A 43742-nucleotide genomic window follows, 5' to 3' on the forward strand; every position below is an offset into this window, starting at 1 on the left:
CCCGACGGTCCGTTCGCTGCACGAGCGGATCTTGCGGCAGGAACCGCTCAACGTCCGGCAGGCGGCACGGACCACGGCCGTGCACAAGATCAACAACCTCGACCTGCGCACCGCGGTCGGGGTGCAGACGGTTGCGGCACAGATCCGCTCGCTGTCCGGGCGGGTCCACCCGCTGGTGGCGGCCGCTACCCGCATCGGCCGGCTGCCGGACAACGACATCGTGCTCGACCAGCCGAATGTGAGTCGCCACCACGCGGTCATCATCGACACCGGGACCAGTTTCGTCATCACCGACCTGCGCTCGGCCAACGGTGTGGAGGTGGGCGGGCAGCGCATCCGCGGCACCGCCACGCTCGACGACGGCGACCGGTTCCGCATCTGCGAGCACGAGTTCGTGTTCGAGATCGTCCGCCCCGGCTGAGCTTCCGCTGTGCGCGTTGCGGCCACCCATTAGGGTGTTGGGCCTGCGAACGTAGAGGAGCGAGGCAGACATGACCGGGCCGACTTCGCGCGAGGGCACCCAGTTCGGCCCCTACCGGTTGCGGCGGCTCATCGGGCGCGGTGGCATGGGTGAGGTCTACGAGGCCGAGGACACCGTCAAGGACCGCATCGTCGCGCTGAAACTGTTGCCCGAAGGCGTCTCTCACGACCCGGTGTTCCGCAAACGGCTGCAGCGCGAAGCGCATTCGGCCGGGCGTCTGCAGGAGCCGCACGTGGTGCCGATCCACGACTACGGCGAGATCGACGGCGTGCTGTACGTCGACATGCGCATGATCAACGGTCACGACCTGCGCAAGCTGCTCAAGGCGTCGGGCCCGATGCCGCCGGCGCGCGCCGTCGCCATCATCGGCCAGGTGGCCTCCGCGCTGGATGCCGCCCACGAGAGCGGCATCATGCACCGCGACGTCAAGCCGGAGAACATCCTGATCACCCGGGACGACTTCGCCTACCTGGTGGACTTCGGGATCGCCAATGCGGCCAGCGACGAGAAGCTGACCGAACTGGGCACCGCGGTGGGCACCTACGCCTACATGGCCCCGGAACGGTTCACCAGCGGTGCGGTGACCCATCGCGCCGACGTGTACGCCTTGACCTGCGTGCTGCACGAATGCCTCACCGGTGGGCAGCCGTTCCCGGGCGACAGCGTCAGCATGGTGATCACCGCCCACCTGATGAACCCGGTCCCGGCGCCCAGCACCATCCGGCCCGGGATTCCCACCGCATTCGACGCCGTGATCGCCCGCGGGATGGCCAAGAAACCCGAGGACCGGTTCGCCACCGCCGGTGAGCTGGCCGCCGCTGCGACCGAGGCGCTGAGCACGCGGGACCAGACACAGGCGGCCGACATCGTGGCGCGCGGTGAGGCCGCCACCCGGCCCGCGCCGCGGTTCGGCGCCCCTCCCGGTGCGACGCCGGCGCCCTACCCCAGCAGCCCACCGCCCGGCCGCTTCTACACACCGCCGCCGAGTGGTCCGACCTGGAACCAGCCCCCGCCCAGCGCGCCCGGCCCCCGCAAGAAGACCACCTGGGTACCCATCGCGGCCGCCGCCGGTGTGTTCGTCCTGGTGATCGCCGCGCTCGGGGTGTTCTGGCTGGTCAAACCCGACGACACCACGGCGGCACCGGCGACGAAGGCACCCACGTCGACCACGGAACGGGCCGAACCGACCGAGACCACCGAACCCGCCGGGAGCACCGAGCCCGAGAGCCCGGGCACGCTGGAGAACCGGCTGCTGGGGATGCTGCCCCGCGATTACGCGCCCGGCACCTGCCAGGTGGTGCACCCGCCGGTCACCGGAGCCCTGGCCACCGTGGACTGCGGGCCGGCCACCTCACCGGGCGGACCGGCCGCGTCGCGGTATTCGTTGTTCGCCGACCAGGGCTCGCTGTCGGGGCACTTCGACGACGCCATCAAGGGCGACTCGGAGCTGCTGCAATGCCCGGGCAGCGGTATCGACTCGCCGACGACGTGGCATTACACCGACTCCGCGCAGCGGGCCGAGGGCTCCATCGCCTGCGGCACCTACGCCGACGGACCCGACATCACCTGGACCAAGAACTCCGACCTGATGATCGGCAACATCCAGGCACCCGACCTGGAACAGCTGCACCAGTGGTGGCTGGCGTACGGCTGAGCGCTGCCAAGGCTCCACCAAGAATCCTTCAAGACCGCCGTTGGACCCTGAGGTCATCCGGAACGACCGGACCCGACCGCACCAGGAGTTCACCCCATGATCAGCACCGTCGCCCGCCCCACTTTCGTCGCCACGATGTCCGGGCTGGTGCTGGGCCTGGCCGCACTGGCCTCGGCCGGTACGGCCAACGCGATCACCTCGCAGACCGACAGCGCGTTCCTCGACGAGATCGCCAAGGAGGGCATCGCCTACGACTCGGCCACCGACGTCATCGGCAACGCGCGCCAGGTGTGTTCGGAGCTGAAAGCGGGCGCGACCGGCACCGAGATCGGCATGGACATCCTCGCCCACACCGACCTGACCACCCGGCAGGCCGCCGCCTTCGTCGTCATGTCGATCGACTACTACTGCCCGCAGTACACCGACGCGTTCGCCTGAGAAACCCGCGAAGTATGTTCGATCCCGACCGCAATGAAGCGAAAGGGATCACCATGCCGAATCGTGTTTTCGTCGTCGGTGTCGGGATGACGAAGTTCGAGAAGCCGGGCGCACGGGAGGGCTGGGACTACCCCGACATGGCCCGCGAGTCCGGCACCAAGGCGCTGGCCGACGCCGGCATCGACTACACCGAGGTGCAGCAGGGGTACGTCGGGTACTGCTCGGGTGACTCCACCTCGGGCCAGCGGGCCCTCTACGAGCTGGGCATGACGGGCATCCCGATCGTCAACGTCAACAACAACTGTTCCACCGGTTCGACCGCGCTCTACCTTGCCGCACAGTCGATTCGGGGCGGTCTGGCCGAATGCGTCATCGCACTGGGCTTCGAGAAGATGCAGCCCGGCTCCCTGGGTGGCGGGGCGCAGGATCGCGAATCCCCGCTGGGCCGACACGTCAAGGCGCTGGCCGAGATCGACGAGTTCGGTTTTCCGGTGGCGCCGTGGATGTTCGGCGCGGCCGGGCGCGAGCACATGCGCAAATACGGCAGCACCGCAGAGCATTTCGCGAAGATCGGCTACAAGAACCACAAGCATTCGGTGAACAACCCGTACGCGCAGTTCCAGGACGAGTACACCCTGGACGACATCCTGGCCGCGAAGATGATCTCCGACCCGTTGACCAAGCTGCAGTGCTCCCCCACCTCCGACGGGTCGGGTGCGGCCATCGTGGCCGGCGAGGCCTTCGTCGACGCGCACGGGTTGGCCGGTCAGGCCGTGGAGATCGTCGGGCAGGCGATGACCACCGATTTCGCCTCCACGTTCGACGGCAGCGCGGCGAACGTCATCGGCTACGACATGAATGTGCAGGCAGCCCAACAGGTTTACGATCAGGCTGGCCTCGGCCCGGCGGACTTCCAGGTGATCGAGCTGCACGACTGCTTCTCGGCCAACGAGCTGCTGCTGTACGAGGCGCTGGGCCTGTGCGGTCCGGGTGAAGCGCCCACCCTGATCGACAACGACGACACCACCTACGGCGGACGGTGGGTGGTCAACCCGTCCGGCGGCCTGATCTCCAAGGGCCACCCGCTGGGCGCGACCGGCCTGGCGCAGTGCGCCGAGCTGACCTGGCAGCTGCGCGGCACCGCGGACAAGCGCCAGGTCGACAATGTCAGCGCGGCGCTGCAGCACAATATCGGGCTCGGCGGTGCGGCGGTGGTCACCGCCTACCAGCGCGCCGAGCGTTAGGGCTTGCCGCGGCTCGGGGTCTGCTGGGCCACCCCGTGCCGCAGCGGGCTGGTGGCTTGTGCCGCCGTCGACTCCTGCACCGGCGACCCGCCGGCCGCGCCCTGCACGCGGGGGGCATTCGCCGGGTTACCCGGCGACGGTTCGGCACCGCCCTCGAGTTCGCGCTGCCGGGCTTCGAGCACCTCTAGCACGGGCACCCGGGCGGCGTGGCCGGCCTCGTGCGTGAGCACGGCGGTCAGCTCGTCGAGGTCCAGGGCACGGATCCGGTGCCGGAGGTCACCGAGGGACATCTGGTCGTAGTCGGGCAGCGGCAGTTGGGGTTCATCGGAGCTCATGGCTACTGGCGTAGCCGCCGGGCGCCGCGGCTAAACGGGGCGATTTAGGCACGTCCTGTAATGGTCAGCGTTACAGAACGTGCACAAATCACAGGATGATGACCTCGTAGACCCCTTCGGCGTGCCGGGCCCGGATGGTCTTCTTGTCGTACTTGCCGACGCTGGTGCGCGGGACCTGCTCGATGAACGTCCACCGCTCGGGCAGCCACCACCGGACCACCTTGTCCGCCAAGAACTCCCGCAGCTCGGCGGCTTCGGCCGAGGCCCCTTCGTCCAGCACGACGACGGCCAGCGGACGTTCCTGCCAGCGCTCGTCGGGCACGCCCACCACGGCCGCCTCCAGCACGGCGGGATGCGCGATCAGGTGGTTCTCCAGTTCCACCGACGAGATCCATTCCCCGCCGGATTTGATGACATCCTTGGCCCGGTCGGTCAGCGTGACGTAACCATCGGGGTCGATCACGCCGACATCGCCGGTGCGCAGCCAGCCGCTGTCGAACTTCTCGGCGTCGCGGCCCAGGTAGTAACCCCCGGTGATCCACGGCCCGCGCACCTCCAGCTCACCCACCGCCTTACCGTCGTCGGGCAGCCGGTTGCCCTCGTCATCGACGATGCGAACCTCGACCCCGCACATCGGCCGGCCCTGGGTGGCGCGCATCTGCCAGTGCCGCTCCTCGGACACCCCGGGCAGGGGCTTGGCGACGGTGGCCAGCGGCGAGGTCTCGGTCATTCCCCAGGCCTGCTGGATGTAGACGCCGTGGCGCTCCTGGAACGTCCGCATCAACGACAACGGCACCGCCGAGCCACCGCAGGCAACCAGGCGCAGCGACGAAATGTCATGGCCGGGAGTCTTTTCCAGGCAATGCATGACGTCGTTCCAGATGGTCGGGACCGCTCCGGCCACCGTCGGGCGCCGCGATTCGATCAGCTCGATGAGCGAGGCCCCGTCCAGGAACCGGTCCGGCATGGCCAGGTCGGCGCCGGCCATCAGCGCGGCGTAGGGCAGTCCCCACGCGTTGGCGTGGAACATCGGCACGATCGGCAGCACCACGTCGCCGGAGCTGACGTCCAGCGCGTTGGCGGTGCACGCCGTCAGCGCGTGCAGATAACTCGAACGATGGCTGTAGACAACACCTTTCGGATTACCGGTGGTGCCGCTGGTGTAGCACATGGCGGCCGCTGAGTTCTCGTCGAGCTCGGGCCAGTCGAACTCGGCGGGCTGGCCGGCCAGCAGTTCGTCGTAGCGCACCACCGCCGGCCCGGCCAGCGCGCTGGTGTCCCCGTCGCCGACGACGATGACGGTGTGCACGGTGGTCAGCTGCGGCAGCACCGGCGCCAGCAGGGGCAGCAGCGAGGAGTCGGCGATGATCACCCGATCCTCGGCCTCGTTGGCGATGTAGGCGATCTGCTCGGGCGCCAACCGGATGTTCAGCGTGTGCAGCACGGCGCCCATGGCGGGTACGGCCAGGTACGCGACCAGGTGCTCGGCGTTGTTCCACTGGAACGTGGCGACCCGCTGGTCACCGGTGATGCCCAGCCCACGCAGGGCGTGCGCCAGCCTGGCGGCCTGTTCGCCGACGTCACGGTAGGTGAGGCTGCGATGGCCCAGCCCCGATGTCGCCGCCGCTGCGGCTCCGCCCTGTCTCGTGGCGGTGGTGACGACGCGGTCCCCGTTGACGCCGCAGGCGTGACGCAGGATCGCGGTGATGGTCAGCGGCCAATTCTGCATGGTGGAGTACACCGCCGCGATGGTAGCGCCAGCGCGGACGTCACCTGCAACGAATCACCACGGTCCGGCGATGTAGTTCACAGCAAGTGTTCATCGATCCGACAGGGGGCGCACCATGCGTCCATCACTCGTCGCCGCGTTGTCCGCGACGGCCGTGCTCCTCACCGCCGCACCGCCGGCCCACGCCGACCAGTCGCCGCAGGAGACCATCGGCCGGCTGGAGGCCGAGGGCTACACCGTCAACGTGGACCGGGTCGGCAGCGCCCCGCTGGATCAATGCGTCGTCACCAGCGTCCGCAACCCACAGACCGTGACCCGGCTGATCAGGGTCGACAACGGCCGGAACGGCAAACACGACTACGACTACATCGAGGTGGTGGTCAGCCGGTCCATCTCGGTGTCGCTCGACTGCACCGCCAACCAGCAACATGCGCCATGATGGACAGATGCGTATGAGATGGGCACTGGCCACGGTCGGGACAGCCGCCGCAGCCGCGGCAATCATCGTCCCCGCGGGGCCCGCCTCCGCCGAGGAGACGGCACAGGAGACCATCAGTCGCCTGCAGTCCGAGGGGTACACGGTGAACATCGACCGCACCGGCACCCTGCCGCTGAGCCAGTGCGTGGTGACCAACGTCCGCAACCCGAACACCGTCAAGCAGTGGGTGCCCTATGTCGGGCCCGGCACCGACGAGCGGGTGCTGGTGCAGCAGACGATCAGTCAGTCGATCTCGGTGACATTGGACTGCAACCGGTCGATCTCGGGCGGTTAGACGCCGACCGGCTCCAGCTGCCGCGCCTCGGGGAAGGCCACCGCCTCGAACGGCGAGTACATCGGCGACGGCGGGGTGACCCGGAACGCGGTGATCCGGCCGTCCACATCGGCGACGTAGAGCCGGTCCCCCTGGCCGCTGAGGGCCAGGGCGGTGGGCCGGGAGCCGACCGTGATGGTCTCCAGCACGTCGTTGGTGACCGTGCACAGCACCGACACCTGGTCGTAGTCCACCACATAGGCGCGCGAGCCATCGGCCGAGAGCGCCATCTGGATCGGCAGCGCGCCGGCCGCCACGGTGCCGGTGACGGCGAAGGCGGCCAGGTCCACCACGACGATCGCGCCCAGCGCGGTCAGGTCCGAGGTCAGCACGTAGGCGGCGGTCTTGGTGAGCGCGAGATCGCGGATCGGCGCACCGATGGACAGCGACTTGCGCACGGTGGCGGTCTCGGTGTCGATCATCAGCAGGCGGCTGCCCGTGACGGTCGTGACGGCGGCGTACAGCTCCCGCCCGGACGCGGCGATGCGCAGCCCGTCGATGGAGGCGCCGATACCGGCGGGGATGTCGATGGTGCCCACCCGCTCGGCGGTGGTGTCGATGACGGCGATATCGACGTGGTCGTTGCCGGTGCGCGCGACGTAGGCACGCTTGCCGTCGCGGCTCACCTCGACGGCGGTGGCCGTGAAGGCCAGCGGGTAGCTGGCCAGCACGGCGTTGGCCCGGGTGTCGACGACCACGACGGTGTCGACCTCGGCGGTGCCGGTGACCACGTAGGCGCGGTCCTCGGCGAGTGCGATGGCGGTCGGCTCACCGGCCACGTCGACCACGGCCGGGGCGGCGACGGTGTCCGGGCGCACCACGGTGACCGAGCCGTCGCCGTGGTTGGCCACGACGATGGTGGTGGAGTCGGCGGCGACGTCCGCGATGGCGCCCCGCCCGATCTGCACCGACCCCGCGTAGGCGGTCCGGGATTCGTTCACGGCGGCGTCATTTGCGCGCACGGAAACACTTGCCATTTCTTCGACACCTCCGCCGGTATAACCGCACCGGCACTAGATTCAGTCGCGATGCGCCGAGGATGGCGCGTTCTGGATCGAGTTTAGCGACGCTTCCGACAAGCAAAACCAACCTTGTGCGGCCCCCGGCGTTGACGTGCCGTCAACCTCTCAGACACCGCTTAGAAAACAATTCGTTATACATTTGTGACCAAGTTTCAGCAACCCACCGTAATGCCCTGAACTGGAAATACCGCGCATTGGCAATTCCCCCGGGGCGCGGTCGCACCATCCGTCACATCACGGATTCTTAGCGTGACGCCGCAAAGTGAGCGCCAGATCACAGCGGACGGATCAGCAAACTTCGTGTCACACCAGACCACTCGGCGCGTCGCCCGAGTGGGCGAGAACGGGGTCGACCCATTCGAATTGACATTGCTGTCAAATTAGCTGCCGGCTCATGGCAGCAGGACGAATGACAGCCCTTTCTCGGCCTTGACGGTGCGCGCCGACCAGGTGCCCGGCCCCCGCCCCGGGCCGGCCATTTCGGTCAGCGTCAGATACGTGCCGTCGGAGCGCTTCGACGTCGAATCCACCCACGCGACGTGACCCGCCGGCGGAGCATCGAGCGCTCCGCCCGGGATCACCACGATCGCCCGCGGCTGCGGGTCGTCGACCACCGTCCAGCCCGCCGACCTGGCCGAACCGACCAGATCGTGCGGCGTCGCCGTGACCGCCGGGTAGAACTGCTCACCCGAGACGAAGAACCACTTCTCCAGTGCGGCCCAGGCGTCGGTGCCGTCCTTGGCCGGGTTCACCTGCGCCTTACGCCCGGTGGCCCGCGCCGACGTCTGCCGGGACGATTCGGTGGCACACGGCGGGACGACCGGGTCGTTGGAGCCGGTGTCGAGCATTGCGTCGGTGACAAAACCGCCGTTGTCCAGCCGGTTCCACACATCCGTGCGCAGCTGATACGGGCCGCCGGCGAACACGGTGCCGCGGGCATAACAGGTGATGACCACCCTCGAATGGTTGGCGACGGTGCCGATCTTCTGGCTCGTCACCGACGGCGCCGATCGGACATTCAGGTCGAAGCTGCCGGTGTTGACGGTGACCGTGCGGGCGTCGGCGGCCGATTCCGGCGCGGCACCGGCCGTCGCCATCATCTCGGTGCCGCCGGATACGCCCGAGACAACACCGAAAACCATCAGCGAGGTCAGCCCAACACGCATTCTGGTCGAACTCACGGCAATCCTTCCGGACACAATTCGCAGAATCATAATTCTCGAATTGGCCATTTGCTGCCGACCGGTGAATTCTTTGCCAAGCCGTGATTTTCAATTCGCCCTTCGGGCGTTGCGCCGAACCGCAGCGCTCAGCGCCACTGGTAGCGCGTCTTGGGCCGCCCGGCCTTGCCGTAATCGGTGCCGCGGGTGACGGTGCCGTCGTCGGCCAGCCGCTCCAGGTACCGCCACGCCGTCACCCGGGACACACCGACCTGACCGGCGACCTCGTCGGCCGTCAGGCCACCGGGGCTGTCCCGGACCACCCGCGCGATCTCGTCGGTGGTGTGCGGTGCGACGCCTTTCGGGGTGACCGTCTTGTCGGTGGCCACCCGCAGTTCCGCGAACGCGCGGTCCACCTCGGCCTGACTGGCCGCCTCGGTACCGGCGGGCAACGCGCTGCGGTAGCGCCGGTAGCGCTCCATCCGATCCCGGAACGCCGCAAAGGTGAACGGTTTGAGCAAATAGGCCAGCGCGCCGTGGGCGACCGCGGCACGGACCATTTCCAGATCCCGTTCGGAGGTGATCGCGATGATGTCCGGCGCCGGCGCCAGCCCCGACAACCCGGATGCCAGGGCGATACCGCTGGCGTCGGGCAGTCCGAGGTCGAGCAGCACCAGGTCGACGGGCGGGTGCGCCTCGGCCGCGACCCGCATCGCGTCACGAGCGGTGTGAACCACCGCGACAATCGAAAACCCTTCCACCCGCACGAGATACGTGTGGTGCGCCTCGGCGATCAGTGGATCGTCCTCGACGATCAGCACCCGGATGGCGCTCATCGGGTGGGCACCGTCACGGTGACCACCGAGCCATACGTCAGCTCGGCGGCGACGGTGCCGCCGTGCCGGTTGACCACCTGCGCCACCAGCGCCAGGCCCAAACCGTGTCCCGCGGCGTCGCTCTTGGTCGAGTACCCACGCCGCAGGGCCCGCTCGAACGTCCCCGGGTCCATGCCGGGGCCGCTGTCAGCCACCTTGATCATGAGCGCCTGGTCATCCTGGTTCACCGTGACCTCGACCCACGGCTCGTCCCGGTCACAGGCGTCGAGCGCGTTGTCGATCAGATTGCCCAGCACGGTGACGATCTCCTGGCCCGTCAGCGGGATATCCGCGGTCAGCTGGGTGTCCTCGGTGACGGTCAGCATGATGCCCCGCTCGTCGGCCTGCGCGGCCTTGCCCAGTAACAGCGCCACCAGCGCGGGTTCGCGCACCGACTGCGACAACCGGTCGACCAGCCACTGCGACAGTTCCAGTTCGTCGGTGGCGAACCGCACCGCATCCTCCGGCCGGCCCATCTCCACCATGGTGATGACGGTGTGCAGTTTGTTCGCCTGCTCGTGCGCCTGCGCGCGCAACGAATCGGTGAGCACCTTGAGGGCGCTCAGTTCACCCAGCGCACCCTGTAACTCGGTGCGGTCACGGATGGTCACCACCTCGGAGGCCGACGCCCTGCCCCGGTCACCGCGCTGGTCCGCCACCGACGCCCGGTTGACCACCAGCACCCGCTCCTCGGTGACCTGCAGTTCGTCGCGAACACCCGGATCGTGGCTGCGCAGGAACTCCGGAAGGTCGGCCCGCGTCACCGGCCCGTCCGGCAACCCCAGCAGCCGGCGCGCCTCGTCGTTGACCAGCGCCACCCCGTCACCATCCAGCACGATCAGTCCCTCCGACACCGAATGCAGGACGGCGTCATGATGGTCATACATCACCCGCAGTTCGTCCGGCCGCAGGCCGTGGGTCTGCCGCAACAACCGGCGCCGGATGGCCCATGCGCCGGTCAGCGAGATGGCCAGCGCCGCCGCGGTGACCGCCGCGATGGTGTTGATCTGCGACCGCCAGCGCTGCGCCAAGGTCTGCCGGGTGATGCCCGCCGACACCAGCCCGACGATGCGGCCGTCGGACGCCCGCACCGGGGCAACCGCCCGGATCGACGGGCCCAGCGTGCCGGTATAGACCTCGGTGAACGTCTGGCCGCGCAGCGCGGGTTCCAGGGTGCCCAGGTAATGACCGCCGATCTGGGTGGGATCGGTATGCGTGAATCGGATGCCGTCGGGCGCCATGATGGTGATGAAGGCAATTCCGGTGGCTTTGCGCACCGCCTCGGTGACCGGCTGCAAAGTCCTTGTCGCCGAACCCGATTCGATGGCCTGTGCGGTCGACGGGGAGTCAGCCAGCGCGGTGGCTATGCCGATGACCTGCTGGCGCGCCGCGTCGTCGCCATCCCGGCGCGCGTCCAGCAGCGCCAGGCCGGTGCCGGCCAGCACCACCAACACGACCACCACGATCTGCAACCCGATCGCCTGACCTGCCAGCGACCACCGCGACGTGGCCGGCCACCACCTGCGCACCGGCACCCCCCAACTGAACGAAATGAACTAAAACGTGACCGGGATCACGCACTCGCCGACCATCCTTACATGACCTCCACCACGGACACGCCCGCCAAGCGGCGGGACCGCACACACTGGCTCTATATCGCCGTCATCGCCGCCGTCGTCATCGGCGTCGCCGTCGGCCTGCTGGCCCCGTCGATCGGCAAGGACGTCGGCGTCCTGGGCACCATGTTCGTCAGCCTGATCAAGATGATGATCGCACCGGTCATCTTCTGCACCATCGTGCTGGGCATCGGCTCGGTCCGCAAAGCCGCCACGGTCGGCCGTGTCGGCGGGCTGGCCTTCGTCTACTTCCTGATCATGTCGACCATCGCCCTGGGCATCGGCCTGGTGGTGGGCAACCTGCTCAAGCCGGGCTCGGGAATGCACCTGTCGGAGAAGGCGGCCGGCCAGGGCGCCGCGCTCGCCGAGAAGGCGCATGAGGCCGGCGGCCTGATGGACTTCATCACCCACATCATCCCGAACACCCTGCTGTCCTCGCTGACCGAGGGAAATGTGTTGCAGGCGTTGTTCGTTGCCCTGCTCGTCGGGTTCGCGCTGCAAGCGATGGGCACTGCCGGTGAGCCCATCCTGCGCGGTGTGGAGCACCTGCAGAAGCTGGTGTTCAAGGTGCTCACCATGATCCTGTGGCTGGCGCCCATCGGTGCTTTCGGTGCCATCGCCAACGTGGTGGCCCAGACCGGTTGGAGCGCGGTCACCCAACTGCTGGCCCTGATGCTGGGCTTCTACCTCACCTGCATCGTGTTCGTGTTCGGCGTGCTGGGCGTGCTGATGCGCGCGGTATCGGGGGTGTCGATCTTCAAACTGGTGCGCTACCTGGCCCGGGAATACCTGCTGATCTTCTCCACCTCGTCGTCGGAATCCGCGCTGCCGCGGTTGATCGCCAAGATGGAGCACCTGGGCGTGGACCGCAGCACCGTCGGTGTCGTGGTTCCCACCGGATACTCGTTCAACCTGGACGGCACGGCGATCTACCTGACCATGGCCTCGCTGTTCATCGCCGACGCGATGGGTCACCCGCTATCGCTGGGCGAGCAGCTGTCGCTGTTGGTGTTCATGATCGTCGCCTCCAAGGGCGCCGCGGGGGTCAGCGGCGCCGGGATGGCCACACTGGCCGGCGGCCTGCAGAGCCACCGGCCCGATCTGCTCGACGGCGTCGGCCTGATCGTCGGCATCGACCGCTTCATGTCCGAGGCGCGCGCCGTCACCAACTTCTCCGGTAACGCCGTCGCCACCGTCTTGGTCGGGTCGTGGACCAAGACCATCGATCGGGCCAGGGTCGACGCCGTGCTGCGCGGTGACGTCCCGTTCGACGAGCTGACCATGGTCGACAACGACCACGGCGGACGCACCGAAGAACCGGCATCGGCGCGCGTCCCGGTGCCGGCGTAGGGTGCGCACGAAAGGCCCGGCCGGAGTGATCCGGCCGGGTTTTTCGTTGTGGGTGAACCATTTCCGGCCGGCAGCCGTGTCATGGGTATGCGTACCGTGTTGATCGCCCTGTTCGCCGTACCGGCGGCGGCGCTGTTGACCGCCGCCCCTGCTCGGGCCGAATCGGCGGTGGTCACCATCGGGACCCTGGAAGCGCAGGGTTTCCACGTCAACGTCGACCGGGTCGGGAGTGCTCCGCTGGACCAGTGCGTCGTCACCAGCGTCCGCAATCCGCAATCCGAGACCAGGCTCGTGCAGGTGGACCGGCACGGCGACCGCGACATCTTCGTCCCTCTCGTGGTGCGGCGGACCATCACGGTGTCGCTGGACTGCTCCAGGTAGCCCCTTGTCCCGGTGCCGATGTGGGACCATCTGCACATGAACCCCGAGGATGATCCCGAGGCCCGGATCCGGGCGCTGGAGCAGCCGCTCAGCGACATGGCCAGGGCGTCCGAACTGGGGGCCGAGCACCGCGCGGGCGTGGGTTACCCGCCGCCGGTACAGCAGTGGCCCTACGCGGCCAATCCGTATCCGGTCGGATACCCGCCTGCGCCGCCTTCCCGTTCGGGTCTACGCCCGTGGATGCTGATCGTCCCGATCGCGGTGGCGTTGATCGCGGCGGCCGGCGGCGCGGCCTGGGTGATGTATCAGAACACTGCGTCGATCCCGGGCATCTCCGGTGGCGGCGGCATTCTCACCGACATCCCGCCGAGTCCGGGACCCGCCGTGCCCGCGGCGCCGTCCGTCGTACCGCCGCAGGATCTGCCGCAACCCGGCAGCACCGTGAGCGTCTCGGGCATCGGCGTCGTCAGGACCATCGCCTGCAATCAGAATGTGATGGTGGTCAGTGGGGCCAACAACCGGATCACCATCACCGGGCACTGCGCCAGCCTGACGGTGTCGGGTTTCGAGAACAACGTCACCGTGGACACCGCCGACACCATCACCGCCGCCGGGTTCGACAACCACATCGCGTTCCACTCGGGCGCCCCGGGCATCACCAAGTCCGGCGAGGGCAACGTGGTCGAGCAGGGTTAGACGTCCGGTATCACCTTGAGCCGCAAGGCCGCCGCGGTCGCCGGCCCCACGATGCCGTCGACGACCAGGCCGGGCGTGCGGCGCTGGAACTCCCGCACCGCGGCCTCGGTTTCCGGACCGAAGATACCGTCGATCGCCAGATCGCCGGCGTACGACGCGTAGGCGTATTTGAGCCGTCGCTGCAATTCGGCGACCTGCGGACCCGCAGACCCCGCGAACAACAGGATTCCGGTGTACTCGCCCACCGGCACCGGTGGGCGACGTTGGGGAGCCAGGTCCGTCAGCGCGCCGATGCGGGCGCCGACATCACGGCGCAGCACCGCCATATCGATGGCACCGGGGTCCCACTTGCCCTGGGCGTAGCCCGCATACTCCTTGTGCCCGATGGTCCTGGCCGAGGTCTGGCCCAGCCTGCGATTGATGGCCGCGCAGCAGTCGACGAGTGCGAAATACTGTGCGTCCGGCCAGTTCCTGCGATGCGGTGCCAGCGGGCCGGTACCGGTGTTGGCACATTCGATACCGATCAGATGCCAGTTGCCCATGTTGGCGGGCACCCACGGATACATCCCGACGCCGGCATGCCACGCCACACCGAGCGCGACCACCGTCACCGTGCCGTCCCTGGCGATGTGCAGCTGCGACAGCGGCCCGGCCAGGTCCGGTCGGCCGGTGGCGATCGACGCCGCGGTGGCGGTATCCGAACCGGTGTGATGCACCATCACCCCGCGGATGTCCTGGAAGTCACCGTGTCCACGGTCCCGCCAGCCCGGGTACTCGACCACGTCGAGTCCCTCGGCCCGCAGTACATCGGCCAGCCAGACCGGATCACCCGTCCAGGGGCGCCTCGACGGCACAGCGCTCGCCTCCCCTCCACGACGTCTACCGGTGATCTCCACCCGATCTCCACCCGACCTCCAAGCGGCACCATGCCCCGCGGCGACAGGATGGGTAGCAGTCAACCTACCCGGCACGGAGCAATACGCCCACTCGCACAAGGAGTCTCACCATGAAGAGCACTATCACCAAGCGCATCGCCGCCACCACGGCCGCGATCGCTGCACCGCTCGGGAGCGCGTTGATCCTCGGCGCGTGGACGGCGCCGGCGGCCTCCGCTGCCGGTGAGTCCGCGGTGACCACCATCGGCCTGTTGGAGGCGCAGGGCTTCGACGTGAAGATCGACCGGGTGGGCTCAGCACCGCTGGATCAATGTGTGGTGACCGGCGTGCGAAATCCGCGCGAACGCACCGAGATCGTCCGCGTCGGCGGACGCGACGACCGCGATTTCATCCCGGTCGTCGTCCGGCGCACCGTGTCGGTGTCGCTGGACTGCTCCCGCTGAGCCTCGGGCACGGGCCCGAGACGCCACATGGGCGGCACCCGCGGGTGCCGCCCATGTGGGATATCGGTTCTCGGTCAGCCTTTTCCGCTGAGGAACTTCCCGATGTTCTTCACCAGGTTGCCGCCGAACTGGCCGGCGTTCTTGGAAAGGTTGCCGCCGGTCTTACCGATATTGGTGGACAGGTTCGTGGTGAACTTCCCGCTGTTGACGAGCAGGTCGGTGCCGGTCTTACCCAGCTGCTGCTGCGCGTTGGACCCGACCGTTCCGGCGTTCACCAACAGATTGGTGCCGAACACGCCCAGGTTGTGCGACAGATTGGACCCGAACTCCCCGATCGTCTGATTCGGGCTCACCTTGTTACCCGTGCTGTTGACGACATTCTGTTGTGAGTCGGCCGATGCCGTGCCCGCACCAGCCACACTGCCGCCGATTGCGAGGGCCGCAGCCGTACCGGTCACCGCGATGACCCGCACCCACTTCCGGCTTTCCGACCCCACCTTGTTATTCATGATTGCTCTCCCTCCAGCAAATCCCAACCGAGCCCGCTTAAGCTAGCACGTGGTCTGTGATGCAAACCACGATTAAGGTAGCCACGCAGCGGAAGATTGAAACCTCGGGAGGGCCGGGAAAATTTGCTTTCCCGCGGCGCCGAAATTGGCAATCACTTGAGCGCCGCGCGTTTGACCAGGTGTTCCGCGCCAGGATACTCCTCGCGGAAACGCAGCAAGTTTTTACGCACCCGACAATTTCACCTCTACCAGCCGTTATGCGGTACCGACGGTACGGCAGCGTCATCCCCCGCCCTCAGCACGCCCGCGTCACACGATCACGGCACACGCGTTAGCTGAATCCTGGCAAAGCAAGGCACGCCCCAGCGCCGGACCGGCGCGGTCCGCGGCCGGAGAAAAATTTGGCGACACGACACGCCAGCAAAGCACCGAAAACGACCTACCGGCCCGCTCGCGGTGCGAGCGGGCCGGTAGGCGCCCATCCAAGAAGTTCGGCGCGGATCAGCCGCCGAGGGCGGATCCGATCGCTTTGGTCGCGTTACTGGCCGCCGTCCCCAGCTGCTGCTGAGCGTTACTGGCCGCCGTGCCCAGCTGCTGCTGGGCGCTGCTGGCCGACGTGCCGCCGTTGATCAGCAGGTTGGTCCCGACGGTGCCGAGGTTGATCTGCCCGTTGGAGCCCGCGGTGCCGCCGTTGACGAGCAGGTTCGTCCCCACGGTCCCGCCGTTGACGAGCACATTGGTGCCGAACTGACCGAGCCGCTGCGACAGTGGGGTCGTCTTGTTGCCGACCTGGGTCAGCACGTTTTGCTGAGAATCAGCAGTCGCGGTGCCCGCCGTAGCGGTGGCGATGCCCATCGCGACGGCGAGGCCGCCACCGGCAACCGCCACCGTCGCGACCATCTTGCGTCCCAAGCCCTGACGTCGTTCCATGTTTCGTCTCCCTTCCAGCAAACTACTTTGTTGGCAATTGGAAGTTACCACAGCCGTTGGTGAACGATCCAGACCCGTGACCATCTTGCGATGAACCCGCATCGACGTGAGTCGCTACACGTTAGCCTGCGACATGTCGCCAGCTGGGCAGACGCGCCGAGTTTCACGATCAGACATGTCGCTCAAATGGATAATCAATGCAGCTCACATCGGTAGTTTCGGCCGGCCCACAACGTCCGGCGACTCCGCGGAGCATGGGCATCCAACATCACGGATCAACGTTGCTCGCCGAACAGGCCCCCGGCGCCGACCCGGTCGACACCACCCGAGAGAGGTATATCGCCGAAGCGTTGCTGGTCGTTACACATAGCTAATTATTATCCACCAGCGAACACCTCAGCCGGGAGCGAACGGTACAACGGAGGCGCCTACCGCAGCCCACGCGGAGGCACCACGGGGCATGAATGCCCACGGATCGGGGCTTCAGCGTTGCTGGGTGAGATGGACCTTGGTCCCGACGAACGGCGTCCACGTGATCGAGCCGCGTTCGAATGTCACCTTGGTGCTGGTGCCCGACCATCGCTCGTCGGAGGTCGCCAAGCCCAACTCGGGAACCCATGCCTTGACGAATTCCCTACTGCCCCAATGCGCCCCGGTGGCCGGCGAGTACCAGATCCGGATGGGGGTGCTGCCGGTGAAATCCTGGTAGCCGTTCGCGAATGCCGAGGTGGGCGTCACGCGGCGGGCCCGCGCCACGTCACCGACCGGCCCGGGTGACGCGACGAACTGACCGGGGGTCAGCTCCCACAACATGCCGGCCGTACGCAGTTGCGCCCAGACCTTGGAGGTCGCCGCGAAAACCGGGCTGAGCACCTCGCCGAGCGTCGGATCCGTATTGGCCGCGAACCGCTGGTAGACGGCACCGGGCTGAGGCGGGGCCGCCACCACCTGAGCTGACTGCTTGGCCGTCCAGTTGGACCGGTACACCCCGAAGCGGTCATCGTCGAGCCAGCTCCAGCTGTTGAGATCGCGGGTGGTGTAGAGCATCAGCGGGCCGCCGTACGGCAGTTGCCGCCAGCTGCCGATCATGTCGGACATCAGCGCCGCCTGCGTCGCCTCGGACACCCGATTGGTGGGCGCACCGAATTCGGTGACCCAGATGGTCTTTGCGCCTTCGTTGTTGGCGAGCATGGTCTGCCGCAACCGCACCAGCTGATCGAGCGGGGAATCGCTTTGGTACATCCCGTCGGAGAACTTCATGTTGTAGCTGTAGGGGTGATACGACAGTGCGTCGAAATAGGGTGCGGCGCCGGCGGCGTACATCTTCGACAGGAACGTCACCGGATTGATCGTGAAGGCGCCCCATGTCTTTCCCGAACCGAGCACCCCGCCCAGCACCGTCACCGACGGATCCACCGCCTTGATCCTGGGGTACGCCGCTTTCAGAAGGTCGGTGTAGCCGGCCGGATCCGGAAAGGGCCGATATCCGGTGATGCCGTTGGGCTCGTTCCAGATCTCGTACGCCGCGATCTTTCCCTTGTACCGCTGGGCCACCTGCGCGGTGAACACCCCGTAGGCGTCGGGCGACGCCGGCCGGCCATGCGGCGGAAGGGCTCCGGCCGCCGCCGCCCACAGCGGGCTCGACGTGATGGCACAGATGATCGATATGTTCGCGGCTGCGGCGGCGGCCACCACGCGATCGGCGCGGGTCCAGTCGAAGGTCCCCTTCCTGGCCTCCACGCCGGCCCAGGGAATGCCGATGCGAACGGTGTGAATATTGTTGGCGACCCATCGCTGCACCGTTTGCGCAATCTGGTCGTCGTTGTAGAAAAAGACCTGCGAGTCCGCGAACCCCAATGTGGACGCCGAAACGGCCAATGGGGCGACTCGGTCGGATGCGACCGGGCGGTGCCGTTGCGACGGAGGTACCAGCGCCAGCATCGCCACCGTCAAGACCGCAACGGAGATCGATGCCGTGGCCCGAGAATATTTACGGGCAGGGTAGATGATTCTCCGACGCACGCATACCCAATCTCTCTGACCCCCTGCCGGCCCAAACGACATTCTCACGTACAGACCATTGCCAGCCCGCAACCCTATTCGGCGTGTCGAATAATCAGCGGTTACTGCGGAATGCGCAGCAATTGACGCTGCGGGCAAAGTTTGATTCGGCGCACGCTCGCGCCACGGCAGAACAGCCGCAGTGATGTGTCATTTGCGCATATTCGAGCACCGGTGGCTAACTGGTCCGGGCCAACGCGAACCTCCCGTAAGAAAGGACGCACCGAAGTTAGTCGAAGCGACCGGTTCTTTCATCGGAATCCCCGCTAATTGCCCACCGCGTCCATTGACGCCCGGTGCGAGAATCGCACCATGGCTGCCGACTCGACCGACTACCCGCGCAACGCCGCCGACCGTGGCCGCGTCGAACCGGTCCCGCGCCGGGTCCGCGGCTACTGCAACGGTGCACTCGTCTTCGACACCACCGCGGCCCGATACGTCTGGGAATTGCCCTACTACCCGCAGTACTACGTCCCGCTGGCCGACGTCCGCACCGACCATCTGGTGGACGAGGACCATTCGCAACGCAGCCAGTTCGGGCCGTTCCGGCTGCACTCCGTGGTGGCCGGCGATACCACCGTCGCGGCGGCGGCACGCGTCTTCGACGCCGACGCTCTGCTACCCGGATACGTGCGCTTCGAGTGGACCAGCCTGCAATGGTTCGAAGAGGACGAGCACATCGTCGGGCACCCGCGCAATCCGTACAGCCGGGTCGATGCCCTGCGCTCGCACCGCCACATCGTCGTCGCGTTGGACGGCGCCGTGCTCGCCGAATCGAACAGCCCGGTGCTGTTGTTCGAAACGGGCCTGCCGACAAGGTATTACGTCGACCGCACCGATGTGCGTTTCGAGCATCTGGTGCCCAGCGAGACCCAGACGCTGTGCCCGTACAAGGGCACCACGACCGGTTACTGGTCGGTGCGCACCGCCGACGCGGTCCACCCGGACCTGGCCTGGGTATACGACTACCCGCTGCCGGCGGTGGCGGCCATCGCCGGTCTGGTCGCGTTCTACAACGAGAAGGTCGATATCACCGTCGACGGGGTGCGGTTACCGCGGCCGGCAACGCATTTCAGCTGACCGGCGATCAGGAGATGCCGTTGATGCCCGGGTGTTGACCCCCCGGCACGGTCGGTGCGGGCGGGGCCAGCACCGACGGCGTGAACAGGTTGCCGCCGGTCGGGTTGACCGACTTCTCGGTGGGCGCCACCGTCTCCGACGGGCTCGCCGGCGCACTCGTGGTGGTAGTGGTCGTGGTGGTGGTCGTCGTGCTGGTGCTGGGGCTTTCCTTGCCGCTGCTACCGCACGCCGCGGTCAGACCACCGATGGCGACGATGGCCAGCGCACCCGCGGCGGCACCGGCCCGGCGCCGGAGAATCTGTGAATCCACGCTGCTGTCCCTTTCTGCGCTGATTGGCTACGAACCGTGCCGATGCACGCCCGGCGGTTCGGTCGGCGCGGGCGGTGCCAGCACGCTCGGCGTGAACAGGTTGCCGCCATTCGGGTCGATCGATTTCTCGGTCGGCGCGACCGTCGCCGACGAGGTCGCCGGCGTGGTGGTGGACGTGGTGGTCGTGGTCGTCGTCGTGGTGCTCGAGGGCGCCTCCTTGCCGTTCGATCCACATGCCGCGGTCAGGCCGCCCAACGCGATCAGCGCCGCGCATCCGGCCGTCAGACCGATACGCCGAACAACTACCCGTGAAGCCATCACATCTGTCCTATCCGAGGGGTCGCACACCCGGTGCGACAACGAGCCGCCTACCATCGTGACATACACCAGCCGACTGCGTTCGGCCGCCACCTTTACCGAAAGTCTCCTGTGGGACAACTGAATACGTGCTTCGTATCGCCCGTCAGGAAGCTGGGCGAGATTGCAGGCCGACTCGTTCGATGGCGTCGGCACCGACCCGCAGACCGTCGCGCGCCCTGATCGCCGCGCCGATGCCGTCCAACCGGGCACGCAGGTCGGCGTCGGCCAGCAGTCGCTCGACCGCTGCGGTGAGGTCCTGGTCGGCGAAACCGTAGGTGTCCAACCGGATCCCGAAGCCGAGTTCGTCGATCCGCTGCGCGTTCTCGTACTGATCCCAGAACAGTGGCAGCACGACGAGCGGTTTGCCGAAGTGCAGTGTCTCGGTGACGGTGTTGTTGCCGCCATGGGAGATCACCAGGTCGACCTGCGGGATGATCTTGGTCTGCGGCAGCATCTGTGCACCGACCATGTTGTCCGCCAGCATGATTCGCTCTGCCTGCGGCCCCATGCTGACGATGTAGCGGTGCCGGGTGGTGCCCAGCACGTCGACCAGGCGCTGCATCAGCTCCACATCGGCCCCGCCGAGCGAGCCCAGCGAGAGGTAGATCAGCGCACTATCGTCGGGCCGGTCGGCGACCGCGGCGGGCAGCACATATTCCTGGTCGGTTTCGCGCACGCTGGAGTCCATCCGGACCCAGGTGCTGTCCAACGGCCGGGCCTGCAGGTAGTCAGCCTCGGCCGGGTAGACGTACAAGTTGGCGGCGTTGTCGCGCGGCATGAACTCCAGGTCTGGCAGGGGGGCCGCGCCGTGGGCCTGCACCCACGCGTTGAACTCCGACCACATGGCGCGGTGGGTGCGATCGTATTCGGCGCGGTACGCGTCCCAAAGGGAGCGGTCCGCGCTGGGCAGACCGGAAAATGGCGGGGGGACATCGGGTCCCGAGATCTCCAGCGGGCTGCAGGACACGATCCGGACGAACGGGACACCCGCCGAGGCCAGCGCCGGGAAGAGCACGACGTTGTCCTCGACGATGACGTCCGGACGATGAGTGGCGATGATCTGGCGCAGGCGCGGCTCGCAGTACTTGGCGCCGTCGATCAGCGCCTGATAGGTCGGCTGGATGAACGTCTGCAGCTGCTCGACCGTCGGTTTGCGGAATTCGGGGGCGGTCTCGGCGATGAAGTCGGTCCAGAACTTTCCCGGATCGTCGTCCTCGGCGCCGGCCGCCGGTTCGGCGAGATCCACGAGTTCTTCGACGAAGCCGAACGGGGCGAGCTTTCCCGCCCATGAGCTTTCGGCGGCGAACACGATCCGGTGGCCCCGGTCGCGCAGCACGGCGGCCAGGCCGATGCACTGGTTCGTCGGTCCGTAGGCCGACTCCGGCCAGAACATGATGGTCAATGCGGTCATGGGCAGCCCTTCACGCTCGGCCGGGTCGGGGAAGCGGGTGGCCGGTCGCCACCCGCGCGTAATCGAGGATCAGTTCGGTCGCGGTTTCGGCGTCCAGGCTCGGGTGCCGTGCCACCATGCGGTACCCGTAGGCGTCCTCCAGCGCGACGATATTGCGCGCGATGGTCAGCGACGCCGAGGTGAGCGAGAAGATACCTTGTGCGGCACCGGTTTCCAGAATCACCTGGTACATCGCCACCTGCCGGTCGTACAGCGACGTGAGCATCACGGCGTAGGCGGGAAAGCGGGCGGCGGCACCGCCGAGGGCACACATCAGTTTGACTGCGGGATCGTCGGAGTCGACGGGCAGCCCGGACTCGATCGTGATGACGAGTTTGCGGTCGGGCTCGGTGACACCTTCGATGGCGCGCAGCCGAGCATCGTAGAAGCGTTCCACGCCGGCCTGGTTGGCCTCGATCAGCAGGGTCTGGATGTCCGGGAAGTGGTACAGCACCGCCCCGGAGGTCAGCCCGACCTCGGCGGCCACTTGTTTGAGTTGCACGTCGACGCCGTGCTTCATCACCGCGGTCTGCGCGGCGCGCAGCAGCTTGTCACGACGTTCGGCGCGGCTGACGGACACCCGCCCCATGCTGTCAGGATCGGAGCCGCCGCGCATCCATTTCCTGAATGTCGATGCAGTTTTTATCCGGTTTTTACATTTGCGCTGGCATTTTAGGTGTCAGATCTACTGAAGAGACTCCCAGAATCGGGCCAGGGCGGCGGCGCCGCGCTCTGGATCCTGCACCATCCACCAGTGCCCCAGTCCGTCGAGCAGCTCGGTCCGGGCACCCGCCCGGTCGGCCGCCCGGCGACGGATTTCCTCCGAGCCGGTGTAGTGGTCCTCGGTGGCGAGCAGGCACAGTCCCGGCCGGGCGGCCGCGTTGCCCAACTGCCGGCCGGCTTCGGCCAGCACCGGCGCCGGGACGGAGCGGTACAGCGCGAGGATGGCCCGGCCCATGTCCGGGCCGAGCCCGACGGCGATCTCGGCGGCCACCGGCGCGGTGATGCCGAGTGCGGTCAGCCGCTCGGCGCGCTCCGGCACGGTCCCGCCGACCAGCGCGTCGACGAACTGTTCACCGGCACCGGGGGTCTGCCAGATCTGGGCCGCCTCGTGCCAGACGTACTCGGGGTCGAACACCCCGATGATGTCGGTGGCCCAGCTGCGCACCAATTCGGGCCGGTGCATCATCGCGTTCACCACGTGGTTGCCGCCCCAGTCATGGCCTACCAGATCGATCGGGCCGTCGATGCGGGCCAGTTCGCCTTCCAGCCAGTCGCGGTAGTCCAGGTAGGTGGCGGCCCAGCCGTCGGGCAGTGGTGCGCCGAATCCCGGCGGGGACAGCCGGATCACGTCATCGCGGCCCAGCGCCTCGACCAGCGGGCCCCACAGCGCGTCGGTCTCCGGATTGCCGTGTACCAGAACCACCGTCATGAGCCCATCTTGGCACCGCGGTGTCAGCGTGGCGGGTCGCCGCGCCACCTGAAGCTGTTCACGTACTTGCCGACGTCCATCGCCAGTTGCAGGTTGGCTCCCGAGGGGTGCCCGATACCGAACGACGGGCTGAATTCGTGGTAGGGCCCGACCGCGGCGGCCACCAACGCGAAGTCGTTCTTGACCGCGACCATCACCATGATGCGCAGCCGGGTGTAGGTGCCGGTGGAATCCTGCGGGTAGTCGTCGGCGTACACCCCGTAGCCGGGTTGGTAACCGACTGCGGCATGGGGTATCTCATAGTCGACGGTGGCGTTCGGGTAGCTGCGGGCGATCAGCTCCTCGGTGATCGCCTGTGGTGTGCGCCCGTTGGCCGGCTCACCGAACAGTTCCACCGTGCCGGTGTCGCCGGCGACGAAGTCCAGGGTGACGCCGTCCGGGTTGAGCACCGCTCGATAGGCGGTGCCCGGGCCGGGATAGGACACCGAGAAGGATCCGTCCGCGGCGGTGAAGCGGGGGTTGATCGCCACCGGTGTGCCGAGCGGTGGCTGTCCGCAATCCGGCGGGCACCGGTAGTTGGGGATTTCGGGGGTGATCACCAGGGACACGGCCGACGCGATGGCCGCGGCGATGACGACACCCACGCCGACGGGCAGCAGCACGGCCACCTCTTGCGGCACATCTGCCGCCTGGTCGCCTGAGCCCGCTCGTAACACGGTGCGCATCGCCAGCACCGCCAGGGCCGCCAGGCCCAGATGCGCAACCACCTGCACGCCCTGCGCCAACGGAGCGGCCTCCACCAAGCCCAGACATCCGTACAACACCAGCGCCACAACCACACTGGCGGCCAGCGCCACCGCGCGCCGGCGTTGCGAACCCAGCGCCGCCCCCACCATGGCGCCCACCGCCGCGGCCAGCACCGGAACGGCCACACCCTGGATCACCGCCTCGGCGAGCAGACCGGCGACCGGTCGCTCGCGCGTCGACACCCCGGTCGCCAGCTGTGGGGCCAGCCTGATCAGCGTGGTCACCGCGGTGAAACTGGCCGCACCGAGCGCCCCGAACATCAAGCCCGTCAACGGGTCCCGGACCGACCGGTAGGCGAGCACGGCAGGCACCAACATGACCAGCGCCCCACCGACCGAAACGAGCAGACCGTCCCGGACGGTGTGATCGACCGTGACGCCCGACCCCAGCGCAACGTCGTACGCCTCGGCCACGATATCGCCGGTGACCAGCGACCAAGCCAGGCCCAGCAGTGCGCCGGCCACGGCGACCACCGCCACCGTCCGGGCTGATCGGACGCGGCCGCGAAGATAACTGGCCAGCACCAGGGGGATTCCGACCGCGGCGGCACCGATCATCGGCGCCTGCCAGCGCAACACCGCCAGGGCCACCAGCACACCCGCCACGAACAGCAACGCCACCCACAGCGGGACGCGCCGCGCCGGCGTAGGTGTCATCGCCGCGCCGCGCCGGTCTGCACGGCCAGCAGATCGCGTACCAGGTTGTCGACATTGGGGCTGCCCAGGCCGGTCACCAGGTCGTAGCCCGGGGTCGAGACGTCCACCGCGTTGGCGCCGAGGCTGACGTCGCGGAAGCCGGGCGACCGGGCACCCGAAGCCACTTGGTACAGAAGCGGATTCAGGTCGCCGCCGAGGAGGCGTCCGCCGTGGGCTTGCAGGTACTGGTTCATCAGCACCGTCAGCGCAGCCCAGATAGGTGCTGCCTGCGAGGTGCCGGCGCCGATACGCGGCTGGCCGTCCAGCACGATGCGCACACCGGTGAACGGATCGGCGAGCGCGGCCACATCGGGGACCAATCGTTGATTTTCGTATCGGTTCGCCCGAATCGAAGCCTGGAAGGCGGGGCGGGGAAACAACTTCGAGACACCGCCGCTGCTGCCCAGCGACATCGGCACGTCGACCCAGGCTTGTTCGGCCAACCATTGGCCCTGCGCGTCGGTGGACAGCGTGGTGCCACCGACGGAGGTCACCTCGGGCAGCGAGGCGACGGCGTCGAGCCCGATATCGTCGGGCCCCGGTGGCCCGGACCAATCCGCGCCGCCCTTGCATTCCAGGCCGCCGTTGTCGCCGCTCGCGTCGAACACCGCGGTGCCGGTTCGTTGTGCGGTCACCAGGGCGGTACGCACCGGAGCCAGGTCGGCGGCAGCAGGCAACCGATCGCAGCCCCACCCGATCGACAGGCTCCATACCGCTCCGGGAAACTGTTGTGCCGTCTCCTCGAACAGCCGCCCGACCTTCTCGTAGCCGCCGTCGCCCTCCACGGTGGGCCGCGCGTTGACCACGACCAGTTGTGCGTCGGGCGCGATGGCGTGTGCCACTTGAAGATCCATGGTGGTCTCGGCGCCCGGCGGCCCGGGCTGCCCACCCACCACCACCGGGGTGAACCGGGGCAGTGCCGAGCTGTCGGCGAAGGTGTCGAGATCGCTCTGCGCGAAGCCGTCGAAACCGAAGATCACGATGGTGGCGCCGGCCCCGGTGAATCCGGCCGCCGCGAGCGGGTGCGCGTTGTAGGCGGTCAGCAAGGCGTCCGGGCCCAGGCCCTGGCGCGGCACGTCCAACGGCAGCACGTCGGGCCGCGCCATGTGGTGCGGGGTGTAGCCCAGGATGCGGCCGGCATCGGTGACCGACCGGGACAGCTCGTCGGGCACCGCCGGCTGCCGCGGCGACGCGTAGAACACCTGCCCCCGGCGGCCGCGATAATCGTGCACCGGGACGCCGAAAGCTCGTGCCACCCCCGTGGCTTCGCCTTCGACGACGGCCCAGTCGTCCCCCGGCCGCCAGCGCACCCGCAAACCTCGAGCCCGCGACCATCCGATCAATTCCTCGGGGCGGCGCGCATCGGCCAGGCTGACGGTCAGCCGGACGTCACGTCCGCGTGACTCCCCGAGATCGGTCGAGGCCGCCAACAGCCGCGCATACGGACCGGAGATGACGGCCGGCGCCGGAGCGGGCAGCGTCGAAAGATCCGCCGCCAGCAGCGTTCCCATCGCCACCAGCGCCCACAACCGGTGCCGACCGGTCAAGTCCACACGCTGAGATCAGGGAATGCCGTTGATTCCCGGATGCTGGCCACCCGGAACCGTCGGCGCAGGCGGGGCGACCACCGACGGGGTGAACAGGTTGCCACCGGTCGGGTCGATCGACTTCTGCGTCGGAGCCAGCGACTCCGACGGTGCCGCCGGCGCACTGGTCGTGGTCGCCTCGGTGGTCGTCGTGGTCGTCGTCGTCACCGACGTTGTGCTGGTGGGGCTTTCCTTGCCGCTGTTACCGCACGCCGCGGTCAGCCCGCCGAGCGCGATGACGGCGGCCGCTCCGGCGACAACGCCAAGCCGACGAGTGAGTGTGGGGGTTTCCATGGCGGTCCTCACGATCCGTGGCGATGCACGCCGGGGGGCTCGGTCGGTGCCGGCGGGGCCAGCACGCTGGGAGTGAACAGATTGCCACCGGTCGGGTCGATCGACTTCTGCGTCGGAGCCAGCGGCGCCGACGTGGTCGCGGGTGCGGTCGTCGTGGTGGTCGTCGTGGTCGTGGTCGTGGTGGTCGTGGAGGACGGCGCCTCCTGACCGCCCGAACCGCAAGCGGCCGTCAGGCCGCCCAACCCGATGAGGGCCACGCATCCGGCGGTCAACCCCAGACGACGAACAAGTTTCTCTGCAGCCATAGCATCCATCCCGTGCGGCGGTGCGGGTAGCACCGGACAACAAGGCCATCATCGTTGCACATCAGGGCCGGTCACACGGGCTTTACCGGTTATGCCGCCGCCTTGTCGGCGCCCGAATCTTCGCTGTGGTCATCGTCCTTCGCGGGCGTGTCCGGCTTGTGCGGGTCAGCCTCGGTCGCGGTGCCGTGTTTGCCGGTCACCGCCTGCGGGTTCGCCGCCACCGGAGTGGACCGGCTTGACCGCCCAGACCGATGGCCCTCGGCATCCGGCGCGGCAGTGTCGTCATCGGCACGGGCGGTGGCGGTGCGGGGCGCGGTCTCCGACGGTGCGGCGTCCGGCTCGGCGGTCGGGTGCGTCGGCTCGGCGGTGGCGGGTTTGTCGTTGTCGAGTTCGCCGGATTCCTGCTCGGGCTCGGGCGTATTCCTATGTTCTGCAGCGGTTTTGCCGGTGCTCGCAACGGCGGCGGCGGTCTTGGCCGCGGGTGCCGCGGGGGCGGTGGTGGGCGGTTTGTCCCAGGACGGGTTGAGCGCGTGCTGGATTCCCACGCCGACCGCGTCGAGCAACTGCCCAGGCAGAGCCAGCAGCCGCTGCGGGGTCGGCGAGAGCGACGCGGGGGTCGGCACCCCGGCCTTGATGGAGCGGTCATAACCGAGATCGACCAGCACCTTCAAGGCCGGTTCCACGAGATCGAGTAGCTGTTTGGGCACCCCGAGCATGCGCAACGGCACCAGCAGCGGCAGCCGGGGTGCCGCCAGCGTCACGTACGTGATGTTGCTGGCCGGGTCGGTGTAGTCGGGCACCACGCGGGGACCTTTCATGTCCGCTGGGTAGTAGTTGCCGTGTTGGGTGAAGAAGCCCACCAACGCGTTCAGGTCCGCGAGCACGTTGAGCGGGTAGTTGGGGAAATCCGAAACGGGGTCGTACTGCCAGCTGACATCCGTGACCTTGTACGGGGTATCGGTCGGTGTGGTGCCGTCGAACTTGACGTTGACGAACGGCACGAACAGCCCCGGGAAGCGGGCTGCGAGACCGCCGTTGGGCCGGTTCATGCTGGCCATCAACAGGAAGCTGAGTTGATCGGCATCGGGCGCCCCTATCGACCTCAGATACCGCATCTCGCGAACGACGACGTTGGCCCCGGACGAGTAGCCGACCACGGCCACCGGGTCGCCGGTCTGCAAGGCCGGATCGACCAGTGCCTGCAGGTTGGTCAGCCCGGCGCGTTGCGATTGCTCGTACCCGCTGGATCCATCCCAATTGGTGGTGAACGGGATCTGCGAAGGCCAGGCGACCGGTGTGAAGGCGTAACCGTAGTACGGCGAAGCGGGGTTGGCGGGATCGAGATAGCCCTGGCCCGCGACGCCGAGCGGTAGTCCGGTGGGGTTCACCGTGCCGGGCGGCAGCGGATTACCGCCCAGTTCCTGGATCATGCCGGCGCTGGTCGGGTTGCTGTTGCCGCCGATCGCCACGACGGTGCCGGCGAGCAATCGCACACCGGTTCCGATACTGGTCACCAATGCGACGACGACAGCGAAAATCGCGGCCGATCGGACAACCGACGACAGTACCCGCAGCGTGAAACCCCCGGACATGACAACCTCCCCCGTGACGATGCGTCTCTGCAGCTAGACGAATAATCAAAAGTTTCTACCACGTCAATATGGGAGTTGAGCGAAGATCCGACAATCGGAATCCGGACACGATTTTCCGGTTATGGCAAATTCTCAGCCGCGAGTGCCGTTTCGATGTCCGCGCCGACCACCCCGGCCAAGGCGCGGCTCATCGCGGTGGTGATGTGGTTGCCGTCGAAGTAGACCAGGGTGTCGCCGAGCAGGATCGCCGGGCACAGCGTCGCGTCGCACAGGTATCGGGTGTAATCCAGATCCCGCGCCTTTCCGGCGGCGACGACATCCAGTTCGGCGCGGCGCACCGCGTCGTCGAAAGCGGACGCCCGTGGGATGGCGCACCGCTGCGCGTCGTCGAGGAAGCGGCCCAAGCAGATTGGCCGCGACACATCGGCCGACGGGGTGTCGGCGATGATCGCCACCCGCGTCTGCGCTGGGAACCGTTCGATGGTGCGTGCCAGGCCGTCCCGCCAGGCAGCGCTGGTGATGTCGCGGTGTGCGGTGTAGTACCGCCCGTAGCTGCCGAGCAGGACCAGGGCCGGCTGCGCGGCAGCGATCGCGTCAAGGACGCCGTCACGCCACACGTCGCATTGCGGGTAGCGCCGTACGTGGATGGCTGCCGACGGGCAGCCGTCCTTGGTGTGGCTTTCCAGCCGGATGAGCCCGTTGTCCGCGAGGACAGCCAGCGCGGTATACCACTGCGCGGCATGGGAATCGCCGAACAGCACCACGAGCGGGGCGGCGGGGTCGGCGCCGGTGCGGCAACCGGCGGGATCCACCGAGGGGGTGTACCGGTGGCAGCCGTTGGTGTAGATGGCCGGGCGGTCCGCATGCGCGTGGGTGAGCGAGGGTGCCAGGTTGCTCGGTACATAGGGTGTGCCAACGGGTTTCGCGGTGAGGGCGGTATGCGGTGCGGGTTTCCCGGCGTCCAGGATCGGTGGGTTGTATGCCGCCGCGATGGCCAGCACCGCGGTGATGACGGCGACCATGCCGGTCGCCGCGACGCCGAGGGTCCGCCGCGGGCGCGCCGTGACGAGCCAGCGGGCACGCCGACCGGGCTGCTCGACGACGGTATAGAGCAGCCAGCCGGCCGGCAGGCACAGCGCCGCGATGCCCGCGCGCAGCCAAAGTGGCAGTGGTTCGGTGTATGCCGTTGCGGCGTAGGGAAGCGCCAGGGCGGGCCAGTGCACCAGATAGACCGAATACGAGATGTCCCCGATCCGGGTCAGCGGGCGCAGGCTCAACACGGCCGCCGGGCCGCCGCGGCCGGGTCCCGCTGCGATCAGCAGCGCGGTACCGGTAACCGGTAGGGCCGCGGCGTATCCGGGGAAATCGGTGCCGACGGAGAACAGTGCTCCGCTCGCGGCGATGGCCGCCAATCCGACCCAACCGACCGGCGCCACGAGCCGCGACGGCAGAAGGCGATCGCGGTTCAGGTGCGCCAACGCCACCAGGGCGCCCAGCCCGAATTCCCACACGCGCGGCGGCAGCCAGAAGAAGGCCTTGGGCAGGTCGGTCGCGGTGAGCCAGACGCAACCGGCGAACGACGCCGCGGTCACCACCCCGACGGCCGCGGCCATCCACCGACGGCGCAGTCGGAACACCGCCCATAACAGCAGCGGCCACACCAGATAGAACTGTTCTTCGAGGCCCAGCGACCAATAGTGCAGCAGCAGTGACGGCAGTTTCGGTGCCAGGTAGTCGGTTTCGATGTAGGCGAACCACATGTTCGGCAGGTACAGCGCCGCCGCCAAGGCGTCGTTCACCACGTACGGGAACTGCACCGGCGACACCCAGACCGCCGCGGCCACGACGGTCGCGAAGATCACGACGAAGGCGGCCGGCAGCAGGCGCCGAGCCCGTCGCGCATAGAACGCGCCGAAGCCGATGGTGCGACGGTCGCGCAGGTTTTCCAGCAGGTGCGAGCTGATGAGGAAGCCCGAGATGACGAAGAACACGTCCACGCCGACGTAGCCGCCGCCGAAACCGGGAATGTCGGCGTGGAAGAGCAGCACCAGCAGCACCGCGACTGCCCGAATGCCTTGGATGTCAAGGCGCTTCGGCCGGGTGCCCATCTGGGTTCTTACAGCACCTTGGAGAGGAACTCCTGTAGCCGCGGATGCTTGGGATTGTCGAACAGCTCGGCGGGCGGGGCGTCTTCCACGATGTTGCCGTCGCACATGAAGATCACCCGCGAGGCGACCTCCCTGGCGAAGCCCATCTCGTGGGTGACCACCACCATCGTCATACCGCCGACTGCCAACTCGCGCAGCACCTCCAGCACGTCACCGACCATCTCGGGATCCAGCGCGCTGGTGGCCTCGTCGAAAAGCATGATGGACGGGTTCATCGCCAACGCCCGCGCGATCGCCACGCGTTGCTTCTGCCCGCCGGACAGGGTGGCGGGTTTGACCTGAGCCTTCTCCGCCAGGCCGACCTGCGCCAGCAGCTCCATCGCCTTCTTCTCGGCGGCGGCCTTGTCCATCTTCTTGGTCAAAAGCGGTGCCAGCGTGACGTTGTCGATCACGGTCATGTGTGGGAACAGGTTGAAATGCTGGAACACCATGCCGATGTGCTGGCGGACCTTGTCCAGGTCCACCTTCGGGTCGGTCAGGTCGAAGTCGTCGACGACGACCTTGCCGCCGGAGATGTCCTCCAGCTTGTTCAGGCAGCGCAGGAAGGTGGACTTACCGGATCCCGAGGGCCCGATGACGCACACCACCTCGCCCTGCTTGATGGTGGTGTCGATGCCGTCGAGCACCACCAAGTCGCCGAACGACTTCTTCAGGCCCTCGATGCGGATCTTGACGGTCCCTGGTTCGGCGGCAGCGGCTTCGGGCACGAGTTCGGTCATTTGACGAGCCTCCTCTCCAGTCGGTCCGAAAGTTTGGTCAGGGCCATGATCACCACGAAGTAGATGATGCCGATGATCAGCCACATGGTGAACGACTGGTAGTTGCGGGCGATGATCAGCCGGCCGGTCTGGGTCAGCTCGGCGATACCGATCACCGACAGGATCGAGGTGTCCTTCAGGGTGATGACGAACTGGTTGACATACGACGGGATCATCGTCCTGATGGCTTGCGGCAAAATCACTCTGCGCATGGTCGGCAGGTACCCGATGCCCAGGCTGCGGGCCGCCTCCATCTGGCCCTTGTCCACCGATTGGATACCGCCACGCACGATCTCGGTCATGTAGGCGCCGGCGTTGAGTGACAGGGTGATGATGCCCGCGGTCAGCGCCGTCATGGTGAATCCGAGGGCCGACGGTATACCGAAGTAGATGAAGAACGCCTGCACCAGAAGCGGTGTGCCGCGGAAGATATCGACGTACGTGGTGCCGATGGCGCGCAGCCACACCGACCGCGACACCCGCAACAGACCGAAGACGATGCCGAGCACCAGGGCTATCGCGATCGAGACGACGGTCAGGATGATCGTCATCTTCAGGCCGCTCATCAGCACCGAGAAGGTGCTCTGCAGCAGACCGAAGAAGGAGTTGTCGGCCTCGGCGGCACCCTCACCGAGGTAGGTCTTGATGATCTCGTCGTAGCGGCCGGACTCTTTCAGGTGGTTCAGGCCGTCGTTGAACTTCTTGAGCAGCTCGGCGTTTTGGCCCTTGTTGACGGCGAACCCGTAGCTGGATCCCTTCTCCTTCGGGGTGACGGTCTTGAATCCGTTGCCCTGCTGGATGCCGTAGAGCAGCACCGGGTAGTCCTCGAAGACGGCCACCGAATTGCCGGTCTTCACCTCTTCGAACATCGAGGCCGAGTCGGCGAACGAGACGATCTGGAAGCCGTACTTGTCCTTGATGGACTCGGCGAACTCGGCGCCTTCTGTCCCGTTCTTGACGGCGACCCGCTTGCCCTTCAGATCGGCGTAGGACTTGACGTCCTCGTTGGTCTTGAGCACGGCCATCTGCACGCCGGACTCGAAATACGGTTCGGAGAAGTCGAATACCTTCTTGCGGGCGTCGGTGATGGACATGCCCGCGATGACACCGGCGGCCTGATTGGCCTGGACCGCTTGCAGTGCCGCGTCGAAGCCGAGCGGCTTGATGTCGACGGTGAAGTTCTGGTCCTTGGCGATCTCACGGATGAGATCCATGTCGATGCCGACGAAATTGCCTTGTGCATCTTGGAATTCGAACGGGGCGAAGGTGGTGTCGGTGGCGATGACGTAGTTCTCGCCGTCCGCTGCGGCGGTGCCGGACGACAGCATCACGCTCAGCGCTCCGACCAGCAGCGCGCTGATCAACAATGCCAATCGGTGCAGGACACCTCGTCGCCGACATGACCAACGCTTCATGCTGCGCCTCCCCTCATCCACGATGCGCGGAGGATAACGCTAGCGGGCGTCGTCGCTTCTTGTCACAGAACGGGTCATCGAGGCGTGCCGACCACCACCCGATTCCCCCCGCTGCGCTTGGCTTCGTACATGGCCAAGTCGGCGGCGCTGACCAGGTCGATGATCATGTCGGCCGGGGCGGGAGCGGCTTGCACATCACGGCGCGCGGCCATGGCGACGCCGATGCTGGCACTCACGTCGCCGAGCCGGGATGTGATGGCCTCGCAGAGCGGCGCGGCAATGACGGTGGCGTCGGCGGTCCAGGACATGGTCGCGAGGAGGAATTCCTCTCCCCCGGCCCGGCAGATCGCCGAGGCGGGCGGAGCGTGCTCACGCAGGATGTCGGCGACGTGCAGCAGCACCCGGTCGCCTTCGGCGTGGCCGAGGGTGTCGTTGATGCGCTTGAAATCGTCGAGGTCGACCATGATCGCGACGACGTACTCCGCGCCGTTTACCGGGTCGTTGATCAGCCGGCGTTCGACGGCGTCGAGGAATCCGCGCCGGTTGAGCAACCCCGTCAGGGCGTCGGTGTCGGAGCGGGTCGCGTACACGCTCATGGCCTTCGAGGTGCCGCGAATGGTGATGGGCGTCAGGGTGTTGAGCATGCTCAACAGCCAGACCGCGGCGATGGCGGTCTCGGCGTTGACCTCGTGTGCCAGTCGGTACACGGCGCAGCCGGAGGCCGCCAGACCCGCGACCATGTTCAGCAGCAGCGCCCGGTTGCTGTGGAAGAACGCGATGTATCCGCTGGTGATGGGCATGGCGGCGCAGGTGAGGGCCGCCAGGGCGGCACTGGGCTGCCCGACGCTCCACCCTACGATGCACGCGGTACAGAGCGAGACCGTGACGAGCGATTGACGGCGGGTGGGCCAGCGGGTGAGCCAGAACCACGTCATGACGCATGACAGGCAACACCCGACCAGCGCGATGATGCCGGCGAAGACGAGGGTGACCTCGTGGTAGGTGGGCACCACCAGCGCCAGCGGCGCCAGCATCGACGATGCGGAGACGATGGCCAGCATGACGCGCGCCGAGTGGGCCAACCCGCGGTGGCGTAGGAAGGCGGTGACGGCGTCGAACTGGTCGGGCTGGTCCAGCCAGTCCGCCAGCCGTGTTGTGCCGATACCGCGCATCATTCCAACCAAGGACCGATTGACACCTCGTGACGTGCGGGTTCGAGCGACATCGCACCAAGCGCGCCTGCGCCCGATTGGCGTGGCACGCAGCAGACCCGAACCCCCTGCACTACTGATAGAGGAACAGGGTAGTCAAATTTGCGCCAGCGTCAGCGGAATCGCATTTTCGGTAGCTCGATTTAGTTGCTGAAGCAACGAGTGAGGCTTGTGCTGCCTATGTGCAGCAGTTCGGGTCGAGCACGGCGCACAGCGCCGCCAGGGCGTCCCGGTGCGGGTGGTGGTACACGTTCATCCCCCGGCGTTCCGATTCGACGATGCCGGCCCGACGTAGCTGGGACAGATGGTGGCTGACGGTCGACTCGCTGAGTTCGACCGCGGCGGCCAGGTCCGAGCTGCACACTTCCCCGTCGGGCGAGCTGAACAGCAGCGACACCAGCTTGACGCGCACCGGGTCGGCCAGCGCCTTGAGCCGCAACGCAATACCGAGTGCCGCGTCGTCATCGAGCGGACCAGCAGCCACCGGAGCGCAACACACGGGAGCGGAGATGTCGAGAACCGGCAGGGCCTTGGGCATGGCACCGATGATGCCAGAGACATTGACATATGTCGAAGAGGTGGCATCATGGTGGGGACAAGTTCGATATATGTCTCACAGGTGGAGGTTAGCCATGTCCCGCGTACAACTTGCCCTCAATGTCGATGACCTCGACGTGGCGATCGAGTTCTACTCGAAGCTGTTCAACACCGCACCGGCGAAGGTGAAGCCGGGCTATGCCAACTTCGCCGTCGCCGAGCCGGCCCTGAAGCTGGTGTTGATCGAGAATCCCGGCAACGGCGGCACGCTCAACCATCTGGGCGTGGAGGTGGCGTCGAGCGACACCGTGCACCAGGAGATCGGCCGCCTCACCGATGCCGGCCTGTTCACCGAGGAGGAGATCGGCACGACGTGCTGCTTCGCCACCCAGGACAAGGTGTGGGTCAGCGGTCCCGGCGGTGAGAAGTGGGAGGTCTACACCGTGCTCGCCGACTCCGAAACCTTCGGCCCGGCGCCGCAGGCCGACGAGACGGCCACCTGCTGTCGGTGAGCCGGCGCCCCCGCCACTCACGACGTCTTCGACACGGCCCCACCCCGACGCAGTGCGCACGGCGGACTCAGCCGTTGTGCCACATGAGAATTCAAGGGGGATAGTCGCGAGCAAGGCTGCGTGCCGTTTCTGCGTACTCAGAATGCCGGCCGGTAGCAGATGGCGCGGCTGTCGGCCAATCGGAGGACATCCGAGCAAAGCACGCTAACCCTATTGACCCTGTAGTTAATATTGCCCGCTGTGACCAGGCTGGCCTTGCTCCTCTCCGGATTTCTCGCGGTTGTCGCGTTTTGCCCTGTTGCCGCAGCGAGTGCGTTCGGTGCACCGACTGCGCATCGGTTCGTCGGTGATGCACCCGCCAAGCAAAGCTCCGATTGCGATCCGAACTATTCGGGGTGTGTCCCGGTCGCCAGCGACGTCGACTGCGCCGGCGGCAGTGGCAACGGCCCCGAGTACGTCCAAGGTCCGATAAAGGTGATCGGTGACGACATCTACGACCTCGACCGCGATGGTGACGGGATCGCCTGCGACTCGTAGTAGCGCAGGCAGAAATCTGGTCTCCGGTTGAGGCTGGAAGGATTTCGGTGCGCCACCGGCGCGGCAACCGTGGCTAACGTTGAGCAGTGATGAGTGCCGCCGACCAGCCGCCCACCCACGAGGCGGCGGAAGCCGCTGGTGACGTCGTGGCGCCGACTGCGCCTCGGCACCCGCGCGGTGTCCGAATCGCTGACGTCACCGTGTTCGTCTTGCTGGTGTGCGTCCAGGCCGCTGGTGTCGGCGTCACGCTCTTGAGCGTGCTTGTGCTGCCGATGAGCATCGACAATTGTGCCTACCAGACCTGCGGTGACGAGAAGTGGATCAGCTACGCGATCTGGATGGCGCTGGCCTCGATGGCGCCGGCCGGTTTGTTCACCGGAATTGGCATTATTCAGCTGGTGCGCAACAGGATTGGGTTCTGGCTCGCGCTTGTCGGGGCTGTCGCTCAATGGTCGCTGATCTATGGAGCGTGGCGGATGGCGGCTTTGGCGGGTCCGGTAGTCGGCTGACGCGGTAATCCGATGCGCCCAGCGGCGACCGTCCACCCCAGCGTTCCAACCTCAGGACGTGCAACAGTCTGTTCAAGAGGTCGCGCAGACGAAACACACCGGTGCAGCGGATTCGGCCCGGCAGCCGGATAGGCGGTGAACACACGCGGACGGATCAAAATGATGGGATGAACTTGGTGCCGTCACCCATGTTTTGATGCCGGGACGACGGCATCCCGTAGCAGGTCGTCGAAGCCGCACCCAAAGGTGTTCCGGAATGCGGCACCGCATTGACGCGAGATGATATGCGTGACGCGGGGCCGCCCTTCGACATCATCGAGCAGTACCTGCCGCCCGACCCGAACGACCCCGCGAACCACGCCTGATGCGGGACTCACGGCCCAGCGAAGAAAGGCGCCAGCCCAAAATGCAGAAGTACGTATTAGCTTTCGACGGCGGCACGATGGCCATGGAACTGGGCAGGTTTGCCGACCTCGGCTACTTCTCTGGACCGCTCCACAAGATGAACGGCGACGATAAGTGGGCATTGAACCTGACCCGCCTGCCCGAAGGACTGAGGTATCAAGGCGCCCTCGACCAAGAGCTCGAGGCAACAGCCTTCATACAAGCTGGCGGCTCCGCCGACTGCATGACGATCGAGATCCGCCAACCGGGCGGGCATGAATGGGGCGTTGAATCCGTGTGGTCAGTTGTCGGGCATGCATCCGCAGACCGACAGGAGCGAGATGTTCCAATCAAGCTTCCTCGCAGCACTCAAATGATCAGCGAAGCTGAGGTTTTCGATGCGGACGAGGCCGCAGATCTCTTCTTTCAATATTACAAGACCGGCCAGCTGCCGGCCGGCTACGCGTTGCGCCCCCTACAAGGCTGGAAGGCGGATGGCACGCCAGTAGACCTACGGGGCAAGATCAGTTAAGCAGGGCCTGTAACTGCTCGCCTGATTACGAAGCATCCCAGTAAGAGCTCGATCGTGACAGCGTCGCCGGCCTGAAAGGCGCTGACGCAGAGGCCGAAGTGCGAGCATCTGCTCACGCGTTCGATGCCAAACCTGCCTCGACCTGAATGTTCCCGGTGCCCCCAGTCGGACTCGAACCGACACTTGGCGGATTTTAAGTCCGCTGCCTCTGCCAATTGGGCTATGGGGGCCTTGCAGCTCAGAGCATACTTTTGGCCGTTTCGGCCTTCCTCTGACGTCCTGGGTACCGCAGTGATACCGCAGTGCTGTCGATGGCCTTGCCCAGCGAATCAGCCACGCCGCTTAAATCGTCGTTGAGCAGGTGGCCATACCGGTCGAGCGTCATTGCGGCGGTCGCGTGCCCCAGGAGTCTCTGCACGACCTTGACGTTAGCGCCTGCGCTAATCGCCAGCGACGCCGTGGTGTGTCTTAGGCCGTGAGGTACCAGCCCTTCGATGCCGACGTCTGCACATGCGTTGTCGAATGCCCAGCGGTACTCACCTAGTGGCAGGAACCCGCCCTTCCGACTGGGAAACACCAGCGCGTTCGGGTCAACGGGTAACTCGGCGTCGAGCTTCTTCCAGACAGGTTCAGGCACAGGCACGTGACGATCCCGCTTCGTCTTGGTCGTCGACTCCACGATGCCCTTGCCGGTGACCGCGGTTGCGGACGAGCGCACCGTCAGCACCCGTTCCCCCACTTGCCGGCGCCGCAACGCGACGGCTTCGCCGAACCTCAGCCCGCAGTAGCCCAGGACCAGCGTCAGCGTCTCGAACCGATCAGCGGCCTTGGCCAGCATCAACAGCTCGGCATGACTCAGGTAGCGCCGGTGGAACGGCCGCGGCTGGCGGTCCCATCGAACCGGGCGACAGCATCATCGGTGCACCCGCACCGGTCCCCATCCCCGTCCCGGTGGGCGCGGCAGCAGGGACGGCCGGGGCCACCACACCGGGCTGCGCCGCGGCCGGCGAGATGCCCCCGCCAGGGGCGGCGGCGGCCGGTGTGGCATGCACACCACCGCCCGCTGACAGGGCCGGCGACGGACTCGCTGGAGCCGGCGGCAGCGCAGGCGGTATCCCACCGCCCATGCCCGCCGTCGCCGCCGCTCCCTGATTGAACGCAGACAACGGCGACACGGATGATCCCGCGCCCGTAGATAACCCCGGAACGCCGCCAGCAGTCGGCAATCCGCTTCCGGCGCCAGGCATTTGACCCAGACCGCTACTCAGCGGATTAGAGCCCGCCCCCGGCATACCGCCGCTTCCCAGACCACCGGGCATCTTCGGAATCCCGCCGCCGGGACCCAGCCCACCGCCGCCACTGCCCAACCCGCCCATCGACGGCGCACCGCCGCCGAGCAGCGAGGCCGCCGCTGGCCGCGGCGCAGGAGTCATCCCCGGCTGAGTGACCGGACTCGACGCCGCGAGTCCCTCATCGCCAACACCCGCTTTGCCCGTCCCCGCGTCGACGCCAGGGGACACCCCCGGTTGCGTGACGGAGGTACCGGCTTTGTCTGTTGACGCATCTGCTGTCGTTGGAGCGTCACTCCCCTCTTGAAGGGGCGTCCTCTTGGGGTTGTCTTCAGCGTCCTGACGCGGTGTCTTCTTAGGGTTATCTACTTGCTCGATTCCCGGTGACGGCTCATCCAGGGGTTGTACGGGTGGGCTGGCGGGGACGTCGCCCCATCTCGTCAAAAGGTCTAAGGCTCTGACGTTTTCGCTGCTCTTCTTGAACGACGCTTGCGCGGCCATCGCAGCCGTCACCCCCGCCTCGGTCTGATACCTGGCCATGCCGTGATACCGAGGCACGAGCGCTTCCGCTCCGCCGGGCAGCTTCGCGGCGGCGATCTTGGGATCGGCCTCCCGGATCAGCTGCTCCTGACCGGCACGCGTGTCACGCAACACGGTGGCGATGTCGGCGCACTTATTGGCCACCTTGTCGTGCCACTCGGCGATCGTCTTGGCCTCCTCGGCCAGCACCGCCCCGGCGCGGTGTGCCTCGTCGAAGCCCTGAGAATCGGCGGCATCGCGGAACGCCGCGTTGCCGGTGACGATCTTCTGGTGGATGCCGTCCCATGCCGTCGCGCCAGCCAGGTAGGCCTGCTCCTGGGCGTCCCAGTGCGAAGCATCGGGCGGTTCCATGTCCGGCTTGACGATCAGCCGCCCATACGAGCCCGCTAACCCTCCAGTGACAGGCATCAGGAGAGCCCGCATTTCTCGTCGATCACGTCGACGAGATCGTTGCCGCGCGTGATGGCCGCATTAGACGCATCCCAGTCCCTCACGTTGACTCCGTGCATGGCGTCTATCTGAGATGCCATCCAGTCCGAGAAAAATGACTGAATTCAGAAGATCCCTCCAAGGTGGACGACCCGGATGGCTCAGCACGCTCACTGCGCGCGTTGCACGCGATGCGCGCTTGCCGCGCGCGCAGAGCGCCTGACACGCACATTGCGTGTTGTGCTCGGGCGCCACGCATCGCTCCCTGCGCGTGTAGTGCTGAAGCGCCGGGTGTTCATGGGGGGGGCTCGCGGCATCGGCGGAAACGATCTCGGCGACGGCGCGGCCGACGTCAGCGATGCCCGTGGTCGCACCGGTCTGATGGAGGATGCAGTCGGCCAGCGGATAGAACCCGATGAGGGCGACTGCAGCGATGAGGACGGCCGCGGCCTGAATGCGCGACACGCCCGTCAGCCATGGGGATGTCGTGCAGCAAGCGAGTTACCACTGGCGGGAAATGCGCTCGTATAAAGATCCCAGGGGCATTGTTAAAGCCTGGTTGCTGGGCTGAGGCTAGGTATATGACGCCGTGCCTCAATGGTTGGAAAACGCACCGCCGTGCCAGAAAAGGGCCTCCGTCACGTGGCGTTTCACCACCGTGTCCACACTTTGGCCCAAGATAAGACCCGGCAGGCCACGTTGGTCTGCCTCGAGAAGAGGGAAGCTGGCCGACAGCACACACCTGGCCGGGTGTGTACCACGCTGATCGACCAGCTCCCGTGGCCCCCACTCAGAGCGCAAACAACGAGAAAGGACGTGATCAGTATGCCTTCTAATGCTGCTGACGAAAGTAACCCCGGCCGGAGTTATTGTGTAGTTCTGCAGGTAGCTTTTGCCCTGGTCTGTGCTGGAGTTACCGGCTGGTTGACTGATTGGCAGCTCGCCGTTCATATTCTGCTGGGCTTGATACGTGTGTTTACCAGCATTAACCGGGCCAAACCCCCAACGCCTGTGCGGTGCACCCAGTGCGGGCGCATCGGGTAAGCATCTACCGGGCCAGTCGACGTTCGAGCCGCACCACCTTGCTCGACGCGCTCGGCCAGTCCCCTGCTAGGGGGTGCAGCCCCTCAACATTGCCGCGGACTCGAATCCACTCGGCGGCAAGGGCTATGGCCTCGTCCCATTGCCGCTGCGGGTCGTCGTTGGGGTACCACATACTGTGGCTCGCCGCAGGCAGGTGCAGGGATGCAGCTCGGCGGTCACGATATGAACTCCGGATGTGGTTGCCGGTGGACGCGGACAAGTAGCGGTAGGCCGTGGCTCGGCTGATGCCGAACGCTTTGGCGAGTTCGTGAACGGGTTCACCGGTCTCGGCGAGCCGGCGGAGTTGCTGCTGTCGCTCAAGAGTCAGTTTGGCAGGTTTGGTGGCCGGTAGACGGCGCGCTCGCCTGGAGCCGCGGGAAGCTGCTCGGCGCTCACGGCCGAGTTCAACTTCAAGTTCGGCCAGGGTGGCCATGATGGCGGCTACCGCGCAGCCTGTCGGTGTGCCGGTATCTATGCCTTCACGTAGGGCGCGCTACAGGATTCGACGTTCGCCGAGTTCGGCGATGGTGCGGGTAATTTCGGCGACGGAACGCCCGAGACGATCGATGGCGGTGACGACCACGGTGTCGCCCTCGCGGGCGTAGTGCAGCAGGGTCGTCAGACCGGGCCGTTCGCTGTTTACTGCACCCGAGAGCTTGCCGGTGAAAACTTGGCCGGATTCGACACCCTGGGCAGCAAGTGCGGCCAGCTGTCCATCGAGGTCTTGGCCCGCCGCGGTGCTCACACGCGCATACCCGAGGATCGTTGTCACGCCATCACCGTCTCATCTAACCCCGACAGTGAAGATGAACCGCCCCGAGTTTGGTGCCGGCTTCATGTTTGAGACATCGCCGGCTGCGACGCCTGGAGTTGAGCGTAGTAGGCGGTCTCGTATTCGGCGGGTGGGACGTAGTCCAGGACGCTGTGCAGACGTCGGTTGTTGTACCAGTCGACCCATTCCATCGTCGGGTACTCGACGTCGTCGAGGGTTCGCAGCGTCCCGGGCCGAAACGGGCTACCCGCACCGATCGCTTCGGTTTTGAACAGCCCGATCGTGGTCTCGGCCAACGCGTTGTCGTAGGCATCCCCAACACTGCCGATCGACGCTGCGATCCCCTCCAGAACAAGGGTTTCCGCGAAGGCGATCGAGGTGTATTGCGACCCGGCATCGCTGTGATGGATCAGTCCCTCGGCCACCGTGTGGCCGTGGTGATCGCGCCGCCACAGCGCCATCTTCAGCGCGGTGATGACCATCGCGGTGTCCTTGGTCTGCGACACTTGCCAGCCCACGATGGCCCGAGAGAAGCAGTCGATCACCAGCGCCACGTACACGAACCCCGACCAGGTCGGTACGTAGGTGAAGTCGGTGACCCATTTGCGGTTAGGTGCTGCGGCGGTGAAGTCGCGGTCGAGCAGATCCGCTGCCCGCGCGGCATTCTTGTCCGGGATGGTGGTGCGGTGCCGCCGGCCGCGGGTGATCCCGGAAAGGCCCTCATCGCGCATCAGACGGTCCACTGTGCAAGCGGCGACCCGATGGCCTTCTCGGCGCAGATGAGCGGTCATCTTGCGCCGCCCGTACATGCCCTCGGGACTGCCGACGGTGGCCAACAACGCATCGGTTAGGTGCGCGTCGGAGAGGGTCCGCGCCGACGGTGGTGCGGTCTTCCAGGTGCGATACGTCCGTGGGGCGATCTGCAGCCCTTGCTCACGCAGGACCGTGCAGATCGACTCGACCCGGTAACCGGCCGCCCGCATCTGGTCGATGAAACCGCAGATCAGCGGTTGCGCGGGTCGAGCTCCCGCGCGAAGAAAATCGAGGCAGCCTTCAGAATCTCGTTGGCCTCTTTGAGATCCCGGTTCTCCCGCTCAAGTTCGCGGATGCGTTGCTGCTCAGCGGTTGTGACACCGGGCCGCTCGGCCGCGTCCACTTGGGCCTGCAGCACCCACCGGCGCAGCGACTCCTTTCCGACGCCGACCTTCGGGCCGATCGCCGCGCACGCGGCATACACCGACCGATACTCACCGAGGTGATCGAGCACCATCCTCACCGCACGCTAACGCTGCTCGACCGGGTAATGCTTGGCCATACTCGCCATCCTTCTCACAGAAGGAAGCGGCATCAAACCCGGGACGGTTCAAGATGTGAGACACGCGGTGTGAGACAAGAAATGAGACAGCTTGACCAGCGGCTACGCGGCGGGAAAGTAGTAGCCGGAGGGGCATCTCATTTCTCTAGATCTAAGTGAGACGTCGAGCTGATTGAAGTGTCGGTGCTCATGCGTTCTCGTTGCTTTTCTGTAGATCCTTCACGGTGCCGATGAACACGTCGGTGATCTCGGGTAGCCGGGATACCAAGTCCCACAGCGGCTTATCGGTCTCGTACCGCGCGGCGGCGTTCTCCTGGTCCCACTGCTGCTTCCAGGCTGTATGGCCGGGCAGGCTATCGGGGTCGGAGCTGTAGTCCAGCGGATCAAGCCCATAGGGATGCTTGGGCCGGATCATGTAGAAGCGTGCTAGCCGTCCGGTGTGGCGGTGGTGCGCCACCACATTGATCTTGAGCTCGCTCGGCATGTCGCTGCGCATCTGTACGCGGCCCAGAAGCTGCCACTCGTCCAGGTCTGGCACCTGTAGGCAGGTGCCCTCGGTCAGTGTGATGGCCATCCGTCCATCGGAGTGCACGTGCGCGATCACCTGGCCGGGGCTGCTGGGGCCGTACCCGGGGCGCAGTGGCGGGGTGGGCGTGATGCTCATGCGCGATCTCCTTCGGTTCGCCTCAGGGACGTTACTAACGCCTGATCCCGCTGTCTCGTGTCATTAGAGGCGAGACAAGCCCGGCGTGTCCCCTCCATGCAACTCCCGGTGTCGGGAGTAGTCCTGCCGACCGTCCTTCCGCAGCGGTAACCCCACCGTTGACGTACCTGCGTGATGCGCGTAATACTGTATGCACGTCGTGCGGTGCGGCGGTAGTAATCACATTGAAAGGAAATCTGAAATGGCCCAGAAGCAGAAGCCGAATTTTCGGTCGTACAGCCCCAAGAGGTCCGGCTCCCAGCAGCCGAAGCCTCAACAGCGCAACTTCCTGGGGGAGCCCATCCACTCGAAGAAGCAATCTGGGAGCGGGGGCAACAGCCGCAAGGTCCATGACACCAAGGGCCGCAACACCCAGGGACGCCGCAGCTGGTGACATCCGCTTTTCGGAGATCAAAAGTCGGGGTAGGTGTCGTCTGCCAGGAGGATGGGACCAGTGTGAGCTGATTTTGCCAGGGTGATGGGACCACCTGGATTGCCAGTTATG

45 protein-coding genes, 1 tRNA gene and 1 pseudogene (1 of these 47 cut by a window edge) are annotated in these 43742 nt (G+C 66.7%); 15 read left to right on the top strand and 32 right to left on the bottom strand.

Annotated elements, in window-relative coordinates:
• The 4 genes from AWB94_RS25455 to AWB94_RS25470 form a co-directional block, all read left to right on the top strand.
• Positions 1-421, top strand: the 3' portion of a protein-coding gene (locus AWB94_RS25455; protein WP_062658319.1) for a BTAD domain-containing putative transcriptional regulator. Its footprint begins 713 nt before the window's first position; the window shows 421 of its 1134 coding nt (coding positions 714-1134); its start codon lies off the left edge, out of view; it ends in the stop codon at positions 419-421.
• A 70-nt stretch (positions 422-491) separates the two neighbouring features.
• A complete protein-coding gene (locus AWB94_RS25460; protein WP_062658320.1) occupies positions 492-2135 on the top strand; it encodes a serine/threonine-protein kinase in 1644 nt (547 codons plus the stop codon).
• Between the two features lie 96 nt (positions 2136-2231).
• Complete coding sequence (locus AWB94_RS25465) at positions 2232-2573, top strand: DUF732 domain-containing protein (RefSeq protein ID WP_062658321.1); 342 nt, start codon at positions 2232-2234, stop codon at positions 2571-2573.
• Between the two features lie 53 nt (positions 2574-2626).
• Complete coding sequence (locus AWB94_RS25470) at positions 2627-3817, top strand: lipid-transfer protein (protein ID WP_062658359.1); 1191 nt, start codon at positions 2627-2629, stop codon at positions 3815-3817.
• Here AWB94_RS25470 and AWB94_RS25475 read toward each other — a convergent pair.
• Both AWB94_RS25475 and AWB94_RS25480 read right to left on the bottom strand, forming a co-directional pair.
• Entirely contained in the window at positions 3814-4152 is a 339-nt protein-coding gene (locus tag AWB94_RS25475) for a DUF8129 domain-containing protein (protein ID WP_036397050.1), read from the bottom strand. The genes AWB94_RS25470 and AWB94_RS25475 overlap by 4 nt on opposite strands.
• A gap of 88 nt (positions 4153-4240) precedes the next feature.
• Entirely contained in the window at positions 4241-5893 is a 1653-nt protein-coding gene (locus tag AWB94_RS25480; protein WP_062658322.1) for a fatty acid--CoA ligase, read from the bottom strand.
• Between the two features lie 103 nt (positions 5894-5996).
• Here AWB94_RS25480 and AWB94_RS25485 point away from each other — a divergent pair, with 103 nt between their 5' ends.
• Both AWB94_RS25485 and AWB94_RS25490 read left to right on the top strand, forming a co-directional pair.
• Positions 5997-6320, top strand: a complete 324-nt coding sequence (locus tag AWB94_RS25485) for a hypothetical protein (protein WP_062658323.1) — start codon at positions 5997-5999, stop codon at positions 6318-6320.
• Between the two features lie 7 nt (positions 6321-6327).
• Entirely contained in the window at positions 6328-6654 is a 327-nt protein-coding gene (locus tag AWB94_RS25490) for a hypothetical protein (RefSeq protein WP_062658360.1), read from the top strand.
• Here the strand turns inward: AWB94_RS25490 and AWB94_RS25495 are convergent.
• From AWB94_RS25495 to AWB94_RS25510, 4 genes are all read right to left on the bottom strand, one after another.
• Positions 6651-7634, bottom strand: a complete 984-nt coding sequence (locus AWB94_RS25495; protein WP_234811880.1) for an MmpL3/TtfA transport complex stabilizer — start codon at positions 7632-7634, stop codon at positions 6651-6653. The genes AWB94_RS25490 and AWB94_RS25495 overlap by 4 nt on opposite strands.
• A gap of 473 nt (positions 7635-8107) precedes the next feature.
• Positions 8108-8896 carry an amidase gene (locus tag AWB94_RS25500; RefSeq protein WP_234811881.1) on the bottom strand — a complete coding sequence of 263 codons (789 nt, stop codon included), beginning with the start codon at positions 8894-8896 and terminating at the stop codon, positions 8108-8110.
• A gap of 128 nt (positions 8897-9024) precedes the next feature.
• Positions 9025-9711, bottom strand: coding sequence for a response regulator (locus AWB94_RS25505; protein WP_062658325.1), 687 nt, complete (start codon positions 9709-9711; stop codon positions 9025-9027).
• Positions 9708-11285, bottom strand: coding sequence for a sensor histidine kinase (locus AWB94_RS25510; protein WP_062658326.1), 1578 nt, complete (start codon positions 11283-11285; stop codon positions 9708-9710). Before AWB94_RS25510 ends, AWB94_RS25505 begins: the two co-directional genes overlap by 4 nt.
• Positions 11286-11348: 63 nt before the next feature.
• Between AWB94_RS25510 and AWB94_RS25515 the strand changes: the two genes are divergently transcribed.
• From AWB94_RS25515 to AWB94_RS25525, 3 genes are all read left to right on the top strand, one after another.
• A complete protein-coding gene (locus AWB94_RS25515) occupies positions 11349-12716 on the top strand; it encodes a cation:dicarboxylate symporter family transporter (protein WP_062658327.1) in 1368 nt (455 codons plus the stop codon).
• Positions 12717-12803: 87 nt separating this feature from the next.
• Positions 12804-13097: a hypothetical protein gene (locus AWB94_RS25520; protein ID WP_062658362.1), complete on the top strand. Its 294-nt coding sequence runs from the start codon at positions 12804-12806 to the stop codon at positions 13095-13097.
• 36 nt (positions 13098-13133) lie between these two features.
• Positions 13134-13793, top strand: a complete 660-nt coding sequence (locus AWB94_RS25525) for a DUF3060 domain-containing protein (RefSeq protein WP_084395344.1) — start codon at positions 13134-13136, stop codon at positions 13791-13793.
• Here AWB94_RS25525 and AWB94_RS25530 read toward each other — a convergent pair.
• Entirely contained in the window at positions 13790-14647 is an 858-nt protein-coding gene (locus tag AWB94_RS25530; protein ID WP_062658329.1) for a peptidoglycan recognition protein family protein, read from the bottom strand. The two genes, AWB94_RS25525 and AWB94_RS25530, sit on opposite strands and share 4 nt — an antisense overlap.
• 152 nt (positions 14648-14799) lie before the next feature.
• Here AWB94_RS25530 and AWB94_RS25535 point away from each other — a divergent pair, with 152 nt between their 5' ends.
• Positions 14800-15132 (top strand): hypothetical protein, encoded by a 333-nt coding sequence (locus AWB94_RS25535; RefSeq protein WP_062658330.1) that lies wholly within the window; start codon positions 14800-14802, stop codon positions 15130-15132.
• Positions 15133-15206: 74 nt separating this feature from the next.
• On the opposite strand, the gene AWB94_RS25540 is transcribed toward AWB94_RS25535, so the two are convergent.
• The 3 genes from AWB94_RS25540 to AWB94_RS25550 all read right to left on the bottom strand — a co-directional run bounded on the left by AWB94_RS25540 (position 15207) and on the right by AWB94_RS25550 (position 18512).
• Positions 15207-15641, bottom strand: a complete 435-nt coding sequence (locus tag AWB94_RS25540) for a hypothetical protein (protein ID WP_062658331.1) — start codon at positions 15639-15641, stop codon at positions 15207-15209.
• 501 nt (positions 15642-16142) lie between these two features.
• Positions 16143-16571: a hypothetical protein gene (locus tag AWB94_RS25545; protein ID WP_131805361.1), complete on the bottom strand. Its 429-nt coding sequence runs from the start codon at positions 16569-16571 to the stop codon at positions 16143-16145.
• Positions 16572-17054: 483 nt separating this feature from the next.
• Positions 17055-18512: a cellulase family glycosylhydrolase gene (locus AWB94_RS25550; protein ID WP_234811884.1), complete on the bottom strand. Its 1458-nt coding sequence runs from the start codon at positions 18510-18512 to the stop codon at positions 17055-17057.
• 432 nt (positions 18513-18944) lie between these two features.
• Here AWB94_RS25550 and AWB94_RS25555 point away from each other — a divergent pair, with 432 nt between their 5' ends.
• Positions 18945-19712 carry a DUF427 domain-containing protein gene (locus AWB94_RS25555; protein WP_062658334.1) on the top strand — a complete coding sequence of 256 codons (768 nt, stop codon included), beginning with the start codon at positions 18945-18947 and terminating at the stop codon, positions 19710-19712.
• A 7-nt stretch (positions 19713-19719) separates the two neighbouring features.
• Here AWB94_RS25555 and AWB94_RS25560 read toward each other — a convergent pair whose 3' ends face one another.
• The 15 genes from AWB94_RS25560 to AWB94_RS25630 form a co-directional block, all read right to left on the bottom strand.
• On the bottom strand, positions 19720-20022 hold the full coding sequence (locus AWB94_RS25560) for a hypothetical protein (protein WP_084395337.1): 303 nt from the start codon (positions 20020-20022) through the stop codon (positions 19720-19722).
• A gap of 27 nt (positions 20023-20049) precedes the next feature.
• Positions 20050-20340, bottom strand: a complete 291-nt coding sequence (locus tag AWB94_RS35255; protein WP_084395345.1) for a hypothetical protein — start codon at positions 20338-20340, stop codon at positions 20050-20052.
• A 145-nt stretch (positions 20341-20485) separates the two neighbouring features.
• The gene (locus AWB94_RS25570; protein WP_062658336.1) at positions 20486-21793 is read right to left on the bottom strand and encodes a glycosyltransferase; all 1308 of its coding nucleotides are present in this window, start codon (positions 21791-21793) and stop codon (positions 20486-20488) included.
• Between the two features lie 10 nt (positions 21794-21803).
• Complete coding sequence (locus tag AWB94_RS25575) at positions 21804-22412, bottom strand: TetR/AcrR family transcriptional regulator (protein ID WP_062658363.1); 609 nt, start codon at positions 22410-22412, stop codon at positions 21804-21806.
• A 105-nt stretch (positions 22413-22517) separates the two neighbouring features.
• Complete coding sequence (locus tag AWB94_RS25580; protein WP_062658337.1) at positions 22518-23264, bottom strand: alpha/beta fold hydrolase; 747 nt, start codon at positions 23262-23264, stop codon at positions 22518-22520.
• Positions 23265-23287: 23 nt separating this feature from the next.
• Entirely contained in the window at positions 23288-24727 is a 1440-nt protein-coding gene (locus tag AWB94_RS25585; protein WP_064961348.1) for a hypothetical protein, read from the bottom strand.
• Positions 24724-26277: a S53 family peptidase gene (locus AWB94_RS25590; RefSeq protein WP_062658364.1), complete on the bottom strand. Its 1554-nt coding sequence runs from the start codon at positions 26275-26277 to the stop codon at positions 24724-24726. Before AWB94_RS25590 ends, AWB94_RS25585 begins: the two co-directional genes overlap by 4 nt.
• Before the next feature lie 51 nt (positions 26278-26328).
• Positions 26329-26646: a hypothetical protein gene (locus AWB94_RS25595; RefSeq protein WP_062658338.1), complete on the bottom strand. Its 318-nt coding sequence runs from the start codon at positions 26644-26646 to the stop codon at positions 26329-26331.
• Positions 26647-26654: 8 nt separating this feature from the next.
• Positions 26655-26951, bottom strand: a complete 297-nt coding sequence (locus AWB94_RS25600) for a hypothetical protein (RefSeq protein WP_084395338.1) — start codon at positions 26949-26951, stop codon at positions 26655-26657.
• 89 nt (positions 26952-27040) lie between these two features.
• A complete protein-coding gene (locus AWB94_RS25605) occupies positions 27041-28543 on the bottom strand; it encodes a PE-PPE domain-containing protein (protein ID WP_062658339.1) in 1503 nt (500 codons plus the stop codon).
• A 119-nt stretch (positions 28544-28662) separates the two neighbouring features.
• On the bottom strand, positions 28663-30651 hold the full coding sequence (locus tag AWB94_RS25610) for an acyltransferase family protein (protein WP_062658340.1): 1989 nt from the start codon (positions 30649-30651) through the stop codon (positions 28663-28665).
• An 8-nt stretch (positions 30652-30659) separates the two neighbouring features.
• The gene (locus AWB94_RS25615) at positions 30660-31430 is read right to left on the bottom strand and encodes an amino acid ABC transporter ATP-binding protein (protein ID WP_024450240.1); all 771 of its coding nucleotides are present in this window, start codon (positions 31428-31430) and stop codon (positions 30660-30662) included.
• On the bottom strand, positions 31427-32836 hold the full coding sequence (locus AWB94_RS25620) for an amino acid ABC transporter substrate-binding protein/permease (RefSeq protein WP_062658341.1): 1410 nt from the start codon (positions 32834-32836) through the stop codon (positions 31427-31429). The genes AWB94_RS25615 and AWB94_RS25620 overlap by 4 nt, the downstream gene beginning before the upstream one ends.
• 122 nt (positions 32837-32958) lie before the next feature.
• The gene (locus tag AWB94_RS25625) at positions 32959-34056 is read right to left on the bottom strand and encodes a GGDEF domain-containing protein (RefSeq protein WP_165605364.1); all 1098 of its coding nucleotides are present in this window, start codon (positions 34054-34056) and stop codon (positions 32959-32961) included.
• A gap of 217 nt (positions 34057-34273) precedes the next feature.
• Positions 34274-34633, bottom strand: coding sequence for an Rv2640c family ArsR-like transcriptional regulator (locus AWB94_RS25630; RefSeq protein ID WP_062658343.1), 360 nt, complete (start codon positions 34631-34633; stop codon positions 34274-34276).
• Between the two features lie 94 nt (positions 34634-34727).
• Here AWB94_RS25630 and AWB94_RS25635 point away from each other — a divergent pair, with 94 nt between their 5' ends.
• The 4 genes from AWB94_RS25635 (at position 34728) to AWB94_RS25650 (ending at position 37106) form a co-directional block, all read left to right on the top strand.
• Positions 34728-35144, top strand: a complete 417-nt coding sequence (locus AWB94_RS25635) for an ArsI/CadI family heavy metal resistance metalloenzyme (RefSeq protein ID WP_062658344.1) — start codon at positions 34728-34730, stop codon at positions 35142-35144.
• Between the two features lie 240 nt (positions 35145-35384).
• Entirely contained in the window at positions 35385-35681 is a 297-nt protein-coding gene (locus AWB94_RS25640) for a hypothetical protein (protein ID WP_062658345.1), read from the top strand.
• Between the two features lie 89 nt (positions 35682-35770).
• Positions 35771-36190, top strand: a complete 420-nt coding sequence (locus AWB94_RS25645; RefSeq protein WP_062658346.1) for a hypothetical protein — start codon at positions 35771-35773, stop codon at positions 36188-36190.
• Positions 36191-36596: 406 nt separating this feature from the next.
• Entirely contained in the window at positions 36597-37106 is a 510-nt protein-coding gene (locus tag AWB94_RS25650) for a hypothetical protein (RefSeq protein WP_131805364.1), read from the top strand.
• Between the two features lie 156 nt (positions 37107-37262).
• On the opposite strand, the gene AWB94_RS25655 is transcribed toward AWB94_RS25650, so the two are convergent.
• The 7 genes and pseudogenes from AWB94_RS25655 to AWB94_RS25680 form a co-directional block, all read right to left on the bottom strand.
• Positions 37263-37336 (bottom strand) — tRNA-Leu (locus AWB94_RS25655).
• Positions 37337-37344: 8 nt separating this feature from the next.
• Positions 37345-37944, bottom strand: a complete 600-nt coding sequence (locus AWB94_RS25660) for a tyrosine-type recombinase/integrase (RefSeq protein ID WP_084395341.1) — start codon at positions 37942-37944, stop codon at positions 37345-37347.
• Positions 37925-39343, bottom strand: a complete 1419-nt coding sequence (locus AWB94_RS34745; protein WP_131805365.1) for a hypothetical protein — start codon at positions 39341-39343, stop codon at positions 37925-37927. Before AWB94_RS34745 ends, AWB94_RS25660 begins: the two co-directional genes overlap by 20 nt.
• Positions 39343-39465 carry a hypothetical protein gene (locus AWB94_RS36145; RefSeq protein WP_264021141.1) on the bottom strand — a complete coding sequence of 41 codons (123 nt, stop codon included), beginning with the start codon at positions 39463-39465 and terminating at the stop codon, positions 39343-39345. Before AWB94_RS36145 ends, AWB94_RS34745 begins: the two co-directional genes overlap by 1 nt.
• A 1196-nt stretch (positions 39466-40661) precedes the next feature.
• Positions 40662-41219, bottom strand: a pseudogene (locus AWB94_RS25670) (recombinase family protein); the annotation flags it as partial.
• Between the two features lie 62 nt (positions 41220-41281).
• Positions 41282-42489, bottom strand: a protein-coding gene (locus tag AWB94_RS25675; RefSeq protein ID WP_234811883.1) for an IS3 family transposase whose coding sequence is annotated in 2 segments (ribosomal slippage) — positions 41282-42261 and positions 42261-42489 — 1209 coding nt in all. Because the reading frame shifts where the segments join, the coding sequence is not laid out codon by codon here.
• A 232-nt stretch (positions 42490-42721) separates the two neighbouring features.
• The gene (locus AWB94_RS25680; RefSeq protein ID WP_062658350.1) at positions 42722-43198 is read right to left on the bottom strand and encodes a hypothetical protein; all 477 of its coding nucleotides are present in this window, start codon (positions 43196-43198) and stop codon (positions 42722-42724) included.
• Positions 43199-43742 lie beyond the last annotated feature (544 nt).

Source organism: Mycolicibacterium canariasense, assembly GCF_002101555.1.
Lineage (GTDB): Bacteria > Actinomycetota > Actinomycetes > Mycobacteriales > Mycobacteriaceae > Mycobacterium > Mycobacterium canariasense.

Bases quoted from the DNA above. Each gene is read 5' to 3' on its own strand.
- AWB94_RS25680 (WP_062658350.1), bottom strand. From the start codon at position 43,198: ATGAGCATCACGCCCACCCCGCCACTGCGCCCCGGGTACGGCCCCAGC.
- AWB94_RS25485 (WP_062658323.1), top strand. From the start codon at position 5,997: ATGCGTCCATCACTCGTCGCCGCGTTGTCCGCGACGGCCGTGCTCCTC.
- AWB94_RS25590 (WP_062658364.1), bottom strand. From the start codon at position 26,277: ATGGGAACGCTGCTGGCGGCGGATCTTTCGACGCTGCCCGCTCCGGCG.
- AWB94_RS25540 (WP_062658331.1), bottom strand. From the start codon at position 15,641: ATGAATAACAAGGTGGGGTCGGAAAGCCGGAAGTGGGTGCGGGTCATC.
- AWB94_RS25460 (WP_062658320.1), top strand. From the start codon at position 492: ATGACCGGGCCGACTTCGCGCGAGGGCACCCAGTTCGGCCCCTACCGG.
- AWB94_RS36145 (WP_264021141.1), bottom strand. From the start codon at position 39,465: ATGGCATCTCAGATAGACGCCATGCACGGAGTCAACGTGAGGGACTGG.
- AWB94_RS25470 (WP_062658359.1), top strand. From the start codon at position 2,627: ATGCCGAATCGTGTTTTCGTCGTCGGTGTCGGGATGACGAAGTTCGAG.
- AWB94_RS25595 (WP_062658338.1), bottom strand. From the start codon at position 26,646: ATGGAAACCCCCACACTCACTCGTCGGCTTGGCGTTGTCGCCGGAGCG.
- AWB94_RS25660 (WP_084395341.1), bottom strand. From the start codon at position 37,944: ATGCTGGCCAAGGCCGCTGATCGGTTCGAGACGCTGACGCTGGTCCTG.
- AWB94_RS25650 (WP_131805364.1), top strand. From the start codon at position 36,597: ATGCAGAAGTACGTATTAGCTTTCGACGGCGGCACGATGGCCATGGAA.
- AWB94_RS35255 (WP_084395345.1), bottom strand. From the start codon at position 20,340: ATGGCTTCACGGGTAGTTGTTCGGCGTATCGGTCTGACGGCCGGATGC.
- AWB94_RS25525 (WP_084395344.1), top strand. From the start codon at position 13,134: ATGAACCCCGAGGATGATCCCGAGGCCCGGATCCGGGCGCTGGAGCAG.
- AWB94_RS25610 (WP_062658340.1), bottom strand. From the start codon at position 30,651: ATGGGCACCCGGCCGAAGCGCCTTGACATCCAAGGCATTCGGGCAGTC.
- AWB94_RS25520 (WP_062658362.1), top strand. From the start codon at position 12,804: ATGCGTACCGTGTTGATCGCCCTGTTCGCCGTACCGGCGGCGGCGCTG.
- AWB94_RS25475 (WP_036397050.1), bottom strand. From the start codon at position 4,152: ATGAGCTCCGATGAACCCCAACTGCCGCTGCCCGACTACGACCAGATG.
- AWB94_RS25645 (WP_062658346.1), top strand. From the start codon at position 35,771: ATGAGTGCCGCCGACCAGCCGCCCACCCACGAGGCGGCGGAAGCCGCT.
- AWB94_RS25605 (WP_062658339.1), bottom strand. From the start codon at position 28,543: ATGTCCGGGGGTTTCACGCTGCGGGTACTGTCGTCGGTTGTCCGATCG.
- AWB94_RS25550 (WP_234811884.1), bottom strand. From the start codon at position 18,512: ATGCTGGCGCTGGTACCTCCGTCGCAACGGCACCGCCCGGTCGCATCC.
- AWB94_RS25625 (WP_165605364.1), bottom strand. From the start codon at position 34,056: ATGCGCGGTATCGGCACAACACGGCTGGCGGACTGGCTGGACCAGCCC.
- AWB94_RS25490 (WP_062658360.1), top strand. From the start codon at position 6,328: ATGCGTATGAGATGGGCACTGGCCACGGTCGGGACAGCCGCCGCAGCC.
- AWB94_RS25515 (WP_062658327.1), top strand. From the start codon at position 11,349: ATGACCTCCACCACGGACACGCCCGCCAAGCGGCGGGACCGCACACAC.
- AWB94_RS25600 (WP_084395338.1), bottom strand. From the start codon at position 26,951: ATGGCTGCAGAGAAACTTGTTCGTCGTCTGGGGTTGACCGCCGGATGC.
- AWB94_RS25535 (WP_062658330.1), top strand. From the start codon at position 14,800: ATGAAGAGCACTATCACCAAGCGCATCGCCGCCACCACGGCCGCGATC.
- AWB94_RS25465 (WP_062658321.1), top strand. From the start codon at position 2,232: ATGATCAGCACCGTCGCCCGCCCCACTTTCGTCGCCACGATGTCCGGG.
- AWB94_RS34745 (WP_131805365.1), bottom strand. From the start codon at position 39,343: ATGCCTGTCACTGGAGGGTTAGCGGGCTCGTATGGGCGGCTGATCGTC.
- AWB94_RS25580 (WP_062658337.1), bottom strand. From the start codon at position 23,264: ATGACGGTGGTTCTGGTACACGGCAATCCGGAGACCGACGCGCTGTGG.
- AWB94_RS25630 (WP_062658343.1), bottom strand. From the start codon at position 34,633: ATGCCCAAGGCCCTGCCGGTTCTCGACATCTCCGCTCCCGTGTGTTGC.
- AWB94_RS25570 (WP_062658336.1), bottom strand. From the start codon at position 21,793: ATGACCGCATTGACCATCATGTTCTGGCCGGAGTCGGCCTACGGACCG.
- AWB94_RS25635 (WP_062658344.1), top strand. From the start codon at position 34,728: ATGTCCCGCGTACAACTTGCCCTCAATGTCGATGACCTCGACGTGGCG.
- AWB94_RS25555 (WP_062658334.1), top strand. From the start codon at position 18,945: ATGGCTGCCGACTCGACCGACTACCCGCGCAACGCCGCCGACCGTGGC.
- AWB94_RS25615 (WP_024450240.1), bottom strand. From the start codon at position 31,430: ATGACCGAACTCGTGCCCGAAGCCGCTGCCGCCGAACCAGGGACCGTC.
- AWB94_RS25585 (WP_064961348.1), bottom strand. From the start codon at position 24,727: ATGACACCTACGCCGGCGCGGCGCGTCCCGCTGTGGGTGGCGTTGCTG.
- AWB94_RS25545 (WP_131805361.1), bottom strand. From the start codon at position 16,571: ATGGAACGACGTCAGGGCTTGGGACGCAAGATGGTCGCGACGGTGGCG.
- AWB94_RS25505 (WP_062658325.1), bottom strand. From the start codon at position 9,711: ATGAGCGCCATCCGGGTGCTGATCGTCGAGGACGATCCACTGATCGCC.